A 55,779-nucleotide genomic window follows, 5' to 3' on the forward strand; every position below is an offset into this window, starting at 1 on the left:
AGTGATGGTGATCTGCGGCGGCGCGACGCTGGGGTACTGCGCCACCGGCAGCTTGGAAATGACCAGCAGGCCCGCCAGTGAAATGAACAGCGCCACGACCCAGGCGAAGTTCGGGCGCTTGATGAAGAATTGAGACATCGGAAAATCCTCGCGGCGAACTCGGCCTTACTGTTTCGACTCAGGCAACTGAGCCTGGGCCTGCGACTGGCTAGGCGTGACCTTGGCACCCGGTTGCAGGCCGGCCAGACCACCGACAATGACCTGGTCCCCCGCCTTCAACCCTTCACTGATCTGCCAGCGAGAACCCTGCATGGTGCCGGTGCGCACCGCGCGCGCCTCGACCCGCTCGTCCGCGCCGACCACGAACACCTGGGCGCTGCCATCGCTGGTGCGTTGCACCGCGCGCTGCGGCACGAGGATCGCCTGGTTATCCGTTCCCTGGGGTGTGCTCACCCGCACGTACATGCCCGGCAGCAGAGTGCCGTCGGCGTTGTCGAATTTGCCGCGCAGGACAATCTGCCCGGTGCCGCGATCCACGGCCACATCGGTGAACAGCAGTGAGCCCTGGCGCTCGAAAGGCGTGCCTTCAACGCGGATCGACAGCACCTTGTTGTCGTCGCCGGAGAGTTTTCCGTCCTTGAGCAATTCCCGCAGGCGCAGCGCATCCGCCGCCGACTGAGTGAAATCGACATACACCGGGTCGAGCTGCTGAACCCGCGCCATCAGCGTGGCATCACCCTGGCCGACCAGAGCGCCTTCGGTTACCAGGGCGCGGCCGACACGGCCGGAAATCGGCGCGGTGACCGAGGCATAACCCAGGTTCAGCCGGGCGCTTTCCAGATCGGCCTGGGCCGAACGGGTCGCGGCCTGGGCACTGCGCAGGTCGGCGGTGGCACTGTCGAAGTCCTGCTGACTGACCGCCTCGATCTTCACCAGCGGTTCGTAGCGCTTGACTCGCGCCTGCGCCTCCTGCACTGCGGACTGGGCACGCGCCAGCTCGCCTTCGGCCCGCGATACCGCCGCCTTGAGCGGCGCCGGATCGATCTGGAACAGCAGGTCGCCGGCCTTTACATCAGCCCCCTCCTCGAAACGTTTTTTCATGACGATCCCCGCCACCCGTGCACGCACTTCCGCCACACGCATGGGCTCGACCCTGCCCGGCAGCTCCGAGATCAGGGCCAGGGGTTCGGTCACCGCCGCTACCACGTCTACCGGACGCGCCACTTCGGCCACGCTCTCTTGTTCATTCGCCGGACCGCATCCGGCCAGCGCAATGGCTGCTGCCAACGAGCCTGCCATCCCTATTGCACGCAAATTGCCCATAAATCACCCGAGGCTTGATTGAAAACGACTCGAATGCTACTTTCTAAATCCCAATGAGTCAACAATGTCTCATATGGGTAATATTTGTCATATTTCAGAAACCTGGATAGTGACCTGCACAGGTGCCCATCCGGAAAATCCATCCGAGGCTTGGTGATGACCCCGACTTCCCATGATGAACATCTGCTCAAGACGCTGACCTTGGCGGTGGTCAATCGACCGCGCGCCACCATGAAGGAGCTGGCGCAATTGGCAGGGGTAAGCAAGGCGACACTGCATCGCTACTGCGGCACACGGGAAAACCTGGAACACCAGTTGGAGGCGTACGCCGAGGGCACGCTCGAGCGGATCATCAAGAGCGCCGGGTTGCAGCACGCCGAGCCGCTGGAGGCACTGCGCCGCTTGATCAGAGAACACCTGGCCCATCGTGAGCTGCTGGCGTTCCTGATGGTGCAATACCGCCCCGACTTCCTCGACTTCGAACGCGGCGACGCGCGCTGGCGGCCTTACATCGAAGCGCTGGACGCGTTTTTCCTGCGCGGCCAGCAAAAAGGCGTGTTTCGTATCGACATTACCGCGGCGATCTTCAGCGAACTGTTCATCACCCTGATCTACGGCATGGTCGATGCCGAACAACGCGGGCGCGCGGCCAATGCCAATTCAGCCCGCACACTGGAGCAGATGTTTTTGCATGGAGCCCTGTGTCCCGGCGTGTCGAACGAGCGTTCGCCCACGCCGGAAACGGCTCTTTGGGTGTGAGTGCGCGCCCTCAGAAATGGCCGAGCGCTTCGCTGATGCTGGCAACCGGAGGGTGCTTGGGTTGATGGTGAATCGTCTTGTTCGAAGGCTGAAACTGAAAATAGACGGCGCCCGAGATCAGGGCGACAACCAGGAAAGCGGACAGGAACCGGCGCATCGAATACCTCCATCATCCAGCCTCGGGCTGAACGCAGGTCTTTTGTTATTGGTGATTCGAGTCTGGTCGCCGGCAGGGGTAAAAGCTTTGCAGATCGCGCCAGTTATTGTGCAAATCCTGCCAGACGCGACTCGGCTCGGGCGCTCTGGCAACAGGCGGGTGTCAGGCCGGCAGCCGCGCGCCTGGCCACGCCCCATGGCTCACTCGAGGGCTTGAGATGACGTCTACTGTCCGAGGCACCGCCCTGCTTGGGTTCACTGAGTTTGTCAGCAGCCTGGGGCTCGATCCGTCCCAGGCCCTGGCTGAGGTCAAGCTGCCCGCAGACCCGTTACCCGGGCAGCTTTCCGGCGTGCAGTTCAATGCCTTGATCGAGCTGTGCGCACAGCGTGCGAACAATCCCCTGTTCGGTCTGCAGTTCGGCCTGCGCCAAGGGCCGCAAGGGCTAGGGCCGCTGCTGTACGCAATGCGCAGCACCGGCAACCTGGGGGAAGCGCTGACGCTGCTGACCCGTTATTTCCATGTCCATAGCGATGGTGCGGAAGTGCGTCTCGAACGACAGGCCGGCAGTGCCCTGCTGTTGTACGACATCACCGACGGCGATCTGACCTCGGTGCGGCAGACCGTGGAGCTGGCCATGGGCGTGGCCGCGCACTTGCTGCATGACTTGCTGGGGCACGCCTGGAAACCGCGGGCCTTGATGTTGCGCCATGCTGCCGCCGCGGACCGCGGAGCCTACCGGGCCCTGCTGGGTGTGCTTCCGCGCTTCGACAGCCCGGTCAATGCCTGGGTATTCGATGAGTCGCTGCTGGCGACCCCGCTGGGCCCGACGGATGCCAGATGCCAGCAACTGGTCCAGCAGCATATCGACGAGCTGGCCCGGGTGACGCTGCAGGAGCTGCCGTCCTACGTGCAGAAACTGTTGCGCAGCCGGCTTGCCGGCGGCCAGGTGACGATACGCCAGGTCGCCGAGTACATGATGATCAGCCCGCGTACCCTGCAGCGCTATCTTCAGGCCCAAGGCACTGGCTTTCAGGAGCTGCTGGACAAGACGCGTCAGGCAATGGCCACGCGCTATATCTGCGACTCGTCGATCAGCCTGACGCAGCTGGCCAGCATGCTCGGTTACGCGGACCTGAGCGCCTTCTCCCGGGCCTTCCACCGCTGGAACGGCATGAGCCCGCAAAAGTGGAAGCAGCGTTTGCAACCCCCTCATCGGCAATAGAAGTGGCGGAACATGACGATCAATCCTTTCATTCGCGCACTCAGCCTTGCGGGTTTCGACAAATTCGCTGCCCGTCAGGGTCTGGATCCGACCCATATGTTGCGCTGCGCTTCCCTGCCGCCGGCATCCCTGCGCCGTCCGGAAGATATCTTGTCCTTCCGTCGCTACTGCGAGTTGCTGGAGCTCTGCCAGCAGAGCTCCAGCAACGCGTTGTTCGGCCTGGAGTATGGGCTCTACCAGGGGATCGATGTCTTTGGCGATATTTTCTACCTGATCCACAACACCAGGACCGTCGGTGATGCGCTGTTCGAACTGCGGACCCACTACGGGTTTTACAACGGCGCGGCGCAAATCGGCCTGGATGTCGTCGACGGCATGGCACTCCTCAGCTATCGGGCCGGTGAACAGGCCGTTCCCGGACTGCCCCAGGCAGAAGAGCTGGCCTGTGGTGTCGGCCTGCGACTGATGCGCACCTTGGCAGGCGGAGACTGGCAACCCAAGGCGGTGCTGCTTCGCCACCCTCCCCTTGGCAATGAGTCGGCCTATCGGCGGGCGCTGGGTATTACGCCGACGTTCGCCGCGGCCCACACCGGGCTGCTGTTCGACGCCTCGGTGCTGGCGCTGCCACTGAGTCTTGCCGATGAAACCCTGCACCAACTGATGGCTGAACATCTGAGCGGCATGGAGCGCCTGGCCGCGGACGAAATGCCGGGCTACGTCAGGCAATTGCTGCGCAACCTGTTGCCCAGCGGTCGGGTCACGATCGAGCGGGTTGCCGACTGCATGGCGATAAACCCACGCACACTGCAGCGCCGCCTGGCGCAGGAAGGTACCTCCTTCCAGCGACTGCTGGATGAGACCCGCCAGGGAATGGTGCACAACTACCTGAAAATCCCCTCGATCAGCATGACCCACGTGGCGCAACTGCTCGGCTACGCCGACGTCAGCACCTTTTCCCGAGCATTCAATCGCTGGTTCGGCATGTCCCCGCTGGAATGCCAGAAGCAGTTGGGGTTACGCAGACAGCCATTTCTGCTTCAGAGCCGGTTGAATGATCGGCAAAGCCGACTGTGAATATTGCTTTTTAAGTCCAGATGAATTCCACCAGGGGTGGTTTATCGTCACGGCGCGCCTCACTAGAGTATCCAGGCAGGGGCGACAACGGCTCTCCTGATTATTTCTGGACCCGACCTGAATCGCCTCGTATTGCATTGACTGCAGCCATCGCGAATACCACATCCTGGTTATGAACCTGTCCCCTCCCCCAATCCCGGATGTTGCCGGGTGTTTGGAGCATCGCAATGAAAACTCGTACTTTCCTTATCACCGGAGCCAGCAAAGGCATCGGCCGTGCGCTTGCGAACCAATTGTCCCAAGCGGGCCACCATGTGGTCGGCATCGCTCGCAACAGCGACGATCCAGACTTTCCCGGCACCCTTGTTGCCCTCGATCTGGGCGACCGGGAGCAGACCGAAAAAACGCTGCCGGGGCTGGTTTCACGTTATGCCTTCGATGGCTTGATCAATAACGTTGGCCTGGTGCGCCCGCAGGCATTGGGCGATGTACAGCTCGACGATTTTGATGAAGTCATGCGGATCAACCTGCATAGCGCCTTGCAGGCAACGCAAGCCTTGCTGCCGGGGATGCGCAATCGAGGCTGGGGAAGGATCGTCAATATCTCCAGCCTGACCATCCTGGGGATCCCGCACCGCACCGCCTATGCCGCGGCAAAAGCCGCGCTGGTCAGCTTCACGCGCTCCTGGGCATTGGAGCTGGCAACCAGCGGGATCACCGTCAACGCCGTTGCTCCAGGCCCCACGGAAACCGAGTTGTTCCGCGCCGGGAATCCGCTCGGCAGCGACGGTGAAGCACGTTACCTGGCGAGCGTTCCCATGGGCAGGCTCGGTCAGCCGGATGAAATCGCGGCGGCCATTGCTTTCCTGTTATCGGAACAGAGCGGCTTTATCACTGGCCAGACATTGTTTGTCGATGGCGGAGCGTCCATTGGCAAATCGACGCTCTAACGACAATGCCTGTGGCCGTTGGTAGCCAATAGCCAACGCCTTACAGCTCGGACAGCCAAATGCGCACAGACTTTCCGCCGATGCCTGATAGCTTAAGGCCATCCAGCGGCATGCCCCATAAGCAGAGCTGCTGCGGACAAGACATGGAGGTCTGGCAGTCATCGTTCATCGAAGGCTGTTTCTATCGGGGACAAGGATCTGAAGCCGACGACTACCACCTCATCCTCCATGACCCGACATTCGCGCTCGCCACTTGCTGGCCTGCAGTGCGCGATGTGTGCAGTACGTGCCGGTGCTCTCCCAAACGCCCTGTTCCACGAGGAACAGCACTCGGGAAAACCACCCGGCACAATGGATTCCGGAAACCATTCAATAAACGGGGCGGACTCCGAAAAGCCAGACGAGTAGGAACTTATATATGGAGATATATCGTATGTCGGCTCAAGAGAACTTTGTTGGCGGATGGACTCCTTATCACAAACTGACCCCAAAGGATCAGGAAGTATTCAAAGAAGCCCTGGCCGGGTTCGTGGGTGTGCAGTACACACCTGAACTGGTTTCGACCCAGGTCGTCAACGGCACGAACTATCGCTATCAATCGAAAGCGACGCTGCCTGGCTCGTCGGAAAGTTGGCAAGCGGTAGTGGAAATCTACGCGCCTATCAAAGGCAAGCCGCACATCACCCAGATCCACCGGATCTAAGCAGGGACAAACCCGTCGGGTCGCGCACAGGTTGCGCGGCCCGATGGTTCATCGCGACGCTCTCCCTCCTCGCCCTCCTCCTGAGCAACTGCCCCATCCCCCTACCCTGTGCGGTTACTCCAGCCAGCCAAGCCCCCCAGCTTTTGCGCAATCCTCTGGAATACTTGCCTGATCCTCTGAGCTTGCCGGGTATCGGATAGGAAACCCTTGGCCCCTGGGCTAGAGTTCCGGTCACTAGGAGCCAGCCGCCATGACCCACGCCAGCGCCGGCCAGGCATTGCCCCTGGCACACACTCTCGACACCTCCTCGCATTTTCCCGTTATCTCACCGGGCCTGCCGGCCCACTCCAACGTGCTTGCGGCCAGCCCGGCGCACGGGGTAACGGCTTGGCGTACCCGCGCCTTTACCCGCGTTTCTTGACCAAGGAGGCGCCTCGTAGCGCCTCCCTGAAGAAAAAACAACGACACACCAACCGATGATCAGCAGGTGAGCCATGGAACTACGAATCAACCAGAAGACCTATCAGGTCGATGCCGACGCCGACACGCCGTTGCTGTGGGTGATCCGCGATGACCTGGGCCTGACCGGCACCAAGTACGGCTGCGGCCTGGCCCAGTGCGGCGCTTGCTCCGTGCTGGTGGACGGCAACGTGGTGCGCGCCTGCGTCACCCCGGTGGCCGGGGTGGTCGGCCGCGAGGTGACCACCATCGAGGCGATCGAAACGGACGAGGTCGGCAAGCGTGTGGTGTCCGCCTGGGTCGAACATCAGGTGGCGCAGTGCGGCTACTGCCAGTCCGGGCAGGTGATGGCGGCCACCGCGCTGCTCAAGCACAACGCCGCGCCCAGTGATGCGCAGATCGATGCGGCGATGGTCAACCTGTGCCGCTGCGGCACCTACAACGCCATCCGCACCGCCGTGCATGACCTGGCCGCACAGCCTGCCAAGAAGGAAAGCGCCTGATGAACAAGCCCATCGACTCCGCTAATGAACTTCTGAACCTGGCGCTGGACGAGCCGGTCAACCTGTCCCGCCGGCGCTTTCTGACCGGTACCGCCGTGGGTGCGCTGGTGCTCGGTTTCGGCCTGCCGCTTGGCTCGGCCAGGGCCCTGGCCGCCACGGCCACCGCCGCGGAACGCGGGACCCAGGTTCCGGCGTTTCTCGAGATTCGCCCGGATGGCACCGTGCGCCTGCTCAGCCCCTTCATGGAAGGCGGACAAGGCACCCACACCGCCATGGCCCAGATCGTCGGTGAAGAGCTGGATGCCGATCCCGCCACCTTCGTGGTCGAGGCCGCGCCGCCTGGCGAAGCCTACGTGGTGATGGAGAATGGCATGCGCATCACCGGCGGCAGCATGTCGGTGCGCATGAGCTACCCGACCATGCGCCGCCTGGGCGCCCTCGCCCGCGCCATGCTGCTGCAGGCCGGCGCCGAACAACTGGGCGTACCGGTGGCCGAGTTGTCCACCGCGCCTGGCCGGGTGCTGCATGCCGCTTCCGGTCGCTCCCTGGGCTACGGCGAGTTGGCCGGTCGTGCCCTGGATATGCCGGTGCCCGACCCGGCCAGCATCACCCTGCGCGACCCGAGCCAGTTCCGCTGGATCGGCAAGCCGGTGCGGCGCGTCGATGCCTACGAGAAATCCACCGGCAAGGCGCTGTACAGCATCGACCTGAAGGTCGACGGCATGCTCCACGCCGCCGTGCAGCACGCGCCGCGCCTGGGCATGACCGTGGGCAGCCTGCGCAACGAGGCCCAGGTCAAGGCCATGAAGGGTGTGCACTCCGTTCACCAGTTGCCCGGCGCGGTGGCCGTGGTCGCCGAACGTTGGTGGCACGCCAAGCGCGCAGTGGAAGCGATCCAGGTCGACTGGCTGGAAGCAGCGGCCGATTCGAAGGTGCGGGCGATGCCCGCCGATTTTTCCAGCGATGCGTTCCGCGATTTTCTCGCCGCCCAGCAAGGCCCGGCCCGCGACGACGAGAACGAAGGCGACGTGGCCGCCGCCCTGGCCAGCGCCAAGACCCGGGTCGAGGCCACCTACCACAACCAGTACCTCAACCACGCCCAGCTGGAGCCGCCTTCGGCCCTGGCGCGCTACAACCCCGACGGTTCGCTGGAGGTCTGGCTGCCCAACCAGGCACCGGACATGTTCCGTGACGACATCGCCAGGCGCACCGGCCTTGCTGCTTCGCAGATCACCCTGCACTCGCCGCTGCTGGGCGGTTTTTTCGGCCGGCATTTTCTCTATGACTCGGCCAATCCCTACCCGCAGGCCATCGCCCTGGCCAAGGCCGTCGGCCGTCCGGTCAAGCTGATCTGGAGCCGTGAGGAAGAGTTCGTGCGCGATGCGCTGCGCCCGGTCGCCGTGGTCAAGTTCCGCGCCGCGCTGGACGCCGAAGGCTTGCCGGTGGCGATCGAAGCGGTGAGCGCCACCGAAGGCCCCACCGAAGCCATCGCCGGCAAGCAGGGCGAAAAACTCGACCCCTCGGCCCTTGAAGGTCTGTCGGGCAAGTCCTACGCGATTGCCAACAAGCGCATCGCGCAGATCTACGTCAAGGGGCCGGTGATGCTCGGCTACTGGCGTTCGGTGGGCAACTCGCTCAACGACTTCTTCTACGAAGCTTTCCTCGACGAACTGGCGGACAAAGGCGGCCGCGACCCCTACGAGCTCCGCCAGCACCTGCTGCGCGACAACCCGCGCCTGACCACGCTGCTACAGGCGGTGGGCGAACTGTCCGGCGGCTGGAAGCGTGGCCCGTTCACCGCCGAGGACGGCACTCGACGCGCCCGCGGCGTGGCCATGGCCTCGCCATTCGGCTCGTACACGGCGGTGATCGCCGAGGTGTCGATCGAAGGCGGCCAGGTCAAGGTCCACGACATCTGGCAGGCCATCGACCCGGGCAGCATCGTCAACCCGGCGATCGTCGAGGCCCAGGTCAATGGCGCCGTGGCCCTGGGGTTGTCCCAGGCGTTGGTGGAAGAAGCGGTCTACGTCGACGGCAAGCCACGGGCGCGCAACTACGACCTGTACCCGATCCTGCCGCCTTCACGCATGGCGCGGGTGCATGTGCGGATTGTCGAGAGTGGCGAAAAGATGGGCGGCATCGGCGAGCCCCCGCTCCCCGCGGTGGCGCCGGCAGTGGCCAACGCGGTAGCGCGGCTGACCGGCCAGCGCATCCGTAGCCTGCCATTGAGCCGATACACCTTCAGCTAACGACAAGGACTGCCCATGAATAACCGCCGATTCGCAAGAACCGCAGGCTGGCTGGCCTTGCCGTGCCTGGTCGCGGCAGGCCTGCTGGCCTGGTATGTGACCCGCCAGCCCGCCTCGCCCTTCGAGCAGGAACAGGCCGCGGCAGCCAGCTTCGACCCCGCCCTGGTGAGCCGCGGTGAATATGTCGCCCGGGTCAGCGACTGCGTGGCCTGCCACAGCCTGCCGGGCAAGGCGCCCTTCGCCGGCGGCCTGGAGATGGCCACGCCGCTGGGGGCCATCCATGCCACCAACGTCACCCCCGACCGGAACACCGGCATCGGCGCCTACAGCCTGGCCGACTTCGACCGCGCCGTGCGCCAGGGCGTCGCGCCGGGCGGCCGGCGGCTCTACCCGGCCATGCCCTACCCGTCCTACGTCAAGCTCAGCGACGATGACATGCGCGCGCTGTACGCGTTCTTCATGAAAGGCGTGCAACCGGCCAGCCAGCCGAATGTCCCCAGCGATATTCCCTGGCCGCTCAACATGCGCTGGCCCATCGCGCTGTGGAACGGCCTGTTCGCCCCGACCACGCCCTACGCGGCCAAGCCCGCCGAGGACGCGCTGTGGAACCGCGGCGCCTACATCGTCCAGGGGCCGGGCCACTGCGGCAGTTGCCACACCCCGCGTGGCCTGGCGTTCAACGAGAAGGCCCTGGACGAGTCCGGCGCGCCGTTCCTCGCCGGCGCCCTGCTCGACGGCTGGTACGCGCCGAGCCTGCGCCAGGACCCCAACAGCGGATTGGGGCGCTGGAGCGAGCCGCAGATAGTGCAGTTCCTCAAGACCGGGCGCAACAAGCATGCGGTGGTCTACGGCTCGATGACCGAGGCGTTCAACAACTCCACCCAGTTCATGGCCGACGAGGACCTGGCCGCGATCGCCCGCTACCTCAAGTCGCTGCCCGGCGATCCGCAGCGCGACGGCACGCCCTGGCAGTACCAGGCCGTGTCCGCCGCCCGTCTGGACAGCCCCGGAGCCCACACCTACGTGACCCGCTGCGCCTCCTGCCATGGCCTGGACGGCCAGGGCCAGGCCGAGTGGATGCCGCCTTTGGCGGGAGCCACTTCGGCGCTGGCCAAGGAGAATGCATCGGCGATCAACATCACCCTCAACGGCTCGCAGCGCGTGGTCGCCGCCGGAGTGCCGGATGCCTACCGCATGCCGGCCTTTCGCGAGCAGTTGTCTGATCGGGAAATCGCCGAGGTCCTGACCTTCGTGCGCGGCACCTGGGGCAACCAGGGAGGCGCGGTCGATGCGCAAGCGGTCGGCAAGCTGCGCGGGCATACCGACCCGGCCAGCAGCAGCCCGATCATCCTGCACATGCGCTGAAAGCGGGGGCTTGCAGGCGATCCCTCTCCACCAGGACCGGGTTTGCCAGCAGCCCCTTGCATGAACAACAGAGGCCCCCATGGAAAGCATCGATCTACTGGTCCTGAGTACCGCCCATGACTGGCTCCAGGCCGGCCAACGCGTCCTGCTCGCCACCGTGGCCCGCACCTGGGGCTCCTCGCCCCGCCCCGTGGGCTCGATGATGGCCCTGCGCAGCGATGGTCGGGTGGTCGGCAGCGTCTCGGGAGGCTGTATCGAGGACGACCTGATCCACCGCTACACCAGCGCCTACAGTGGCAACGCCCTGCCGGACGGTCCGCCGCAGGTGGTGCGCTACGGCATCAGCGCCGACGAGGCCCACCGTTTTGGCCTGCCCTGTGGCGGCACCCTGGAACTGATCCTCGAATTCACCCCATCGAGGCCCGCCCTCGGACAACTGCTGGCGCAGCTCAACGCCGGCAAGCTGGTGCGCCGCAGCCTGGACCTGGGCACCGGCCAGGTGGCCCTGGCCACCAGCACGGCGCCGGAACAGTTCTTCTTCGATGGCCAGCAGATGGTCAACACCCTGGGCCCCGGCTACCGCCTGCTGCTGATCGGGGCCGGCGCGCTGGCCGAATACCTGGCGACCATGGCGCTGTTCAACGGCTTCCGGGTCGCGGTCTGCGATCCCCGGCCGGAATATATCGGCGGCTGGAACGTGGCGGGCGTGGAGCAGTTGCTCGGCATGCCGGACGATGTGGTCCGGGCCTTCGCCCCGGACCTGCGCAGTTGCATCGTCGCCGTCAGCCATGACCCCAAGCTCGATGACCTGGCCCTGCTCGAGGCACTGCACAGCCCGGCCTTCTACATCGGCGCGATCGGTTCGCGGCGCAACAGCCAGCTGCGCCGCGAACGCCTGATCGAACACTTCGGCGAGAGCCAAGCCTCGCTCCAGCGCCTGCACGGCCCGATCGGGATCTACATCGGCAGCAAGACGCCCGCCGAGATTGCGGTGAGCGTCATGGCCGAGATCCTCGCCGCCAAGAACGGCGTCGCCCTGCCCCGCGCCGTCGACGTTTCAAGCGCCAAGCAGGCCCGCGAGCAAGAGGCGCCCGTGGCCTGATCCCAGGGATTCCTTGAACCTACTCGTTAGCCATGTTTGACCAGGTTGAGCGCCGGCAAAGGCCCTCCGGGAAACTGCGCCAGTTGCCCTTGCTGCAAGTCACCCAAGTCGACGCCATGGAACCCCAATTGCCTGATCAGCTCGATGACCTGTTGCTTGGCGTCCGCATGCTCGCCAGAGATGAACAACACGCGCTTGCCCCCTTCGGCGTTCGGGGTGGCCAGCAGATGCGGCGGTAGATGGTTGAATGCCTTGACCACACGCGCCCCGGGCAGCCTGTGCGCCACGACCTGGGTCGAAGGTTTGCCTCCCAGGTCAAAGGGGGTGAACAGCGGCGCCTCAATCGGATTGTTGGTATCCACCACAACCCGTCCTTCCCATGGCCCCAGGCCAACAAGTGCCGATGGGATCTTCGACCAGTTCACCGCCAGGAAGACCAGGTCTGCCAAGGCAGCTTGTGCAGTCGTAACGGCTCGAGCCTTGGGCCCCAGATCGGCGATCAACGACGCAAGGCTTTCGGGGCCACGGCTATTGGCGATGCTGACTTCCAGGCCGGCCTGCGTCAGTAACCTGGCGATGGCACTGCCAATGGCCCCGGCACCAATGATGCTTATGCTCATGACGGGCTCCTCAGGCGGTAAAGCCGCCATCGATCAGCAACTCGGCACCCGTGACGAAACTGGCCTCGGGGCTGGCCAGATAGGCCACTGCGCTGGCGATGTCCTGGCCTTCTCCGTAACGTCCCACGGCGATATTGGGACGGACGAAGTCGGCCACCGGACCATCGGCGGGGTTCATGTCGCTATCGGTCGGCCCGGGGTGAACGGTATTCACGGTAATACCGCGTGGTCCCAGGTCTCGCACCAGGCCTCGGCTGAAGCCCGCCACGGCCCCCTTGGTCAGGGTGTAGGCGCAGGCTGTGGCGAAAGCGGCGTACTGCACCATCGAGCTGCCGATATGAATGATCCGCCCACCCTGCCCCATATGCTTGAGCGCCTCCTGGGTGGCCACAAAGACACCGGTGACATTCACCGCAAGGATGCGCTGGAAGTCTTCGAAAGCAATGTCTTCAGGAGCCCCCAGGACACTGATACCGGCGTTGTTGACCAGGATATCGACCTTGCCGAATAACGTGGCGACTTGCTGCACGGCTGCGCGTACAGCCTCGGGGTTTCCAGCGTCGGCAGCCAACGCGACAGCTCGACCGCCGGCGGAGGCGATCTCCTCGACCAGGGCCGCGGCACGGTCTGGCGAGGCGTTGTAAGTGATGGCGACAGAGGCGCCGTCTGCGGCCAGGCGTTTGGCAATGGCCGCCCCAATGCTGCGTGAGCCGCCGGTGACGATGGCGATCTTGCCAGAGAGAGGAAGAATTGCAGGGTTCATGGCGTGAGCCTCAGGTGGTGGTTGGTGAGGCTATGAAACGCTTTTCTTTTTTCATCAAGTAGTAGGGAGTGGCTAGAATCACTTTCAACGTTTACTTGAAGGTATCGATCATGGAGACCCTGGCCAATCTGCAATCCTTTGTTCGCAGCGCAGAGGCAGGCAGTTTCTCTGCCGCCGCACGGCGCCTGGGTATCACGCCCGCTGCAGTGAGCAGGAATGTCGCCCAACTGGAGGCCAACCTGGGGGTACGGCTGTTTCAACGCAGTACGCGCCGACTGGCCCTGACCGAGGCTGGGGAGCGCTTTCTCGGCAATCTCGAGGGTGGGCTGGAGACTGTCCAGGCTGCGATTGCCGATGTGACCCGTCACGCCGGAGAACCGGCTGGAGTGCTGCGTATTTCCGCGGCACCCGCTTTTGGCCGTGACTACCTGCTGCCGTTGATGCCGCAGTTCATGAAGCGATATCCGGCCGTGGTTCCTGAGTGGCACTTCGACAATCGCCAGGTGGAACTTATCGCCGATGGATTTGACGTTGCCATCGGAGGTGGGATCGAACTTTCGCCCGGAGTGGTCGCCAGGGATCTGGCGCCGGCGCATCTGGTTCTCGTAGCCGCGCCGGACTACCTGTCCAGGCACCCTCTTGTACGTCGTCCTGAGCAGTTGAATGACCTCGAGCATCTGGCCATGCGCTCGCTACAAAGCGGCAAGGTCCGCAGTTGGACACTTCAAGGCCCCAAGGAGCAGCGGGCGGCACTGGAATTGCGCCCACGGTTGTTGGTCAACGACCCTCAAGCACTTTGCCAGAGCGCTCTCATGGGATTGGGGGTCGCGCTGCTGGCGATTCCCGATGTGCTTGGCCCGCTGGAAAGTGGCGCCCTTGAACGGATACTGCCGGGCTGGCATGTCGACGCGGGGCCTATCTCACTGTACTTCGCTGGCCAGAAGCTGCTGCCGGCCAAGACGCGTGTCTTCGTAGACCTGCTGGTGAATCATGCCCGCGAGCAGCAATGGGCGAAGCGCTTCGATGCCAACTGAATATGCCTGCACTGGCCTTCAACACAGATCGCTGCAATCTCGCGCTTCAGAAACCGCGGGTATTCTTCGGTCGATCGCGCACACCCTGTTACTGAAGTTTGATTTTGATCAAACTCTCCATTGCCTTGCTGGCTAGACTGAAATCAATACGACACCATCAGTCGAGGTTGTACTTCATGTCCTGGTTCCGCCGTCATCGCCAACGCCTGTTGCACCTCACCCTCGTGGTGTGGGTGTTAGCCATGGGCGTGATGGCCATCCAGGGTTGCCTGGTGCAACCGAATCACGAGATAGCCGCGCCACATTATGCCGAGCAGCAGGTGGCGGATGATCATGCCCTCCACGCCAGTGGTTGCCTGCAAAGCTGTGAGGACACTGTCACGGCGATAAAACCTGCATTGCAGCATCCAGCATTGGACGCCCTCCAGTGGGCCGCCCTCTTGCTGTTAACTGCGGCAGTCATACTGGTGCTCGATCCCGTGAAGGATTTCTCCTTTGCCGCCCTTGCACTGAAGCGCCCTGCCCCGCCGAAAGAACCGGCCCGCCTGGCTTTCGTCCGCTTCAACGATTAGCCCCCCTGTTTTCAAACTGGCAGAGCACGGGTCGCTCCGTTCTGCTGCGCCGCTTTTCGTGCCTCTGTCATTCCTGCTTATTCCCCCACGAACTCAGGAGTTCATCATGCATAAACATTCAACATTCGTCCTGGCTGCCGTCTTGGCTGGCGGAGCACTCATGGCCTCTGCCGAGGACGCGCATCACCCGGCCGATGCTCCAGGCGGAGCAATCCAGAGCACGGCACCGGCGCCAACGGCCATGACTGACGCCATGACCGAGCAGATGGAGAAAATGCAGGCTGCCCATGACAAGGCCGCGGCGGCTAAAACGCCTGCCGAGCGCCAGGCCGCCCTGCAGGAAGGCATGAAAGCGCTGAAGAACGGCATGGCCATGATGAGCAAGGAGCAGAGCTCCATGGGGTGCATGGGGATGTCCGGAGCCAAGGACGGCGCAGGCAAAGGCATGATGGACATGATGATGCAGATGATGGAGCAACAGTCGTCGATGATGGATATGCCAATGAAGAAATGAACCTGATGTGTGTCGCCAAGAATCCGGCAAGGCGAAGTCACTGGCCGAGCCGACACTGACTGCCCACTTGTGCAGCTGTTCATGCCCCACGCCACGGCGATCATCAGTAAAGGCATGAACGGCAAACACACCTGGCAAGTGAGGAGCGCCAACCATGAATCATGCTGAACCGGCCTACGGCCTCTGGTCGCTGGTCATTATCAATTCATTAGTGTTCATCTTGTTCGCCTTCAGCTTCACCCGGCCCAGGACGAACCGCGATTGGCGCTCCTTTGGCATGTTCTCGGCGTTCCTGGTGGCGCTGTTTAGCGAAATGTACGGGTTTCCGCTGACGATCTACCTGCTGATGCCCTGGCTCACGCGCAACTTCCCTGGCATCGACTTCCTTTCGCACGATGCCGGGCATTTGCTGGAAATGGTCATGGGCTGGAAGGTCAATCCGCACTGGGGGCCATTCCACATTCTCAGCAACTTGCTGATCGCCGGCGGCTTCTGGTTATTGGCGGCCGCCTGGCGTGTGCTCTACACGGCCCAAAGTACCGGGCAACTGGCCCTCGACGGGCCCTATGCGCGGATCCGTCACCCGCAGTACGTCGGCTTCGTGCTGATTATGTTCGGCTTTCTGTTGCAGTGGCCTACCTTGATCACCCTGGTGATGTTTCCAATCCTCCTGGTGGTCTACGCCAGGCTGGCGAAGCGGGAAGAACAGGAGATGCTTGCGCATTTCGGCGATACCTACCGCACTTACTCGCAACAGACGCCGGCATTCCTGCCCTGGACAACCCCTCACAGCCCCCCTACTGGTGCCCCTCCGGGCCCAGGAGAACAGTCATGAACGCTCCCTGGAAAACCGGCATTTCTCTGGCCCTGACCATGGCCATTTCCTACACCCTTTGTGCGCTGCTCTATGCGCTGTGGCCGGCGCAGGGTGTCGCTTTTCTCAGTGCCTTGTTCCATGGCCTCGACTTTGCTCGCCTCCAGGCGCCACGGGACTACAGCGTGACGACGTTCGTCGGGCCGCTGCTGGTCTTGAGTGCGTGGGGCGCAATCGTCGGCACCGTGTTCGCGTGGCTGTCCAACAAGCTCCATGGCCGGCCCTGATAACCGCTTCGAGCAGGAGGCCGCGATGAACCCGTCGCACATGCAGCACAGCCACCATCGGCAGGCGCTCGCGTCAGAAACCATGGCGAAGGATCCGATCTGCGGAATGATGGTGGACAAGACCACAGCCTTGTCACGAGAACGTGGCGGGCGCCGCTATTACTTTTGCAGCGATACCTGCCTGCGCACCTTCGAGTCGCCAGAACGTGAACTGAAGGCGATGAAAACCCGGGTCACTATCGCCCTGACCGGGGTTCTGGCCTTGGCGCTGCTGCGTGCAGGCGCCTTCATTGCACTGGCGGCGGGCGCCACGCTGCTGACGTGGGTGCCGATCCCGGCGCTCCCCTGGTTCACATGGGGCATCTGGCTATTCCTGCTGGTCACACCGGTGCAGTTCATCGGTGGCTGGAGTTTCTACAAGGGGGCGTGGAACGCCGTTCGCACCCGTAACATCAACATGGATTTTCTGATCGCCCTCGGCACCTCAGTCGCCTATTTCTACAGCGTCGTGGTGTTGTTCTTCCCGGACGTGCTGCCAGTCAAGGTGGCCGAGCGCGACGTCTATTTCGAGGTGTCGGCGGTCATCATCGCCTTCGTGCTGCTGGGCAGGTACATGGAGGAGATCATCAAGAAGAAGTCCTCTGCCGCGGTACGGCGCTTGCTCGATCTCAAACCGGCGATCGCCCATGTGATGCGTGACGGGCAAGAAGTCGACCTGCCTGCCGAGAGCGTCATGGCCGGCGAGTTGCTGATAGTCAAGCCAGGCGAAAAAATCCCTACCGATGGCGACGTGAGTGAAGGCCAGTCCACGGTGGATGAGTCCATGCTGACCGGCGAGTCGATGCCCGTCGACAAGCACCCGGGCAGTCCGCTGATCGGAGGCACGCTCAATGGCAGCGGGGTATTGCGTTTCAAGGCGAGCAGGATCGGTGCCGACACCGCGCTGGCGCAGATTATCAAGATGGTCGAGGAGGCGCAGGCCAGCACGGCACAGATCCAGCGGCTGGCCGATCAGGTCACCGCCTACTTCGTGCCGGCAGTGCTGGCAGTCGCGATGCTGGCCCTGATCGGCTGGTCCCTTGCGGGAAACTTTGCCCAGGGATTATTGGCCTTTATCGCGGTTCTGATCATTTCCTGCCCCTGCGCGCTGGGCGTGGCGACGCCGGCCGCATTAATGGTCGGTGTGGGCAAGGGGGCCGATAACGGCATCCTTATCCGCGGCGGCGAAGTCTTGGAGCGGGCAGAAAAACTGCGGACGGTGGTGTTCGACAAAACCGGCACCATTACCCGAGGCGAACCGAATGTAACCGAAGTCATCACGCTGGGGACCGCACAGGAAAACGAGGTCTTGATGCTCGCCGCCGCCGTGGAGTCCGGTTCGGAACATCCACTCGGCGCAGCGATAGTGCGCGCCGCCCGGCATCGTGGCATCCGCTTGCCGCAAGCCACCGGCATCCAGGGGATCGCCGGCCACGGCATCGAAGGCCGTGTCGACAATCAACACATCTGGCTGGGCAACCGGCGATTGTGCGCCCGCCAAGGCATTTCGACCGAAGCGGCCGAAGAGCACCTCATCCGCCTGGAAGCCGATGGCAAGACCTCCATGCTGGTCGGTGCCGATGAACGCCTGCTCGGGGTGATTGCCGTGGCCGATACCATCAAGCCCGAAGCGGCTGAAGCCGTTGCGGCATTGCAGGCAAGCGGCATCAAGGTCGTGCTACTGAGTGGCGATAACCACCGTACCGCCGAAGCGGTCGCGCGCCAGGTCGGCATCGAGCGGGTGATCGCCGAGGTCTTGCCGGATGACAAGGCCGCCGTGATCCGTCAATTGCAAAGCGATGGGCAGGTCGTGGCCATGGTTGGCGATGGTGTCAACGATGCGCCGGCCCTGGCCACCGCCGACATCGGCATCGCCATCGGCTCGGGTTCGGATGTCGCCAAGGAAACCGGCGGCATCATCTTGCTCAAGAACGATGTGCGTGACGTGGTCACGGCGATCAAGCTGTCGCGCGCGACCATGGTCAAGATTAAACAGAACCTGTTCTGGGCGTTCATCTACAACAGCGTCGGCATTCCCATCGCAGCCTTTGGCCTGCTCAATCCCATCATCGCTGCCGCCGCCATGGCACTCAGCTCGTTGTCGGTGATTGCCAACTCCGCGCTGCTCAAACGTGCCCGTATTGGCTTGAGCCAGGAGCCCGGATCATGAAGCGCGAAGTTCTTGCAATCTGCCTCCTGGTGAGTGTTGTGGGTATTGCAACAGTGGTTTACCTGTTGGGGCTGACGGGCCAATCGTTTGTCCTGGCGGGGTTATTCCTGCTGTGCCCGGTCTTGGTCGGGGTGCAACTTTTTCGCGGCGTCCGCCAGTTTGACAAGGATATGGCCGAGGCGCATCGGCAACTGAAAAGGAAGAAGCTGCCTTGACATCCGATCCGGCTCAACACCCCAAATGGCCGACGCGACACAGCAAAACCAGAGGTCTTGCGTCAGAACCATCCCTCCAGCTCCCTCAGGAGTGCTGTCATGAATCAACATAACGTGCCCCAGCATCGCGCAAAAGGTATCAACGGGTACTTTTTAGGCTTCCTTGCCATCGTCGGTTATTTCCTGTTCACCGAGCACAGGGCCCATGTCGTGCCGTATCTGCCATTCCTGCTGCTCCTGGCCTGCCCCCTGATGCATGTCTTCATGCATCGTGGGCATGGGCATGGGCATGGCAGGCATGGACACGCGGACAGGGCTGAACATGACAGTGGCTGTGGCCATCACCCCGGCGACGCTGGCAATGACCAGGAACATACGGGCCTACCCGATGGCAACAGGAAGTATCCCGACCGCCCTGCATGACGGATTCGTCGTACCTGCGCAATGCAACGAAGCTCATCGAGCTTCGGTTGGCGTCGTGGGCCCTGGCTGCATTAAAAGCGACGAATCTCCAACGTCGCCCGCAGCCCGCCAGCGTGGCTATTCTCCAGCCTGATCTGCCCGCCCAGGCGCGCTGCGATGGCCTGCACGATAGTCAGCCCCAACCCTGCTCCCTGAGCGTTTCCGCGGCTATAGAAACGTTCGAAGAGCCGCTCGCGTTCAGCCTCATCGATTCCCGGCCCCTGGTCTTCGACGGACAGTTCGTAGTGATCCTGTTGCTTCGCCAGTCGCACCCTGATCAGCCCGTGGGGCGGCGAAAAGTTTGCCGCGTTGGTCACCAGGTTGTTCAGGGCGATATCGATGGCGGCCGCGTTGACCCTGACCCGGCCGATGTCTTCGTCGACATCGAAAGCCAGTTCGAGCCCCTGGTCCAACAACCAGGGCGTCAGCTGGACCAGGCTGTCGCGAACCGTCGCCGCCAGATCGATGCTGGGGGCCGCCGGAGTATCCGTTTGCGGCTCGATACGAGCCATCGTCAGCAACTGATTGACCAGCCGAGTGGTGCGGTCCACGCCGGCAATCAAATGCTCGAGCGATTCACGGCGATCCTCCTCGCTCCCCTCCTCCATCAGGTTCTGCGCATGCACCCTGAGCACCGCCAATGGCGTGCGCATTTCATGGGCGGCGTCAGCGATAAAGCGCCGTTCACGGCCCATGACTTCCTGGATCTGTGCCAGCACCCGGTTGAGGGCCGCCTGCATGGGCTCAAGCTCGGTGGGCAGTGGCATCAACTGCAACGGTTCGAGAGAGCCGGGATGCCTCGCGCGCAGCGTCGCCGCCATATCCTCCAGCGGTTTCAAGCCCCAGCCGATTGCCAGCCAGATCACCGCGGCGAGCATCAGGGCGCCAAGCAGATTAGGGACAACGGTGTGACGAACAATCCGATCCACCAGGTCGGCACGCACATCGTCCCGCTCACCGACCCATATCTTCAGGCCGTATTGCGTGTCATCCAGGGTGAATGCCCGCCATTTATGGCTACTTGGATCGGTCACGTCACTGAAGCCGGGCGCGGCCGACGCCGCGGCAAAGGCCGGCGCGCTCAAGGTGTGGACCAACAGCTCGCCCTGGGCGTTCCAGACCTGGAACGCGATCTTGCTTTCATAGGGGTGGCCATCGACTTTGGGGGCTGCCTGGCCCAGCGCCTGGTTGAACGCCTGATACAGCTCGGCGTGCTCCTTGCTGGCCATCGGCATGCGCATGATCCCTTGCAGCAGGCGAGCGTTCTGCGCCAGCTGGGCGTCGTAGACCTCGTCTATTTCATGATTGCTGTCGTGCAGATTGAGCACGGTCATGATCAGCAGGCCAAGGAACAACAGCCCGAGGATCAACCTCAGGGTACGACGCCTGATGGAGGTCATGGGCGCCCTTCCACCAGGTAACCGACGCCCCGGACGGTCCGGATCAGATGGCTGGAGAACTTCTTGCGCAGGTGGTGGATATGCACTTCCAGGGTGTTGCTTTCCGCCTCCTCGCTCCAGCCGTAGAGCAACTGCATCAGGTGGTCGCGGGTGATCACGCGGCCAGGCGGCGACAACAGTTCGTGGAGCAGTTGGTATTCCTTGGGGGTCAGGGCCACCGGCTCGCCCAGATAGCTGACTTGCTGGGTCCCGGGGTTCAGGCTGATGCCTGCATGCTCGATCAGCATCTGGGCACGGCCGGCGCTGCGCCGCAGCAAGGCGCGCAGGCGCGCCTTGAGTTCAGCCAGGTCGAAGGGCTTGATCAGGTAATCGTCGGCCCCGGCGTCGAGCCCGGCGATACGGTCTTCCGTGGCATCCCGGGCGGTGAGGATCAGCACCGGGAGGTTGCAGCCACTGTCACGCAAGCGCCGCAGCACATCCAGGCCGTCCATGCGCGGCAGGCCGAGGTCGAGCACGGCCAGGTCAAAGGTTTCGCTGAGCAGCGAATGCAAGGCGCTGCTCCCATCCTGCAGCCAGTCGACGGTGTAGCCCTCGCGTTCCAGGGCATGCTGGATCCCCTCGCCGAGGGCCACGTCATCCTCAATCAGTAGTAAGCGCACACGGACTCCTGTCAGTTGAGTTTCTTGTTCACGTCCACCAGCAGTGCCTCGATTTCCTTGCGGCGCCCGGCGTCGGCGGTTTCCCGGCCGGGCCTCGGGGCTGCCCGCAGGGCCTTTTGCAGCGCGTCCCGGGCTTCGCCGTAGCGTTTTTGACGGTAGAGATGATCGCCCCAGAAGTACAGACTGTCGATGCCGTTCGGGTTCACCTGCAAGGCCTGCTTGAGTAACTGTTCGGCTTTTTCCGCGTCACCGAAGCCGATGGGCCAGCCCGGCACCCGGTCGTACAGTGCGGCCAGGCTCGTGTAGGCCGAGCCTTGCAGGGCCTGGGGGTCCAGGGTCATGGCTTTTTCCAGGTAGCCCTTCGCCGCCTTGGCCTTGCTCAGCGCGCCGAGACCGCCCTGGGCGCCGGCCCAGCTGCTGGTGACGATGCCGGACCAGATCCAGGCTTCGGCCAGCGATTGACGCTCCTGGCTGAACGCGGAGGCTTGGCTGGCCAGTTGTTCGAACGCGGCGCTGCGCTGCTCTTCCGGGAGTTCGTATTGAATCTGTGCCCAGCGTTGCTGGATACCGTTCAGGCGTTGCTGGTCGGCGGGCTCCAGCGCCCAGACGCTCTGGCCCAAGGCCCCCAGCAGCAGACCAATGATGAGTTTTTTCATGGTTTGAGATGCTCGTTATCAGGTTTCTGGCTCAGGCGACGGATCAACGGCAGCTGCTTGCGCAGGCCGCGGTCCACCAGATTGGGCAGCAGGCTGTTGAGGCGCATGAAAAAGCGCTCCGGCCAGCCCAGGTACAGGTCACGGCGGTCACCGGCGATGGCGTGGATCACCGCCGAGGCGACGGTCTGCGGATCGTCGACATTGGACTTGAGGGCGTCATTCAAGGCCTGGGCCGCCGGGCTGTTCATGCTGGTGTGGGTAGCACGTGGCGCGACATACAGAACACCGACCCGGGTGTCTGCCAGCTCCCGGCGCAGGGCTTCGGAAAACCCGCGCAAGGCAAACTTGGTGGCGCAGTAAACGGCATAACCGGGGTAGCCGATGGAACCGTAGGTCGAGCCGACGTTCACCACCATCGCGCTCTCGGCTTGCTTGAGCAGTGGCAGCAAGGTCTTGGTCAGGCAGACCGGCGCGCCGATGTTCACCGCCAGCATCGCATTGATGTCGCTGTCATCGAGCTGTTCGAGCATGGCGAAGTGATTGACCCCGGCGGCATTGATCAGCAGGTTGATGCCGCCCATGGCCTGCGCGGCAGTCAGCACTTTGCGCCGGTCGGCGAGGAAGGTCAGGTCCGCCGCCACCCAGCACAACTGGCCGGGATAACGGGCGAGCAAAGGCTCCAGGGGGTCGCGCCGGCGCGCCACCGCCAGGACCTTGGCGCCACTGGCGCACAGGGCGCCGGCGATCGCCAGGCCAATGCCGCCGCTGGCCCCGGTGAGTACTACGCGAGCGTCAGACAGGCGCATGCAGCGCCTCCCCGCCGCGGGGCAAGCCGCGGAACATGTCGGTGTAAAGCCTGTAGACCACCTTGGACGCATGAATGACCGCAGCCTGGTCGGCCGGATCGTCGAGGGTGTTCATCAGCCGGCGGTAAGTCTGCATGTGCTCGACATCCAGCGAGCCATGGGAGCTGAGGTAGCTGAAGGCCGTTTCCGGCAAGCCCAGGCGCTGGCGAATGCTGCCAGCGGCATGGGTGGCCAGGGCAATGCTGGTGCCCTCGAGCACATTGACCATGCCGAACAGCCCCACCGGATTGTCCCGGGCAATCAGGTCGTAGAGAAAGCTGACCATCAATTCGATTGGCAAGGAGGGACGACCGTTGCGCACCTCGTCCCTGTCGCCGCCGCAGGCCTCGATGTCATCGAGCACCCATTGTTCATGGCCGTATTCCTCCTCGATGTACTCGCACACCGCTTTGCGCAGCCACTCCAGGCGCAGCGGCAGGCGCGCACCGCAGGCCATCATCAAGGGCACGGTGTGACGCACGTGGTAATAGGCTTGCGCCAGGAAAGCCCGGTAGCTGTCCAGGCTGACCTGGCCCTGCAGGGCGTCAAGAATGATCGGCAGGTTGAACAGCTCGTTACGTTCCTGGTGGGTAGCTTCTTGCAGGCGGTCAAAAAAACTCATGATGCGGATTCCTCGCAAGGTAGGGATTCGGTCAGTTGCGCCCGGTAACGCTCGACGATGGCGTCGCGACGCGGCCGGCCATTGGCGGTCAGCAGGCCATTGGCAAAGGTGAAGGGTTGATCCAGCCGGGCCCAGTGGTGGACCTGGGCGTAATCGGGCAAGGCCTCGTTGGCCTCGGTCACGGCGGCGGCCAGTTCATCGTCGGTGCAGTCCGGGCGATGGGGCCAGAGCAGCGCATGGTTGCGCGGCATGGCTTCGCCATAGACGAACGCCTGGGCGATATGGCGGCGCTGGGTCAATTCGGCCTCGACCCATTCCGGGTTCACGTTGCGGCCGAAACTGGTGACGAACTGATGCTTCTTGCGCCCCTTGAGGTAAAGAAAGCCATCGGGGTCGAACTCGCCGAGATCGCCGCTGGGCCACCATTGATCGGTGTGCGGCGGTTCACCCAGGTAGCCGAGCAAGGTCGCCCCCTTGATCAGCACTTCGCCGTCTTCGGCCAGGCGGACCTGCACATGGGGCAGCGGCTGGCCGACACTGCCGGGGCGGTTCGCCTCCGGCCGGTTAAGGCAGACCACCGATGCGCATTCGGACAGGCCATAACCTTCATAGACCGGCAGGCCGACGCGTTGCGCACGCTGCAGCAGCGCTGCAGAAACCCGTGCCCCGCCCACCGCGGCAAAACGCAGCGTGCCGGGATTGAAGGCTTTGTGTTCGGCGGCGCCGACCAGCACCTGCAACAGCTGCGGCACCAGGATCAGGCTCTGGGGCGCACGGCTGGCCAGGCAACCGAGCAGGCGCGGTACATCAACGCCACTGGCACCCTGGATGCCCAGGGTTTTCTGGCTGGGCAGGCTCAGGGTCACGCCGGCATACAAGGCGGCATAACAGCCGAGGTTTTCCAACAGGATCGCCAGCGGCAGAAGCGCAAGGTGGTGCTGCGGATCCGCCGGTTTGCTGGCCTGATCCAGCTCGCGAGCCACCCGCAGAATGCTCTCGGCGCTCAGGCACACGCCTTTGGGAGTGCCGGTGGTGCCCGAGGTGAAGGTCAGTTTGGCAGTGCCTTCGAACATCCGGCCCGGGCCACTGAAGGTGCGACGCCAGAAGGTTGCGGCCTGCTCGTAGCCGGCCGTTTCCAGCTCGGCGTCCAGTTCCGGTTCGGCAATCACCCAGCCTGCCTGGCTCTGTTCCAGGCAATGGGCGCGCTGGGCCGGGCTGAAGAACGGCGGCAATAGCACGCACGTCAGGCCTTCGAACAGCACGGCCAGGTCCCAGAGCATGGCTTCGACGCCATTGTCCAGGGCCAGGGCAACCACCTTGGCGCCTTCGTCGCGCAAACGCTGCTGGCGCTGCATCACTTGTGCGTACAGCGTGGCGTAGTCCAGCTTCAGGTGATCGCCCCACAAGGCAATGGCATTGGGCCTGTGCTCGGCATGGTCACGCAGAACCTGCTTGAAGCGCTCCCTTTCAGGCGACATGGCTGACCTCTGCAAAAGACGACGGCAACCCGAGGCGATCGAACATCCCGATGTTGCGTAGATGAATGAAACCGGCGCGAATGTTGCCAACGTGCACCCAAGGCTTGCTCTCGTAATAGCTGCCCCAGCTGTGTCGCTCATCGCCCAGCCGCTGTGGGTCGGCGGCACAGAGGGTCACGGGTTTCAGGCCCAGGCGATGAAAGCTGTTCACCAGCCCGATGTTGCCGGTGAACGCCACCCATTCCAGGTCCCCCATGGCCAGCAGGTAGGTCATGGCGATGATGCTCAGCCGTGCACTGCCCGTATCGCTGGCGGCCAGGTTGCCGACCTCGACGATGCCTGCCCGGTCCACGGCGCGATCGGCTGCTGCGCTGATCAGCGGCTCGATCGGATCGTCCAGATAGCGCTCCAGGAACAGTTGCTCGTGGCTTGCCAGGCGCACGCCGGCCACGGCACAGAGTTCACCCGATGCGTTGTTGCGCATGCCAAACAGCTGCGGCATGAAATGACGGATGTCGGCACCGTGGGCCTTGCGGAAACGGCGCTGGATAAAGGCTTCGAGGAGCGGACGCTGAGGCTCGCCCGGCAAGGCCCTGGCAAGGCACATCGGCGGCGCTTCGGCTTGGCCGAAGTGCAGAGGCAGAGGGATGTGCCAGTCGTGATCGGGCATGGATGGATGCCTCCCTGGTTAAGTTCGGGAGGAGTATCGGTGGTGTTTCTTAACGGAATCTGAAGGTGGCGAAACGATCCGGCAGAAGCCATCGCTGACGACAGACGCTTTCAGCCAGCCCCGGCGGGCGGCTTGACCAGCATCAGGCTGCAGGGAGGATGGTGCAGCAGGCTCTCGGCGGTACTGCCGACGAAAACCTCGACGCCGTGACGGTAGACCGTGCCCAGCACGACCATGTCGAACGCGTTCCTGCGGGCGAAATGGCCGATCACCTGATGGGGAATGCCGGCCAGCTGATGTCGGTGTTTCTGCTCGACCCCATAACGCTCGGCGAGCAGATCGAAGGCCTCTTGCTGGGCATCGTTGACCGCATCCCGCAGGCTGTCGTCCAGGCTCGAGGTCGGCACACTCGTCAACGCGTCGCCTACCACCGACCAGTTGCTGACATTGAGCAGGTGCAAGGTCGCCCTGCAGGAAGTGGCCAGCGTCACGGCCAGGTCGAGGATCCGGGCATTGAGCCCCTGGGTCAGGGCCTCCAGGTGGGACAGGTCGATGGCGGCGAGGATCTTCAACGGCCTGGGGTTTTCCGCGTGGGTGACCAGGTGCAAGGGAGCGGGACAGTCACGCAGCAGCAGCCAGTCCAGAGGCCGATGGAACACCCGGTCGAGTGCCGGCACAGGCTGCATATCCTTGATCACCAGGTCCGGGTGGAAGTCGCTCACGTACTCAAGCACGTGGGCCGGGCTCAACCTGGCCCAGACCACTTCAGTGCTCACCCGCAAGCCCTCGCAGCGTTGAAAGCGCGCCTGCTGCTCGAGCCAGTGACGGTGCACCTGCAGGTAACCTTCCCGGGCCTGGCTCATGGCGTCGTGGTCGAACAGGCCGGCCACCGCCAGCGCGTTGACGTAATCGAACGCGACAATGTGCAACATCGCGCCGGTAGCGCTGGCCAGCGCCTGCGCCCGCTCGAACGCCGGGGTGCGGGTCATCTCGGTAGGGGCAATGAGCAATAAACGTTGAATATTCAACATCGCACACCTCGTCCTGGTAATGCTTCACCTGCGCTGCTGCAAGCCCGGTTTCCTGCCGGAGCCTTCGTACAACCGCCGATGGGGCATCGGCGATGCGGGGCGTCTGATCTTGGCCAGGACCGCGCCCTGCAGCGCCTGCCCTGGCGCCCTCCCCTAGACCGCCAGAACGCTGCAAGGCGCCTGGTACAGGATATGTTCGATCGTGCTGCCCACTAGCTTGGCCAGCCCGCGCGACTGGTTCCTGCCCATCACGATCACATCCACCTCCTGGGCGTGGGCAAACTCGCTCAACACCGAGACGGGTTGCCCCCTGATGAAGTGTCGACAGTCAGCCGGCACGCCAAAGCGCTCGGCCAATTCAAGGAAGGATTTTTCCAGATCCTTGCGCAGCTCCCGGGTAAGGTCCGCCAGGGTCAGTCCGGCGCCGCCGATATTCTCCAGAAAGGCCGCGGAGATATCGCAGGCGTACAGCAGGTGCAGCTCGGCATCGCACTGCAAGGCGAGGCTGGAAGCCTCATGGATGATCCGGTCATTGAGTTCGTTGTCCGCCGACTTGGTATCCGACACTTCGACCGCGGCCACGACGTTGCGCGGCAAGACGCCGCCATTGCCGCCAATCAGATACACCGGTATCGGGCAATGGCGCAGCAAGTGCCAGTCCAGCGGGGTGAAGAACGCGCGCTTGAGCCGCGGCTCATGCTCTATCTGCTTGATCAACAGGTCGGGCTGCATTTCCACGACATGGTCGAGGATGTCTTGCTGCATGTCGTCGGCCCATGCCACCTCCATCGTCACGGCCAGCCCCTGGCCATGCAGGTCTTCTACCTGAGCCTTGAGCCAGTCGCGATGGTCCTGCAAATAACTTTCCCGGGCCTGTTTGCGGTCACCCTCTTCAAGCAACCACAGAGTGTCCAGCGACCTCATCAAGGCCGCGATATGCAGGCTCGCACCGCTGGCCCGGGCCAGGGCTGCGGCGTGAGCGATGGCATGGGAATGGCGTTGCGTCGGGTTGATGATCAGCAACAACCGTTGGTACTGGCTCATGATCGACCTCCAGACAGGTGGGGCTGCGATGTCAGGTATCCGTTGATGAAGGCAGCCGTTGCTGCCTTCGCGGGATCGGCATCAGTATTACCCCAGACTCCTCCTTGCGCGCCTCCAGGGTTCTGATCTATGTCAGATCCCCGCGCGAGGCGTCGAAAAGCGCCCCCGCGCAGATAGACCTCGGCCACCTGCCCCTGGCGTGCCCTGCCAGTGCTCGATGAGGGAGCGCTTGTTTTCCCCACTCGTCGTCTGCTTTTTGCCATCAGCCGGACGGCCCGCCCTGGCAAGACTCAGAGACTATGCTTTAGCAACCGATAGAGGGGTCTTATGGCATGCCGGACGCCCGGACGCACCCGAACCATCATCTCAAGACTGCCTGTGCCAACTGCAGCGTCCTGGAGCTGTGCCTGCCGCTTGGCCTGACCGGGCACGAAATCGAGCGCCTGGACACCCTGATCGTGCAACGGTTCAAGGTCAGGAAAGGCGCCGCCCTCTATCGCGCCGGCGATCCATTGCGCTCGCTGTATGCCGTGCGTATCGGCTCGTTCAAGACCAGCGTGCTTTCACTCGATGGGCGCGAGCAGGTCACCGGCTTCCAGATGCCGGGCGAAATGCTTGGCCTGGACGCCATCAGCAGCGACATGCACACCTGTAACGCGCTGGCCCTCGAAGACAGCGAAGTCTGCCCTATCCATTTTGCCCACCTGGAAAAACTCGCCCTGGAGCTGCCGTCGCTGCAGCACAACCTGAACCGGATCCTCAGCCGCGAGATCGTGCGCGATCACGACATGCTGATGATGCTGGGCAACATGAACTCCGACGAACGCCTGGCGGCCTTCCTGCTGAACCTGTCGCAACGCCTGAGCCAGCGTGGCTACTCGTCCAGGGACTTCATCCTGAAGATGCGCCGCGAGGAGATCGGCTCCTACCTGGGGCTGAGGCTGGAAACCATCTGCCGGGGCATCGCGCACCTGCGGGACCAGGGGCTGGTGGAAATTTCCGGCCGGGAAGTCAAGGTCCTGAACATGGAGGGGCTCAAGCAATTGGTCGCAGGTTGCCACCGTTCAGCCCCGCGCTGATCCCTGGAAGCGTGGAAAACCATCATGCGCGCCATGGTCCTGCATATCCCCGGCGAGCCGCTGCGCCGGGAAGAACGCCCGGTCCCGACACCCGGTCCCCAGCAACTGCTGATCAAAGTCCTGGCCTGCGGCGTCTGCCGCACCGACCTGCACCTGGTCGATGGCGAGTTGCCCCAGGCCGTGCTGCCACGGGTGCCGGGCCACGAAATCGTTGGCCAGGTGACCGCGGTGGGCGCCGACGTCGCGCCGGACTGGATCGGCCAGCGGGTGGGCGTGCCCTGGCTCGGCTGGACCTGCGGCGAATGCGAGTTCTGCCGCACGGGCCGGGAAAACCTGTGCGACCAGGCGCAATTTACCGGCTGTCACCTGGACGGCGGCTACGCCGACTACACCCTCGCCGACGCCCGTTTCTGCCTGCCGCTTCCCGAAGCGCTCTCGGCCACCCAGGCCGCACCGTTGCTGTGTGCCGGGCTGATCGGTTTTCGCGCCTTGCGCATGGCTGGCAACGCACGGCACCTGGGCCTCTACGGTTTCGGCGCGGCAGCGCACCTGGCGATCCAGGTGGCGCTGGGGCGTGGGCAGCAGGTGTATGCCTTCACCCGACCCGATGACCACGCGGGCCAGGACTATGCCCGGTCGCTGGGGGCCTGCTGGGCCGGCCCCTCGGACCAGCCCCCGCCGCACCCGCTCGACGCCAGCCTGATCTTCGCCCCCGTCGGCCCGCTGGTGCCGCTGGCGCTGGCCGTCACGGCCAAGGGCGGCTGCGTGGTCTGCGCCGGCATCCACATGAGCGACATCCCGGCATTCCCTTATCGACTGCTCTGGGGCGAACGCAGCGTGCGCTCGGTGGCCAACCTGACCCGCGAAGACGGCATCGCGTTCTTCGCAGAATTGCAGCACACCCCGGTTCACTGCGACGTCACCTGCTTCGCCCTGGACGATGCCAACCAGGCACTGGAGCATCTGCGGGCCGGTCAGTTCAACGGTGCGATCGTGCTCACCCCGTGACGCCCGAGCCGTTCACCTGACCGCCAGGATACTGCCCGGCACCGAATACAGCGCCCGCTCGGTATTGCTGCCGATCAAGCGGTCGATCCCCAGCCGATGCACAGTCCCCATCACCACCACATCGGCCAGGTACTGCTCGACGAAGTCACCGATCGCCGGCACCGGCGGGCCCGGGACGAAGTGCCGGCGCTCCGGCGGGATGGCGTAGCGCTCCGCCAGGGTGACAAACGCCTGGTGCAGGGACTCACGCAGCTCTTCGACGACGTCCATGCCCCAGCCACCGCTGACCAGCGGTGCATCGCCATTGAACGCCGGCGACAGGTCATAGGCATACAGCAGGTGCAGTGGCGCATCGCATTGCAGGGCCAGGGCATTGGCCGTCTGGATGATGGTGTCGTTCAGGCCGCTGATCTGTGTCGATGGATCGAATGGATCCACCGCCGCCACGACCCGGTGCGGCAACCCGTAGCGGGCCTGATTGACCAGGTGCACGGGGACCGGGCACTCACGCAGCAAATGACAATCGAGCGGCGTGATGAACACCCGCTTGAGCAGCGGTTCCAGGCTGGCGTCCTTGATCAGCAGGTCGGGGCCGAGCTCCTCGACCGTCTTCAGGATGTCCAGCAGCGGATGGGTGGTGAACAGCACGTCGACGGTCGCCTCCAGCCCCAGGTCGCCGAGCCGCTGGGTCTCTTCGGCCACCCAGCGGCGATGGCGCCGCATATAACGCTGATAACCCGCCTCGTCGATCTTCTCTTCCCACAAGCGCACGACCGGCGCTGGCTCGGCGAAGGCGCGTACATGCAGCGCAGCCCCGCTGGCCTTGGCCAGCGCAACCGCCCGCAGCGAGGCAGGCGACTGATGCAGGGTTGGATCGGCGATCAGCAGCAAATGTTGGTAATGCCCCATCACACACCTCGCTCAGGCACCGGTCGAACAGGCCGGCATGCGCCAAGAGTGCGCCTTGTCCCCCGATGCGCGGTTTGATTTACATCAGGTGCCGATCAATGAACGAGGCCTGTCGCCTGTGTCTGATCCAGATCAGATCCGCGTGCTGTCAGCAGGGTAAATAAACCAAACAAACCGCGTGTGCGCCCTGCCGCACACGCCCCTGCGGCCGTATGGAGAACCCCATCATGCTCACTGTCAAAGACCACAACGAACGGGCCGCCGGCGTCTACGCCGCGGTCCCCGGAGAACACTGGATCGAAGCGCTGAGGGACGGCCGTCATGTGCTGATCCGGCCACTGGCGGAAAAAGACCGCGAGCGGGAGTACGCCTTTATCAAGCGCCTGTCTCCCGAATCCAGGCACATGCGCTTTCTTGCCCAGATCAGCGACCCCAGTGGCGCCTTGCTCGATCAGCTGATGAACACCGACGGCAAACAGCGCATGGCCTACGTCGCGCTGGCTCACGATAACGGACAACTGATCGAGATCGGCATCAGCCGCTACGCCGCCACGGGCGAGCACGAATGCGAATGCGCGGTGACCGTCGCCGACGAATGGACGCAGCTGGGCCTGGGCACCTTGTTGATGGAGCACCTGATCAAGGCGGCCCGCCAGAACGGCTTTCGCCAGATGTATTCGATCGACGCCGCCAGTAATGCGCCCATGCGCGACCTGGCCAAGGCCCTGGGTTTCGAACGCAGTCACGATCCCGACGACAGCCGCCAGGTCATCCATCGCCTCCATCTGTAAAACCGCCGCCCTTGGCGTGCCGGCCAGCGGTCCGCCAGGGGCGACTCACCCTCGATTACAGCCTCTTGTCCGGTTTTATTGCCAGCACACTGCAAGGTGTCCGATGCAAAAGTTGCTCGGCGGTGCTGCCCAAGAGTTTTTTCAATCCCTTGTGCTGCACGGTTCCCAGGACAATGACGTCAGTGCGGTGGGCAATCGCGAAGTCGCAGATGCACGACAGCGGCGTACCCTCGATGAAGTGGCGGCGCTCCGGCGGTACGCCATGGCGTTCGGCCAGTGCCGCGAATGCCTCGAATTGCGCCTCGCCCAACACTTCGTAGATCCCGGCGCTCAACGGCAGCACGCCAACCCCCATGTCCTGGGCATACACCGCGGCCCAGTCATACACATGCACCAGCTCGAGTCCGGCGGCACATTGCCCGGCCAGCTTCGCCGCAGCGTCGATAATCTGGTCGTTGAACACCTTGTCCTGCTCGTCGCTGCGCAGCACATCGACGATGGCCAGCACATTGCGTGGCCGCGGGTTGAAGGCATTGGTCACCAGGTGCACCGGCACCGGACAATCCCGTAGCAGTTGCCAATCCAGCGGGGTGAAGAACACGCGCTTCAAGGCCGGTTCTTCTTCGGCATCCTTGACGATCAGGGCCAGGGGCATCTCATTGACCAAGTGCAGGATTTCTTCGAACGGGCGGTGCACCCAGACCACTTCGCTGGTGACCTCGATGCCCTGTTCGCTCATCGAGCGAGCTTGCTCGTCAAGCCATTGCCGATGGTTTTGCAGGTACCCGTCCCGGGCCTGGGCGATCTGTTCGGGCGCGAACAGGCCGGCCACCGCCAGCGCCTGCAGATAATCGAAGGCCACGATATGCAAGGGTAATTGCATCGCCCGAGCCAGCGCCGCGGCGCGGTCGAACGCTGGCGTCCGGTTCATGGCTGGCGGGGCAATGAGCAGTAAACGCTGAGTCTGTGACATAAGGCACCTCGGCACGCGGTCGTCTAAAAACCCTGGCTGGAATTGCAGATTGAAGGTTTCAGGACCGGGTGACTTGATCTTTGTCAGCTACCCGAAGCGACAGGCTTCAGTACAACCAGATACCGGCCCACATCGCCAACGTCAGCAGTACCTGGCCAGGAATGACATAAGCGGCGAAGCGGTGCCCGCCGCTGACCCAGGCCACCAGGCATTTGCTCAGGGAATTGCTGCTGACCACGATCAGCACCGGCGTGGCGATGGCCTGGAACGGCAACTGGCCGGATTTGGCCAGGGAGGCTATCGACGCCGTCGAGGAATGGGCGTCGGCGAAACCGCTGAGGGTCGCCGTGACCATCACCCCTACTTCGCCAAAGTGGCTCAACATCACCGACGACAGGAAAGTAATAGCGGTCATGGCCAGCGTGACGAGCAAGGCCAGCTTGAGGTTGAACGCGCCGCCGACCTTGATCGGCTGGCGGGTGCCCTGGGCGGGTGCGGGAAACATCAGGCACAGGCCATACAATGCCGTGGCGGCCGCACCGGCGAACAGCGGCCCCCACATAGGCCCCAGCAGACCGGTATCGACCGCGCCGAGGATCAGGCCCACCTGGGTCAGGGTGGCCAGGTTGGAGAGCAACGCCGCCGCGCCCAGGACCTTGATGCTGTCCGGTTCCTTGGCAGCGATATGCCCCATGGCGGCGATGGTCACCGTGCTGGAGGCGAACCCCGAGGCGATGGCACTGATCGCATAACCGTAACGCGTGCCCAGGTTACGGACGGCGATATGGCCTATCGCGCCCACGGCCATCAGCAACACGGTCAGGGTGCAGATGGTGCGCAAATTGATCGCGGCATAAGGCCCGATGTAACGATCCGGCGCCAGCGGCAACACCACCAGCGCGGCGATCAGCAGTACCAGGCCGTCGCGCATTTCCGCTTCGCTCAGTTGGCTGCGGGCGAAGTGATGCAACTTTTGTCGATAGGCCAGCAGCCCGCCCATCACCACGCCAATGGCAATCGCCAGTTCCGGTGCCGTACCGCACATCGCCCCCAGCGCCAGTACCGTGAGCAACGCCACTTCGCTGGTCACGCCCGGGTCGCTGCCCAGGCTTCGCCAATACGCCACGGTGACCAGCATGGCCAGGCAGATCGCCATGATCCCCAGCAGCAGGCCACCACCGACCTGCATGGCCACGTACCCCAGCAGCGCGGTAATGGCGAATGTGCGCAACCCGGCACAGGCACGGCTGTCTCCTCGCCCCTTGTGTCGCTCGCGCTCCAGGCCGATAAGCAGGCCGATGCCCAGCGCAGCCGCCGCGCCCTCCAGGCCAAGGGTCGCACTCATAGAACCTCCATCCGGATGAACCTGCAGCCCTGGCCACGAGGGTCACTTCACCAGGCCTGGGCAGGCTCCCTTGCTGGTCGTCGGGGCGGATCGGTTGCCGGCGGCCCGAGGGACATCCCTCGTCTGGCCAGGGCTGGCCGGCCAGGCATGCGGCGCATCGATGCGCGCCCTGAGTTGACCGACGAAGGCCGTTGCGGCTTCCAGGCTGTCGAAGTCCACTTCCAGGGCATCCATGTGCACCACCCAGCCGTGGCCTGCCGGTTTTTCTGTAATGTCGATGATCATCGATCACCTCCGCGCAAACACGAACGTCAACCGCCCCGGTATCACGGGGTAATCGCGACCTTCATGACCCCGTCCCGCTGGTGAGCGAACAGCTCATAGGCGGCTTCGATATCGTCGAGCCTGAAGCGGTGGGTCACCAGCGGCGACAGGTCGACCCCGCCGCTTTGCACCACTGCCATCAAGCGACGCATGCGTTCCTTGCCGCCGGGGCACAGGGTGCTGACGATGCTGTAGTCGCCCAGCCCGGCGGCGAAGGCGTCGAGCGGGATGTGCAGGTCGCTGGAATACACGCCGAGGCTGGACAACCGCCCGCCGGGCCGCAGCACGCGCAAGGCGGACTCAAAGGTGCCCTGGGTGCCCAGGGCTTCGATGGCCACGTCGACGCCACGGCCATCGGTGAGCGCCATGATCTGCTCGACCACGTTGCCGTCCCTGAAGTTGACCACCTGGGTCGCCCCCAAGCGTTTGGCCACCGTCATGCGCTCGGCCACGGCATCCACGCCGATGATCTGGCTGGCGCCTTTGAGCCGCGCACCGGCCACCGCGCAGAGGCCGATCGGGCCCAGGGCGAATACCGCGACGGTGTCGCCGATATTGACCTCGCCACGTTCGGCCCCGGAAAACCCGGTGGACATGATATCGGGGCACATCAGCACCTGTTCGTCGCTGAGGCCGTCGGGGATCGGGCACAGGTTGGCCAGGGCATCCGGTACCAATACGTACTCGGCCTGGCAACCGTCGATGATGTTGCCGAACTTCCAGCCACCGATGGCGCGAAAGCCATGACGGGTGTCCGGGCCGTCCTGGGAAGCGCAGCCGCACAAGCAGGCATAGCTTTGCCCGCTGGGCGTGATGGCCCCGGCAATCACCCGCTGCCCCTCGGTAAAACCGCGCACCTGCGAGCCCAGCCGCTCGATGATGCCCACCGGTTCATGACCGATGGTCAGGCCCTTGGCCACCGGGTACTCGCCACGCAGGATGTGCACGTCGGTGCCGCAGATCGTCGTCGTGGTGATACGCACCAGGGCCTCCAGCGGGCCCACTTCGGGGATCGGCTTTTCATCGAGCACGATCCGGTTCTTTTCAACGAAAATTGCCGCTTTCATGGTGGCCATGACGATTCTCCGGTCCGGTGCCCGCTCCAGAGTCCAGCAAGACGTTCAGGCTGCGCCGGAAGGAAGGCCCTGGGGTTGATCATGATCAACAATTCATCGATGGAGCCCTTGGCGCCCAACCACACGTCTGCCGGCCTGCTCCACGACCGGACGGGTTGATACAGATCAAGCGCGCGCCACCGGCCAGAGGCAGGATCGGGGCAAGGTTTCACGACCGAAGACGCATCGTTGCCGATACCTGCAACTACCCACGGGAGATTTGTCATGTCCGAGCAAGCACGTTTCATGCTGGTCGCCTCGCCACTGATGGAGAACAGTCCGGCCTTCGATCGGGCCGCCGCGCTGGCCAGGGCCGAAGATGCTGCCCTGCACATCGTCGCCTTCGATTACCTGGAGGGTCTGGCCACGGCCAGCCTGGTCAACGAACAGGCCCTGGAGCAGATGCGCCTGGGCTACGTCGAGCGCCATCGTCAATGGCTTGAAGAGCAGGCCCGCCCGATGCGCAAACTGGGTGTCACCGTCACCACGGAAGTGGTGTGGGTACAAAACCCGCTGCAGGAAATCCTGACGCACCTCAAGGAACAGCCCATGGCCCTGCTGATCAAGGCCCTGGAGCATCAGTCGCGGCTGTCGCGGGTGTTCTTCACTCCCCTGGATATCCACCTGCTGCGCGAGTGCCCGGTGCCCCTGCATTTTGTCAGCCATCTACAGCATGCGTTGCCACGCAAGATCGTCGCGGCGGTCGACCCGTTCCATCGCGACGGTCAGTACCAGGACTTCAACGACCGGATACTGCATGAAGCCTCGAAACTGGCCAGCGCCTGTAACGCCGAACTCGAGGTGATCTATGCCCATGACTTGTCATCCATCGACCCGGACGAATTCAACTTCGACCAGAGCTCGACGTTTTTCTCGTCCAGCAAAGTCAAGACCCTGTTCGACGCACAGGGCACCGCCTTCAACGAACTGGCCGAACGCAACGGCATTCCAGCGGAACGCCAGCACATGATCATGGGCAACCCGGCCAAGGTCCTGGCCAGCTACGCCGAAGCCTATGACGTCGACGTGATTGTCATGGGCAGGGTCGGTCATCGTGGTGGCCTGGGGCGCCTGATCGGCAGCACGACAGAGCAGTTGCTGTACAAGATGCCTTGCAGCGTATGGGTGGTTTCGCCCGAGGTGCTGACGGCTGGATAAAGCCCCTTTTCAGGAGGTTTGCCCCGCGCGCCTGGCCGGCATCGAACGCCGTCCAGGGCGCCCGGCAACCTCACGGCCTTTACCGGTCAACCAGCACCGCGCGCCAATTGCGTGAGGTAGGCGCAGAACATCTCTGCAATGGCGTCGGCATAGGTCTGGATCTCTGCGGCGCTGCGCGGGCTTTCTGAAAACTCCTTGCCCACGCTGCTGAGGGTGGTGGTGATCAAGTCGGCGGCCAGGGCGCGGGTTGCCTGCGGCGTCTCGGGCAGCGCCTCCTCCATGAAGGCCTGGAAGATCCTCTCGCCTTGCGCCTTCACGGCCTGCGCTTCGGGGGCGTGGCGATACAGCGGCGCGGCGTCGTTGAGCGCCACGCGCATCCTGGCTTCCTCGCACTCGGACTGGATAAACACCCGGACCAGCACGCGCAACCGTTCCAGCGGGGCATTGCTCGCGTCTTCGAGGATGCTGCGCAGCATCTGCGTGGTCTGTTGCCACTCATCGCTTTGCAGCCGGAACAGGATCGCCGCCTTGTTCGGGAAGTACTGGTACAGCGAACCGATGCTGACGCCGGCCTTCTCGGCCACCCGCGCGGTGGTGAAACGCTGCGCACCTTCTTTGGCCAAAACCTGAGTAGCGGCTTCCAGGATCGCCGCGACCAGCTCCGTCGAGCGCGCCTGTTTAGGGGCTTTTCGCGAGGAAACCTGCGGGGTCCGGCGATTGCTCATGACGGCCCCACAGGGCCGGAGCCAATGCGAATAGCGGATGGGGTCACTTGCTCATATCCTCTAAATGCGACGAATTGATCGCATTTTAGCCACGCGCCGCCAGGCGTCAATTTTGGAAGGGATGCCCCTCATGACCAGCACACTGACTACTTCCCCGCTCGCGCCCTTGCTCAATCGCCTGTTCGACCAGGCCCATACGGCAACCAGCCCGGCCGTCGCCGGCATCTCCCGCGAAGAACGCGAGCGCCTGATGCACAGCAAGACCGAATACCTGGATTTCTATGGCCGCCTGAAGGACCTCTGGCTGCCGGTTTCACGCGACACCGGCGGGCTGCTGTACATGCTGGCGCGCAGCACCCGGGCCCGGCACGTCGTCGAATTCGGCACCTCGTTCGGCATCTCGACCCTGCACCTGGCCGCGGCCCTCCGCGACAACGGCGGCGGCCGCCTGATCGGCAGCGAGTTCGAGGCGTCCAAGGTGCAACGGGCGCGCCAGCACCTGCTCGAAGGCGGCCTGGCTGACCTGGTGGAAATCCGCGAGGGCGACGCGCTGAAGACCCTGGCGGTCGACCTTCCGGAAGCCATCGACCTGGTCCTGCTCGACGGCGCCAAGGCGCTGTATGCCGACATCCTGGCCCTGGTCGAAAGCCGCCTGCGCCCGGGCGCGCTGATCGTCGCCGACAATACGGATTACTGCCCGGACTACCTGGCCCGGGTCCGCTCGCCCGGCAGCGGCTACCTGTCCGTGCCCTTCGGCGACGACGTGGAACTGTCGATGCGGCTTGGCTGAGTCATATCCAAGAGTACCAAGCGATCATCGAAACCCTCGGCCACTGCATCGAAGGCAACCGGCAGGCCAGCAGCGCGACGATGAAGCCTGTGTTTCATGAACATGGCGACGATTTTCGGCCGCCTTGATCTGGATAACGTCGCGGGCCATCAGCCGGATCTGCCTGTCCCTGGAGTCTGGTCCGGATAGCCGGCGAGCGCAGTGCGGGACGCCATGACGAGTCGGCCAGCAGGAGCAGCGTTTCATGAAGCACGTCGATGTCGGCGCAGAGGCTGGTGAAGTCCCAGTACCTGTCGAACGCATCGGACGTGCTGTGATACAGGTTCGAGTCGTAGAAGTCATGCCGTTTCAGGCCTTCCTCCACGCCCCCGCTGATCAGGTCGCTGCCGGTACTGACCTGGACCGCGGGGATGTCGATCTTGGCGAAGCTCGCCTGGTCGGATCGGTAGAAGTAGCCGGCGGCGGGCGCGTCATCGAGACTGATTTGCCGGTTCAGTTGCTTGCCGGCCCGCATGAACGCACTGGGCAGCTCGGATTGATCACCGTCCACCAGGCTCAGGTCGCGGGTCCTGCCGATTGGCACGAAGCCATCAACGTTGAGCGCCGCGACCACATCAAGGCCGGTCTCGTCGATCAACCGGGCGACCTGGGCGGAACCGAGCATGCCCACCTCCTCCGCGGTGGTCCAGGCAAAGAGCACGGTGCGGCGTAGCGGGCCCGCGTTCGCCAGCCGCCTGGACAGTTCGAGCAACACAGAGACACCGACCGCGTTGTCAACTGCGCCGGGGTAGTAGCCACGGGGCTGGCTGCTGTCCGGGGTCCTGCCGAGATGATCCCAGTGCGCGCACAGCAATACGCATTGCCGGGGGAAAAGCGCGCCTTTGTGCATGCCCAGCACATTCCGGCAATGGCCGATCTTGATCTCGAAACCCAGGCGCAGCTGCAAGCGGACGTCGAGCCAGGGCGCGCGTCTGGCCATCGGCCATGGGTCGGCCAGGAAGGCATCGAGCTCGACACCGGCCCTGGACAACAACTGCCGGCCGAAACGTTCGCTGCAGATCCCCTCGAATTCCAGGCCACTGCGCACCGCGCCCGGAAGAAACCGAAACGGCCGGCGCATCTCGTCCCGTACCAGATGGAAGGCGCTGCCGAACAGCTCATCGGTGTGGACGATGATCACGCCCGCGGCGCCTTGTCGAGCGGCCTCCTCGAACTTGTATTCCCAGCGGCCGTAGTAGGTCATCCGCTCACCCTGGAAGCGCTCGCCTCCCGGGCTGTTGCGCCCGGGATCGTTGGGCAGCGCCACCACCACCTTGCCGACGACATCGAGCCCGGCGTAATCGTCCCACTGGTATTGCGGCGCGACTATGCCGTAGCCGACGAAGACCAGAGGCGCGTTGTCGAACACGACGCGGGCCTGCTGGGAACGAATCAGCAACTCACCATCGTGCAGCGGGTCGGGCTGCCAACCGTCGCCCTGGATGGTCACCTGCCCGCCCCGCGGAGTAGCGGAACCAAGCGCCACGGACTGAAAAAGGCTTCTGCGGCCGTGCCAGGCCTTGAGCCCCATCCCCCGTGCCTTCCCGGCAATCCACAGGGATGCCCGCGCCCCTCCGGGCTCCCCTGCCCCACGCCCGGCGAAAAGCGCGCCGGACAGGGTCCGGCAGTTGTCGGCGAGTGCCGCGGCATGGGCCTTGTGCCTGAGGTAGCCACGCAAGGACGGCGCGCCCCCGGGCTTGGACTTGGCCTTTTTTGGCAGTGACCGGCGCATCTAGGCCCCCTGCTCCCTGGAAAAATGCTTGAACAACCGGGCGCCATTGTCGAAGAACACCTGCCGGTGGTACTGCGGCGCAATCGCCCTGGCGCACGCGGCGAAATAACCCGGGTAATCGACAGCGGGCCAACCCGAGCCGAAGACCAACCTGTCCGGCTTGCCGGTGTAGTCGAGCATCCAGCGGATCGGCTCGATCAGCAGCCTGTCCAGCGTGGCCTCGGAGACATCGCTCAACGGGCCCTCGATGATCGAACTGAGGTCGAGCCAGACATTGTGATTCTTCGCCGCGAGCACCGCGGCATCGGTGAACCAGGGATTGCCGCTGTGCACCAGGAGGAAGTTCACCTCGGGATGCTCGACTATGACCTCGTCCAGGCTCAGCGGATGGGCATACTTGAGCTTGGAGCGATGCCAGCCGGTGTCGCCGCTGTGGAACAGCACCGGGACATCGAACTGGCGCGCCAGGGCGTACAGCTCCCGAAGCCGAGGGTCGTCGGCGTACACATGCATGAACCCGAGGTTGATCTTGATCGCCAGGTAGACGCCGTCGGCCAGCCCCTGTGCCAGCGACTCGGAGCACCATTCAGGCTGGGCGATGACCGCGCACCTGCCCACCCCCAGTTCCCGCAACGCCTGGTCGCCGCAGGCGGGGGCACGGGAGTCGGTCACCGAGGCGACGATATTGAAGCGTGATTGCAACGCCTGGAACGCTTGCAGGCTGCCCGCCGCGGCGAACTCGGTATGCACGTGCGCGTCGAGAACGGGCCCGGAATAAGTGCTCATCGAAAAACTTCCCTGTGGGTCGATCACTATCGCCGCGCGGCATCCGGCGCGGCACCTTGAAGCACTAGCTGCTAGCGCTGCTGTAGGACCTCAGGGCAAACAGCCAGAACACCCTGGACAGGCACAGGAAGGCGACAGCGAACAGAATCGCGCCGAGTACCTGCGGCCATCCGACCATGCCCATGGCCCCGGTAACCGGGACGTTGGAAACGAAATACACCGGGACGAGGAAGGTCAGTATCGTGCGGATCGTCTGCGGAAAGGCCGATACCGGAAACCGTGCGATTTCCATCAGCGTATAGCTGATGATCCAGACATCGCCGATCTTCACGAACCAGATCGACAAGGTGCAGGTGATCAGGAACACCGAGTAGAAAATCGCCACCCCCGCGGCCATCAGCCCGAGGAACGCTGCGAGGTTGCCTGCACCCAGCGCGCCTTCGCTGTACATGGCGTACAGCACCACGGCAAGGCCGATCAGTACCCGGGGCAGTTCCCAGAGGCTGATCTTCGAACAGGACACCAGGAACTGACTGTCGACCGGACGCACCAGCAGGTAATCCAGGTCACCGGTGCGCACCTTCTCCGACAACGCGTGCAGGCTGGGAAACAGCCAGACCTCCAGCAGGCCCTCGAGGATCAGCGCCACGCCGAACAGCGCCAACACCTGGTGGAGGTTCCAGCCGCCCAGGCTGCCGACTTCGGCGAACATGGCATCGAGGAAGTACAGCGCCAGGAGCATGCCGACCACCGTATTCACCGCATTGGTGATGGCATTGGCGCGAAACTCCAGTTCCGCGAGCATCGAATGCCTGATCAGGGCCAGCAGGACTTTCAAGGTTCTCAGGCTCATATGCCGGCTCCGGAAAAGCGCTTCAGGCCCTGGCGCCACAGGCCCCGGCGCAACGCCACCAGCACCAGCACCCAGAACAGCTGGGCCACGAAACCGTACAGCAGCTCGATGCCCGCGGCCTTACCGATCAGCACCTTGACGGGAAAATCCAGAGCCGAGGCGAATGGCAGCAGCGCGACGATGGAGCGGGTCGCCTCGGGGAACAGGTCGACGGGAATGAGCGTGCCGCCCAGAACGGTGTACATCGACCAGACCAGGGCATCCAGCGCCACGGAGTTGGCCATCCAGAACGCCAGCAGGCCGACGCAGTAATAGATATGGAAAATGATGATCCAGGCCAGGACCAGCGAGACCAGGAAAAACGGCAGCTGCCTGGCGATGCTCGGCAGGTCAATGTCGAACAGGGAGGCGCCGATGCAAAACACCGTCACCACGATCGGCGCGCGCACCAGCATCTGCCCCAGATGTTCGGCCACATGGAACCAGAACGGCGCGACCGGCTTGAGCAGGCGGCCCGACAAGGTGCCGTGGCGTATCTCGTCGTTCAGCACGAAGATGACCCAGACCGCGGTCAGTTGCCTGACCAGATAGATGCCCAGGAAATACGCCACGAAATCGCTTGCAGCGTACCCACCAATCACCTGGTCCCGGGAAAGCTCCCACCAGATCAGCATCATGAACAACGGCGCGACGCCGCTGATCAGCCACACGAACAGCTGCGCCCGGTAGATCACGGTCACCAGCACGCTCGTGCGGATCAGGCGCCCGGCAATGCCGGGCAACGAAGCCAGGGCGACCATCAGGCGTGCTCCCTTGGCAGCAACAGGCGGGGGAACGCCTGCTCGAGGGACGGGCTCTGGATCGAGATGTCCGTCACCGGGAAGCTCGCCAGCAGCTGTGCCACGGTCTTGGCGACCTGCTCCTCGGGCACCAACAGTTCGGCGCCTTCGTTGTCCAGCCGGATCAGCTCGCCATAGGGGCGCAGGGATTCGTCGCTGACCGCCGAGGAGAAACGCAGGCACACCCGGCGCTCGGAAACATGGGCCTTCACCAGCGCCTGCCGGCCGCCGTCGAACACCACCTGGCCACGGTCCAGGACGATGACCCGGTTGGCCAGCGCCTCGATGTCCGCCATGTAGTGCGAGGTCAGGATGATCGTCGCCCCGAACGCCTTGTTGTAGTCGACGAGGAATTTGCGGATCGCGACCTGCATTTCCAGGTCCAGGCCGATGGTGGGCTCGTCGAGAAACAGAATGCTCGGGCGATGCAGCAACGACAGGATGAGCTCGCATTTCATCCGCTCGCCCAGGGACAGCTTCCTGACCGGGCGGCGGGCGATGTCGCCGGCCGACAGCAACTCGCACAGTTCATCGATCCGGCGCCGGCATTCGGCAGGCGGTATGTCGTAGAGGGCACCGTGCAGGTGGAAAGACTCCAGCGCCGGCAAGTCCCAGGTCAGTTGCTGCTTTTGCCCCATGACCAGGGTGATCGACTTGAGGAACTCCGGCCGTCTCTTGAAGGGTTCATGTCCCAGGACCGAGAGATGCCCGCTGCTGGGCCGGACGATGCCCGAGAGCATTTTCAGGGTCGTGGTCTTGCCCGCGCCATTGCCGCCGAGAAACCCGACCACCTCACCCGCGTCGATCGAAAAGGAGACATCCCTGACCGCGGGGATGAACTCTTTCTCACGCCGAAAATACCGGAGCAGGCTGCGTGAATGGCCGTCACTGGCTCGGTACACTTCGTATACCTTGCTGACATCACACAGCTCGATTGCTTTTGACATACATCTCCTTGATAACTCGCGCGTCCTGCGATTCAGTCAAAACGCCAGAATACTAGCATGGTGATCCGAGGTACTTGCCCGGCTGGCCGGGACCATCGGCAGCTGTGGCGCGGCGTATTTATCGGCGGCGCGCCAGCAGTTGCGCCTGATGCCAGGCAGGGGACAATCCCGTGTCGATTACAAGACAGATCGACGGCGCGACCTTTGACTGGGCGAGCAGCCCCAGGCCGGGCACGTGGTCCAGGGCGAAGTCGGCCGCTTCGAGCATCGCGGTTGTCCGACCCAGGTCGACCGTGGCCAGGTGCACCAGGCAGGACGCCCGCGCCAAGTCCACCGGCCCACTGTGGCGCTGCGCTGCGCGGTGCAGAAACGCCAGCCACTGGTGACCGATGGACAAGTGCCCCTCCTCCGTGCCGATGCTCCCCGTCACGTCGCCAAGGCCTTCGAAGCAATGGCGTCGATCCTGCTCGGGCTGGGCGCAGAGCAATGACACCCCGCTGATCGCAAACAGGCCATTTTCCGCTACCAGCAGGGTGAGGTCCGTACCGACACCGCGCAGGTACTGAATGACCGACACCGGTACATCTCCCGGGCTGCGGGCCGGCAGGCTGGCAATCAGCCAGGCCGGTGCCTCCTCGCCCAACGGCGTCTTCTCGGTCACCGCCAGGGCCGCACGCCGCGCGGGCGAAAGGCCTTCGACATCCGCCAGCAGATCGGTCGAGCAGAGCCAGATCGAACAGGGTCGAAGATCCTGCCCCTCCCCGGCCCCCACGGCCCCCTCGGAACAGAACTCAAGATACCCTCCACTCAACCTGAAGAAGGCGCTTACGCGTCCGTCGCCGTGCTGCACTTGTCGCGTATGCCCGATGAAGCCTGCCCGCTCCCACTGTCCGATGACCTCCGCGAACAGGCCCTCCGGCAGCGGATAGACGATGTGATCAAGATGGGATATCACCAGCGCTCTCCCTGCGGCTGCAATCGATGTCCAGTTCCCCCGTCGCCCGCCGAAGCACCGTCCTGTGCTCAGGCATGGGTATCGGTCTAAGGGCGCTTGCCCCGGGTGCAAAGCGTCAGCCCGTGCTCGTGCACGCCACCGCTTTTCACCTCCTGGGTCACCGCCTGCAAGCCCGCCGCCTTGAAGGCGTCGAGATAGCGAGCTTGCGGCCAGCGCGTCAGCTTCACGCCCAGCTCTTGCGCCCAGTCCTGCGACTCGTGGCTTTCCTCGTAGTAGTCGACCATGACGATCAGTTCTCCGCCCGGCGCCAGCAGGCTGGCGGCTTTCTCGATGGCGGCGGCGATGTTCTCGAAGTAATAGAACACCTCCATGGAGAAGATCAGATCGAAATGGCGGCCTGCTGGCGGGCGCCAGTTCAGGAAGCTCTCGACATCGATCTCGACGTTATCCAGGTCGGACACCCTGGTGGCGCACATGCGGGCCATTTCCTGGCTGAGTTCCACGGCAAGGCAATGCCCGCTGGCGAACTTCGACCTGGCCATGTACTCCAGGGCGTAACCATTGCCCGGCCCGATCTCCAGGTAACGCCCTGTAGATGGTTCAAGGGCGGACAGCACAGGCTCGACCCGGGCCCAATGTTCCCGGGCCATGTCCACCGCGCCATCCTCGATGGCCCACTCGTCGAAGAGCGCCTCGACTTCCAGTTCGTGACTCATCCAACACTCCTGTTTGCAGTTGGGATTCGACCCGCGTCAGCGGATCCATCGATAGAAATGTACGGCGTTGCGATGCGAGCCGATCACCAGGTGACCGTCATCCGTAAGCAGTGGCGAGGAATGAAAACCGCCACTGTGCTCCAGGCGCCACAGGCTCTCGCCGGTGCGTTGCGCCAGGCAATGCAGGCGCTCATCCGTGCCGACCAGCAAGGCATCGCCGGAAGGCAGCACGGTAAAGGGCGTGTACCTGAACTCGCACTCCAGGTTGACCCGCCACAGGCATTGCAGGCTGTGCAGGTCGATCCCGTACACATGCCCGTCATTGCTGCCGACGTACGCCACCCCCTGCGGGGACAGGCTCGGGCAAGACACCACGAAGCCATCGGTGTGAAATTGCCTGAGGACCGTACCGCTTTTGGTCTCGAACACGATGATCTTGCCGTCGACTTCCGTGCCTATGACACCACGCCCCGAGGCATGGTCGATCGCCGCGGTGCCTTCGAACCTGCCGGTTTCGGTGATTCTCCAGCGCTCCTCGCCGTCGGGCCTGAAGCACATCAGGATATTGTCGGTGCCGACGATGACATTGCCGTCCGCATCCAGTGCTGGCGAGCTGTAGAGATCGTCCTCCACCTGCTCGTCGAACGACTGCTTCCACAGCAACCTGCCCGAGGCATGGTCAAGGGCGTACAGCGTATGATCGTAGCTGCCTGCGTAGACGATGCTTCTGGCTGGATCGATGGTCGGGCTGGCATGGAATGGCCCCTGGGCATGAAAGGCCCAGAGGCATTCGCCATCCTGGCTTATCCGGCGCAAGACATGGTCCTCGCAACCCACCACGAAACTGCCATCGTCCGACACCGCAGGAGAGCTGTAGACCGGCCCCTGGGTCGCGAAACGCCACTGGTGCGCGCCATCGCGCAGGCTGACGCACTGCAGGCTGTTGTCCCAGCAGCCGAAAACGATGCGGTCCTCGCCGATCCTGCACGGAATGCTCCATACCCGTTCGGCGCAGGGAATCGTGCGCTGATGAGTCGGCTTGGCGTGCCAGTCCAGCACCGGCGTATCCCGCCATGGCCTGTAACAGCGCAGCGCCTGGTTGTTTTTGTACCATGTGCTTTGCAAATGCTCAGCGTAATCCGACACGCCACCCTCCCCGGACACTTCCCGGTCCGTCGCGCTGCTTATTGGCACATTGTCCGCCTGGCGTCTTCTATGCCGCCGCCGTACTTCTCGGATATCTCGATCTTGTAACCATTGGGATCGAGAAAATAAACCGAACGTGAAGAGTGGTATTGAACTTCATAATCGGGGAGCAACTTCACGCCGTGATCGCGTAGTTGCGCCAGAACATGGTCGAAGTCTTCCACCAAAATACCGAAGTGAGTAATTTCCAGGCCATCATTCTTTACACCCCGCCCTTCGGCATATTCATGCATGCATAAATACAGTGTCCGATCCGCGCCAATAATCATCCAGCGGGTAAAGGCACGAATACCCACTTCCTTCACTTCGAAACCGAACACCCGCGCATAAAACGCCTGGCTTTCTTCAATATCGGCCACATCGAGCTGGATATGATCGATACCCACGATTCTGATCCTGTCGAGCGGAGCATTCATTGGACAAGCCCTCGATAATCATCCGGCAACAGGCCGTCGGTTTCCCAGGTATCGATATAGGATTTGAAGAACGGCAGCACTTCCGGCGAATGTTGCCGGGCTACTTCATAACCGGCGATACCGGCGGATATATTTGTCTTGTCGAGTAACAGGGTGCTCTTGAACGCGTCCAGCGCCTGGTCGAAGTTCCCCAGTTGCTGATGACAGGCACCGATCATGTATTGCGAGTAAGTCACCCGTGGAAAACCGATGTCGTAAGCCTTCTGGAAGCGTTGCAACGCGCGTTGCCATTGCCGGTCGACCACTTCGACCTCACCGGCCTCGTGATAGGAAATACTCCAGTCGGGATCGTAGGCAAGCAGCTCATCGGCCACACGCCGGGCACTTTCGACATCGTGGGCGACGTAGAGCATTTCCTTGAGCTTCGACTCGTAGACAGTCTTGCGTGCTTCCCGGGCCTCGATACTGCCGCCTCTCTCGCCGCGCAACACCGCCTCGGCATACTCTTCGGCCAGCAGCATGTATTGCCGCGTGGTGGCGACGTCGCCCCGGGCCGCCGGCACCATGGCCAGGCCGCGATAGAACGAAGACAGCGAAACCAGATCCGCCGGCGTGGTGCTCGAGGCAATCTGCTTGACCGCCGCCTCGCCCGTGCCGATGAACCAGCGGTTCAGCTCGTCATCGATGGCATTGCCCTTGATTTTCCAGACGATCGCCTGGGAGCAGACATCCAGCACCCGGGCTGGCGACAGCCGATGGGCCTGCATGAGCGCCTTGAGTGCGGTGAAGTCGTCCTGATGCGAGGATTGCATCTCAAGACGGTTCTGAATGGCAAAGCGGGCCAGATGATAAGTCACCCGCTGATCGGGATAGAGCGCGTCATAAGGTACCTCGGCCAGTACCTGATTGGCGAAGCGGTACCGGCAGCTGGCGGCCAGGGACTGTGCCAGGCTCAGTTTCTGCACCGGCGGAGCCCATTCGCGCAGGTCCGCCAGCCACTTCAGCTTGGCGACCGGACCGTCCATCCCGTACGAGAAAAACTCGAGCTCATCGACGCTGATGGCGTGCCGCTGCGCGACTTCGACCAGTGTCGAGGGTTCAAGAAGTTGAGGCACCCGATAAGGCACTTCATCGAAATTCTGTTCCGCCAGCCCCGCACACACAGAGCGGGACCAGTTCGTTTGATGCACGCCCGCGTCATCGTAAAAGAACACGGCGCGCGAGAATGCGTCATCCACTTTTCTGGACATATCATCTCCCTATGACATGTAGGAACCGCGAGAGGTGTGATTAAAAATACGGCCGAAGCAATGCTTCGGCCGTACTTCACAAGACACCGGTATCTTGTGTACAGCAGACAATCAGAGGATGAACAGCGCCGAAAGGATTCGGGTCTGAACGCTTTGATATTTAATCATTTCACTATCTCCATGTGATTAAAGGTTGCTGCCGAGTTGCAGCGATATCAGGTCTAGTTGCCACCCCGAAAAAGGTCAAGGAAACTCATCCAAAAAAATTTATTTAACCGAAAAGCAGTAGCAGAGAAAAAAACCGCTCATCCTTTATATACTTAGAACATATACTCAACCGCACAAGAATTTAACTGAACAGTTAGAACACATATAGAGTCCATTGTTATCAGCGACTTACCCGCGCAAACAAAATGGCAACGGCGCCACTGCGACCATCCACTCGAACGGTTATCAATCGCTGCGCCGTTTCATTTGAATGCCTATACCCACGAGCTTATCGCCGCAACAACTTGTAATACTTCGCCTTTGCTTGACGCTTTCACAAAACTCAACTAATTAAACTTCCTTCCAGAACGGTACATGGACTTGTCCGCAGACGGAAACAAGGCACATGAATGGAACTCAACAGGCTGCCCGGCAGTCGCGAAGATCAGGAGCGATCGACGATGAAATCCCTGAGCATGGGTATCCTGGCGCATGTCGATGCCGGCAAGACCAGCCTGACCGAGCGGATACTTTTCGACGCTGGCGCCAGGCCGCGCCTGGGCAGTGTGGACTCGGGCAGCACCTACACCGACAACCTGCTCCTGGAGCGTGAACGCGGCATCACCATCAGGTCCGCGGTGGCTTCGTTCGAGCTCGACGGCATCCTGGTGAACCTGCTGGACACTCCCGGGCACCCGGACTTCATCGCCGAGGTGGAGCGCACGCTGGCCTTGCTGGACATCGCCATTATCGTGGTGTCGGCGATCGAGGGGGTCCAGGCCCAGACCCGCGTACTGGTGGGCGCCCTGCAGCGACTGGCGATTCCCCATGTGTTCTTCGTCAACAAGGTCGATCGCAAGGGGGCCGACTTCCAGCGCACCCTGGAGGCGCTCGGCAGCCACCTGAAGAGCCGGCCCCTGTCACTGGTCAGCGTGCACGATGCCGGGACTGGCCTGGCGACGGTCGAAACCAGCGATCCGGCGGCGCCCCAGGTGATGGCGCAGTGGCTGGATCTGCTGTGCGAGCATGACGAAGCCTTGCTGCACGACTATGTCAGCGCCCCTGAAGCCATTGGCAAGGCGCGCCTCGAGCGGGAGTTGCGCCAGCAACTTGGCCAAGGCCTGGTCAACCCGGTGTTCGCCGGGTCCGCCATCACCGGGGTCGGCGTCGCACAGATGATCGAGGCAATCACCCGGCTGGCCCCGGTCAAGTCTTATGACGCCAGTGCCCCTGTGCTTGCCTCGGTGTTCAAGATCGACAGAGGCTGGGGTGGGCACAAGCGCTTTCATCTCTGCATGCTGGCCGGGACCTTGCGCCTCAGGCAAACCGTCGACACGCCGCAAGGTGCGTCCAGGGTCACCGGCATTCATGTGTCCGCCAGCGGCGGCTTGCAACCCGCCACCCAGGCCACCGCAGGCCAGATTGCCTGCATCACCGGGCTCGAAGGCGTGCGCATCGGTGACCGCATCGGCGCTTGCAGCGAGCGCGGCAAAGGCGCCCACACCTTCACCCCCCCGGCTATCGAAACCCATGTCTCCCCCGCTTCGCCGGGGCAGACCAAGGCGCTCTGGGAGGCGCTCAGTGCGCTGGCCGAGCAGGATCCACTGATCGACCTGCGAAGAAATGCCGCGGGCCAGGTGTTCGTCTCGCTGTACGGCGAGGTACAGAAAGAGATCATCCAGGCCACGCTGCAGGACGAGTACGACATCCAGGCCCTCTTCGAGGAAAGCTCGGCCATCTGCGTCGAAACGTTGCTGTCGAGCGCCGAGGGCCTGGAGTCGCTCGACGATGAAGGCAATCCCTTCCTCGCCACCGTGGGTATTCGGGTCAGTCCGGGGGCGCCGGGATCGGGCCAGACATTCATCCGCGAAGCCCATGCCGGGCTGATGCCGACGAGCTTCTACAAGGCCATCGAGGAATCGGTCTTCGAAACCCTCCGGGAAGGCCGGCATGGCTGGGCGGTGCACGACTGCGAAGTCGCGCTGACCAGGGTCGACTATGCATCCCCCTCGAGCACGGCCGCTGATTTCCGCCACCTCACCCCCCTGGTGCTCGCTGCGGCGATCGGACGGGCCGGTACCCAGGTGTGCGAGCCGCGCAGCCAGTTCCGCATCGAGGTGCCCGCGGCGCTGAGCAGCCCAGTCCATGCCTTGCTGGCCAAGGCCGGCGCCACCCTCAACGGTGCGACCCTGAGCGGCGAGACCGTGCGCATTCAAGGCTCGATCGTCACCACGCGCATCTACCGGCTGCAACATGAAATCCCTAACGCCACCAGCGGCCTGGGCTTCATGGAAAGCGAACTCGCCAGCTATGCGCCAGTTGCGGGAACACCCCCCTGCCGGGAGCGGACCATGGCCAACCCTTACAACCGGCATGACTACCTTCGGCAGGTACGGCTCGGCCTGCGCATGGGCAGGCCGGCCAGCAACGCCTGATCACCTCGGCCCCGGGTTCAGACCACGGGCGCGGCGCTTACCTGGTTCAACTGATACAGATCGGCCTGCGACAGCTGCAACTGCGGGGCCGCCATGATCTCCCGCAGTTGCTCGACCGAGCTGGCTCCCACCACGGGTGCGACCACGGCGGGGCGAGACAACAGCCAGGCCAGGGCAACCTGGGTGCAGCTGCTGTCGCGCTCCTGGGCGATCCGCCGCAGCACCTCGAGGGCCTGCCAGTTCCGGGCGTTGAAGTAGTCTCGCTGCACGCCCGCCGCGCGAGGCGAGCCCGGCAAGGCTGCCTGCTGTTGGTAGCGGCCGCAGAGAAAGCCCTTGGCCAAGGGGTTGTAGGGCAACAGACCGACCCCCTCCTCCACGCACAGCGGCTGCAGTTCGGACTCGATTCGATCACGCTCCAGCAGGTTGTAGCGTTCCTGGACGCTGACATAGCCCGCCAGGGCCGAGCGCTCGCTGATCGCCAGCGACTTCATCAACCGCCAGGCCTTGAAGTTGGAGCACCCCACATAACGAACCAGCCCACGCTGCACCAGATGGTCGAAGGCCCGTAGCGTCTCCTCCACCGGGACATCGTCGTAGTCGTCATGCGCCTGATACAGGTCGATGCAGTCGACTTGCAAGCGGCTCAAGGAACCTTCGACAGCCTTGACGATATGCCGCCAGGAAAGCCCCTGGTCATTCGGCCCTGGCCCCATGCGCCCGGACACCTTGGTCGACAGCAGCACCTCGTGCCGCTTGGTCGTGGTCTGCAACCAGCGCCCGACGAACTCCTCCGAGGCCTTGCCACCCACCCCGTCGGCAAAGACCGGATAGACATCGGCGGTGTCGATCAGGTTGCCGCCTGACTCGACGTAGGTATCGAACAACCTGCGCGATGTCGCTTCATCCACCCACCAGTCGCATTGCGCGGTTCCCAGCGCAATGGCGGAAACCTTCAGCCCTGAACGGCCAAGACGCCTGTAATCCATGATCGATCCTTACTTCCCTGTGGTATTGGTTCCATGCATCCGCGGCGCAGTATAGTCGCGGCCGCCTCTGGCGCTCCCGCCCTCGCGCGATGATGTGGCGCAGCGACAGCGAGACAAACAAGCGCCAATCAGGCGCCTGCCGTTCAAGGTTGCTCGTCGTACCCTTCCCCCTCCAGCGGCTGTATCGCGAGGTAGCTGTCGACGGCATCGTCTATGGTCGGGAAGAACGCCGCTTCGCCAAACCGCGCGAACAGGCCGAACCGCTTGAGCTTGTCCTTGACCGGGTCTTTCATCTGCGCCACGCACAGCTTGATGCCGGCCTGGTGCAGGGTGTCATCCAGCTCCGCCAGCATGTCGGCGGACGTCACGTCGACGCTGGTCACCGGTTCCGCCGCCACCACCAGCCAGCGCACCGGTGTCGGCGAGGCCGCCACGGCGTCCAGCACCCGGTCGTGGAACAGCTCGGCGTTGGCGAAGAACAACGGTGCATCCCAACGAAACAGCACCACGCCGGGGATCAGGCGCGCATCGGGATAACGCGTGATGTCGTGATAGCCCTTGATCCCTTCCGCCCGTCCCAGGACCGCCGAGTAAGGGCGCCAGCCATCCCACAGGAACTCGATGACGGCAATCACGATGGCCAGGCCGATGCCTTCGATCGCGCCCAGCACGGCCACGCCGACGGTGCAGACGATGGAGAGCCAGCACTCCCAGCGCTGGATGCGGTAAATCCGCCGCAGGTCGCGGATTTCGATCAGGCCGATGGCCGATGCGATCACCACCGCGGCCAGGGCGCTGATGGGCAGGTCCTCCAGCAGGTCCGGCGCCAGCACCAGCAGCAAGGCCACGGCCAGCGCGCCGACGACCCCGGTCAACTGGGTCCTGGCGCCGGCGGCCTCGGCCACGGGGGTGCGCGAGGAACTGCTGCTGATGGCAAAACCCTGGAAAAGACCGGTCGCCAGGTTGGCGACGCCAAGCCCGACCATCTCCTGGTTCGGATCGACATAGCTGCGGGTCCGCGCCGCGTAGACCCGCGAAAGCACGCTGGTATCGGCGAACGAAACCAGGGCCACCGCGCAACCGCCGATCAGCACCGGGCCGATATCGGCACGGGTGATCCAGGGGATGGCGAACGCCGGCAGGCCCTGTGGCAGCTTGCCGAGGACCGACACGCCGGAGTTTGCCGCCAGGTCCAGCGCGGCGACGGCGACTGTCGCGGCGGTGACGGCGATCAGGATCCCCGGCACACGCTTGCTGTCCTTGAACAGCAGGATCACCCCCAGGGTCGCTGCGCCGACCAGGCAGGCGGTCCAGTTGGTCTTGCCCTCCAGTATCGCGGTGACGATGGCCCACAGGTTGCTCAGCGGCCCGTCGGCCTCGACCGAAAAGCCGAAGAACTTCGGCAACTGGCTGATCAACACCGTCAGCGCGATGCCGTTCATGTAGCCGTAGCGGATCGGCTTGGACAGCAATTCAGTGACAAACCCCAGGCGCGCGATGCCGGCCAGGACGCACACCGCCCCGGCCACGATGGCCATCATCCCCGCCAGGGCCACCGCGCGCTGCGGGTCGCCGCCGGACAATGGCAGGACCACGGCGAGAATCACCGCGGCCAGCGACGAATCCGGCCCCAGCACCAGGATCCGGCTGGGCCCGAACAGTGCATAGGCGAACAACGAAACTATGGTCGCGTAGAGGCCATAGATGCCGGGCAGGCCCGACGCCACCGCGTAGGCGATGCCGACAGGCACCAGCACCGTGGTCAGCACCAGCCCGGCTTCGAAGTCGTGGCGCAACCAGGCCATCCGATAGTCCTGCAGCATGCGCAGCCCGGGCAGCCAGCGGCTCCAGCGGTTGTGCCCGGCGCCGGCATCCCGGCGGGCAATCCGGCCGGGCTCCGGGACGGGCGGTGGAGAACCCGAGTGGCTCATGGAACGCTGGTCCTTTGTGTGCGGTGCGGATGTGCCTGGAGGCGCCGGTCAGAACTTCTGTGGAACCCGCCGCAGCGGATGGTCCGACGCCCGATAGCCGCCCGGCTTCTGGCGTTTGGGCAACACCACTTTCTCTCGTGGCACTTCCTTGTAGGGAATGCGGCTGAGCAGGTCGGAGATGATATTCAGGCGCGCGCGGCGCTTGTCGTTGGAGTCGGCCACCAGCCAGGGCCCATGTTCGGTGTCGGTGGCCTTGAACATCTCGTCGCGGGCGCGGGAGTAGTCATACCAGCGGCTGTATGACTTGACGTCCATGGGCGTCAGCTTCCAGATCTTGCGGCCATCCTTGATCCGCGCTTCGAGGCGGCGGGTCTGTTCTTCCGGGCTGACTTCCAGCCAGTACTTGAGCAGGATCACGCCCGAATCGACGATCGCCCGCTCCACCAGCGGCACCGCCTTGAGGAAGGCGACTGCCTGCTCTTCGCTGCAAAAGCCCATCACCCGCTCGACGCCCGCGCGGTTGTACCAGCTGCGGTCGAAGATCACCACTTCGCCCGCGGCGGGCAGGTGCGGCAGGTAGCGTTGCAGGTACATCTGGCTTTTCTCGCGGTCGGTCGGCGCCGGCAGCGCCACCACCCGGAACACCCGCGGGCTCAGGCGTTCGGTCAGGGCCTTGATGGTGCCGCCCTTGCCGGCGCCGTCGCGCCCTTCGAAGACGATGCAGATCTTGATGCCCTTTTCGCGCACCCATTCCTGCAGCTTGACCAGCTCGACATGCAGCCGCCGCAACTCGTCCTCATAGTCTTTTTTGCTCAGCTTCGCGTGCTCAACGGCAGTGCCCTTGGTGGCGCCCTTGTTGTTTTTTGCCATGACCGGAACCTCGTGCCAGACGTTATAGATCGCGTGAGTCTAGTCGATGATCCGCCATCCATAGGGCTGCCCAGGCCGGCCGGGAGCGCGGCGAGGACCAGCGCCCCGCCCGCTCGTCCCAGGATCAAAACACCGCGATATGGGCATCCGTGCGCGGTTCGGTGCCGCCGCACAGCACGCCGCTTTGCGGGTCGCGCAGGATGATCTGCCCGCGCCCGTAGCTGGTCAGGTCGCAGGCCACCTGCACCTCGTGCCCGCGCCGCGCCAGGGCGGCGCTCATGTCCCGCGAGGCGTTCTGTTCGATCCCCACATGCAGCCCGCCCAGCCATTGCCAGCGCGGCGCATCCAGGGCCGCCTGCGGGTTGAGGCCGAAATCCACCAGGTTCATGACCATCTGCACATGCCCCTGGGGCTGCATGTAGCCGCCCATCACGCCAAACGGCCCCATTGGCACACCGCCCTTGCTGAGGAAACCCGGGATGATGGTGTGGAAGGTCTTCTTGCCGGGCGCCAGGCAGTTGGCGTGCGCAGGATCGAGGCTGAACTCTTCGCCGCGGTTCTGCAGGGCGATGCCGCTGTCGGGCAGCACCACGCCCGAACCGAAGCCGTGATAGTTGCTCTGGATGAACGACACCATGTTGCCCTCGGCATCGGCGCTGGCCAGGTAGACCGTGCCGCTGGCGTGCGGGTCGCCCGGCTGCGGGGCCTGCGCCTGTTCGCCGATCTGCGCCCGGCGCCGGGCCGCATAGCGGTCGCTGAGCAAATCCTCCACCGCCACCCGCATATGCGCGGGGTCGGTGATGTAGTGCAGGCCGTCGCTGTAGGCCAGTTTCATCGCCTCGAGCTGGCGGTGCCAGGTCTGCTGGCTGTCGCGGTGATCGAAGTCGAAGCCTTCAAGGATCTTCAGGGTCATCAGTACCACCAGGCCCTGGCCGCTCGGCGGAATCTCCCAGACGTCCACGCCGCGATAGTTGACCTTGATCGGCTCGACCCACTGCGCGCGGTAATCCTGCAGGTCGCTGGCGCGCAGGTAACCGCCGGTGGCCCGCGAGTGCTGGTCCAGGCGTTGCGCCAGGGCACCGCGGTAGAAACTTTCGCAGCCGCTGGCGGCCAGTTCCGCCAGGGTCCGGGCTTGCGCGGGGTTGCGAAACATCTCCCCGGCCCGGGGTGCCCGGCCGTCGATCAGATAGGTGTCGAACCAGCTGTCGAGCACGGTGTTGCGGCTCGGGGTGAAGTTCTCCAGCGCGCTTTGCCATTGCAGGGCAACCACCGGCGACACCGGGAAACCGTCGTGCGCCAGGCTGATGGCGGGCTGCAGCAAGTCGGCGAATGGCAGGCGGCCGAAACGCTTGGACAGCTCGGCCCAGGCTGACGGGCAACCCGGCACCGTCACTGGCGTCCAGCCGTGCAACGGCATCTGTTCATGGCCGGCGGCTTTCACCGCCTCGATGCTCAGGGCCTGGGGGGCCACGCCGTTGGCATTCAGCCCATGCAGTTTGTTCTGGGTCCAGACCAGGGCAAAGGCGTCGCCACCGATGCCGCAGCCGGTGGGCTCGACCACGGTCAAGGCCGCCGCCGTGGCGATCGCGGCGTCGATGGCGTTGCCACCGCGGCGCATGATTTCAATGCCAGC

General features: G+C 63.7%; 57 protein-coding genes (2 of these 57 only partly in view). 23 read left to right on the forward strand and 34 right to left on the reverse strand.

All coding sequences use genetic code 11. From position 1 onward, the window contains the following. Positions 1-138, reverse strand: partial view of an efflux RND transporter permease subunit gene (locus tag NRG23_RS03640; RefSeq protein WP_009049037.1) — the start only. It extends 2,994 nt beyond the left edge of the window; only the first 138 of its 3,132 coding nucleotides appear in the window; it begins with the start codon at positions 136-138; its stop codon lies off the left edge, out of view. A 27-nt stretch (positions 139-165) separates the two neighbouring features. After that, entirely contained in the window at positions 166-1,323 is a 1,158-nt protein-coding gene (locus tag NRG23_RS03645; protein ID WP_009049036.1) for a MexC family multidrug efflux RND transporter periplasmic adaptor subunit, read from the reverse strand. Between the two features lie 156 nt (positions 1,324-1,479). Between NRG23_RS03645 and NRG23_RS03650 the strand changes: the two genes are divergently transcribed. Beyond that, a complete protein-coding gene (locus NRG23_RS03650; protein WP_009049035.1) occupies positions 1,480-2,082 on the forward strand; it encodes a TetR/AcrR family transcriptional regulator in 603 nt (200 codons plus the stop codon). 10 nt (positions 2,083-2,092) lie between these two features. Here the strand turns inward: NRG23_RS03650 and NRG23_RS03655 are convergent, their stop codons facing one another. Then, a complete protein-coding gene (locus NRG23_RS03655; protein WP_016703002.1) occupies positions 2,093-2,239 on the reverse strand; it encodes a hypothetical protein in 147 nt (48 codons plus the stop codon). A 217-nt stretch (positions 2,240-2,456) separates the two neighbouring features. On the opposite strand from NRG23_RS03655, the gene NRG23_RS03660 reads away from it, so the two are divergent. From NRG23_RS03660 to NRG23_RS03695, 8 genes are all read left to right on the forward strand, one after another. Continuing rightward, positions 2,457-3,461: an AraC family transcriptional regulator gene (locus NRG23_RS03660; protein ID WP_257373779.1), complete on the forward strand. Its 1,005-nt coding sequence runs from the start codon at positions 2,457-2,459 to the stop codon at positions 3,459-3,461. Between the two features lie 12 nt (positions 3,462-3,473). Continuing rightward, a complete protein-coding gene (locus tag NRG23_RS03665; RefSeq protein WP_135006609.1) occupies positions 3,474-4,535 on the forward strand; it encodes an AraC family transcriptional regulator in 1,062 nt (353 codons plus the stop codon). A gap of 227 nt (positions 4,536-4,762) precedes the next feature. Next, complete coding sequence (locus NRG23_RS03670; RefSeq protein WP_124340174.1) at positions 4,763-5,485, forward strand: SDR family oxidoreductase; 723 nt, start codon at positions 4,763-4,765, stop codon at positions 5,483-5,485. 433 nt (positions 5,486-5,918) lie between these two features. Then, positions 5,919-6,188: a hypothetical protein gene (locus tag NRG23_RS03675; protein ID WP_009049031.1), complete on the forward strand. Its 270-nt coding sequence runs from the start codon at positions 5,919-5,921 to the stop codon at positions 6,186-6,188. A 494-nt stretch (positions 6,189-6,682) separates the two neighbouring features. Next, the gene (locus NRG23_RS03680) at positions 6,683-7,150 is read left to right on the forward strand and encodes a (2Fe-2S)-binding protein (RefSeq protein WP_009049030.1); all 468 of its coding nucleotides are present in this window, start codon (positions 6,683-6,685) and stop codon (positions 7,148-7,150) included. Beyond that, positions 7,150-9,399 (forward strand): molybdopterin cofactor-binding domain-containing protein, encoded by a 2,250-nt coding sequence (locus tag NRG23_RS03685; protein WP_257373780.1) that lies wholly within the window; start codon positions 7,150-7,152, stop codon positions 9,397-9,399. The genes NRG23_RS03680 and NRG23_RS03685 overlap by 1 nt, the downstream gene beginning before the upstream one ends. Positions 9,400-9,414: 15 nt before the next feature. Next, positions 9,415-10,764, forward strand: coding sequence for a cytochrome c (locus NRG23_RS03690; protein ID WP_257373781.1), 1,350 nt, complete (start codon positions 9,415-9,417; stop codon positions 10,762-10,764). Positions 10,765-10,843: 79 nt separating this feature from the next. Continuing rightward, positions 10,844-11,866, forward strand: coding sequence for an XdhC family protein (locus tag NRG23_RS03695; RefSeq protein ID WP_257373782.1), 1,023 nt, complete (start codon positions 10,844-10,846; stop codon positions 11,864-11,866). 26 nt (positions 11,867-11,892) lie between these two features. Here the strand turns inward: NRG23_RS03695 and NRG23_RS03700 are convergent, their stop codons facing one another. Beyond that, a complete protein-coding gene (locus NRG23_RS03700; protein WP_016702995.1) occupies positions 11,893-12,486 on the reverse strand; it encodes an NADPH-dependent F420 reductase in 594 nt (197 codons plus the stop codon). 10 nt (positions 12,487-12,496) lie between these two features. Beyond that, complete coding sequence (locus NRG23_RS03705; RefSeq protein WP_009049026.1) at positions 12,497-13,249, reverse strand: 3-oxoacyl-ACP reductase family protein; 753 nt, start codon at positions 13,247-13,249, stop codon at positions 12,497-12,499. A 110-nt stretch (positions 13,250-13,359) separates the two neighbouring features. Here NRG23_RS03705 and NRG23_RS03710 point away from each other — a divergent pair, with 110 nt between their 5' ends. The 8 genes from NRG23_RS03710 to NRG23_RS03745 all read left to right on the forward strand — a co-directional run bounded on the left by NRG23_RS03710 (position 13,360) and on the right by NRG23_RS03745 (position 19,317). Then, complete coding sequence (locus tag NRG23_RS03710; RefSeq protein WP_009049025.1) at positions 13,360-14,283, forward strand: LysR family transcriptional regulator; 924 nt, start codon at positions 13,360-13,362, stop codon at positions 14,281-14,283. A gap of 176 nt (positions 14,284-14,459) precedes the next feature. Beyond that, complete coding sequence (locus tag NRG23_RS03715; protein ID WP_028683978.1) at positions 14,460-14,855, forward strand: hypothetical protein; 396 nt, start codon at positions 14,460-14,462, stop codon at positions 14,853-14,855. A gap of 106 nt (positions 14,856-14,961) precedes the next feature. Then, complete coding sequence (locus tag NRG23_RS03720) at positions 14,962-15,369, forward strand: hypothetical protein (protein WP_038632405.1); 408 nt, start codon at positions 14,962-14,964, stop codon at positions 15,367-15,369. A 154-nt stretch (positions 15,370-15,523) separates the two neighbouring features. Beyond that, complete coding sequence (locus NRG23_RS03725) at positions 15,524-16,204, forward strand: isoprenylcysteine carboxylmethyltransferase family protein (RefSeq protein WP_009049022.1); 681 nt, start codon at positions 15,524-15,526, stop codon at positions 16,202-16,204. Further along, positions 16,201-16,470 (forward strand): DUF5676 family membrane protein, encoded by a 270-nt coding sequence (locus NRG23_RS03730; RefSeq protein ID WP_009049021.1) that lies wholly within the window; start codon positions 16,201-16,203, stop codon positions 16,468-16,470. Before NRG23_RS03725 ends, NRG23_RS03730 begins: the two co-directional genes overlap by 4 nt. Positions 16,471-16,495: 25 nt before the next feature. Then, positions 16,496-18,679, forward strand: a complete 2,184-nt coding sequence (locus tag NRG23_RS03735) for a heavy metal translocating P-type ATPase (RefSeq protein WP_009049020.1) — start codon at positions 16,496-16,498, stop codon at positions 18,677-18,679. Further along, a complete protein-coding gene (locus tag NRG23_RS03740) occupies positions 18,676-18,894 on the forward strand; it encodes a hypothetical protein (RefSeq protein ID WP_016702986.1) in 219 nt (72 codons plus the stop codon). Before NRG23_RS03735 ends, NRG23_RS03740 begins: the two co-directional genes overlap by 4 nt. A gap of 99 nt (positions 18,895-18,993) precedes the next feature. Further along, positions 18,994-19,317, forward strand: coding sequence for a DUF2933 domain-containing protein (locus NRG23_RS03745; RefSeq protein ID WP_257373783.1), 324 nt, complete (start codon positions 18,994-18,996; stop codon positions 19,315-19,317). 71 nt (positions 19,318-19,388) lie between these two features. Here the strand turns inward: NRG23_RS03745 and NRG23_RS03750 are convergent, their stop codons facing one another. From NRG23_RS03750 to NRG23_RS03790, 9 genes are all read right to left on the reverse strand, one after another. Then, on the reverse strand, positions 19,389-20,756 hold the full coding sequence (locus NRG23_RS03750) for a HAMP domain-containing sensor histidine kinase (RefSeq protein ID WP_009049019.1): 1,368 nt from the start codon (positions 20,754-20,756) through the stop codon (positions 19,389-19,391). Continuing rightward, positions 20,753-21,415, reverse strand: coding sequence for a response regulator (locus NRG23_RS03755; RefSeq protein ID WP_009049018.1), 663 nt, complete (start codon positions 21,413-21,415; stop codon positions 20,753-20,755). The genes NRG23_RS03750 and NRG23_RS03755 overlap by 4 nt, the downstream gene beginning before the upstream one ends. An 11-nt stretch (positions 21,416-21,426) precedes the next feature. After that, positions 21,427-22,071 (reverse strand): tetratricopeptide repeat protein, encoded by a 645-nt coding sequence (locus NRG23_RS03760; protein ID WP_009049017.1) that lies wholly within the window; start codon positions 22,069-22,071, stop codon positions 21,427-21,429. Next, the gene (locus tag NRG23_RS03765) at positions 22,068-22,877 is read right to left on the reverse strand and encodes an SDR family oxidoreductase (RefSeq protein WP_009049016.1); all 810 of its coding nucleotides are present in this window, start codon (positions 22,875-22,877) and stop codon (positions 22,068-22,070) included. The genes NRG23_RS03760 and NRG23_RS03765 overlap by 4 nt, the downstream gene beginning before the upstream one ends. Then, on the reverse strand, positions 22,864-23,538 hold the full coding sequence (locus NRG23_RS03770; protein ID WP_009049015.1) for a TenA family transcriptional regulator: 675 nt from the start codon (positions 23,536-23,538) through the stop codon (positions 22,864-22,866). The genes NRG23_RS03765 and NRG23_RS03770 overlap by 14 nt, the downstream gene beginning before the upstream one ends. Next, positions 23,535-25,016, reverse strand: coding sequence for an AMP-binding protein (locus NRG23_RS03775; protein ID WP_257373784.1), 1,482 nt, complete (start codon positions 25,014-25,016; stop codon positions 23,535-23,537). Before NRG23_RS03775 ends, NRG23_RS03770 begins: the two co-directional genes overlap by 4 nt. Continuing rightward, positions 25,006-25,686, reverse strand: coding sequence for a thermostable hemolysin (locus NRG23_RS03780; RefSeq protein WP_009049013.1), 681 nt, complete (start codon positions 25,684-25,686; stop codon positions 25,006-25,008). The genes NRG23_RS03775 and NRG23_RS03780 overlap by 11 nt, the downstream gene beginning before the upstream one ends. Positions 25,687-25,796: 110 nt before the next feature. Further along, the gene (locus NRG23_RS03785; protein WP_009049012.1) at positions 25,797-26,717 is read right to left on the reverse strand and encodes a universal stress protein; all 921 of its coding nucleotides are present in this window, start codon (positions 26,715-26,717) and stop codon (positions 25,797-25,799) included. A gap of 153 nt (positions 26,718-26,870) precedes the next feature. Further along, a complete protein-coding gene (locus NRG23_RS03790; protein WP_257373785.1) occupies positions 26,871-27,761 on the reverse strand; it encodes a universal stress protein in 891 nt (296 codons plus the stop codon). Positions 27,762-28,093: 332 nt separating this feature from the next. On the opposite strand from NRG23_RS03790, the gene fnr reads away from it, so the two are divergent. Both fnr and NRG23_RS03800 read left to right on the forward strand, forming a co-directional pair. Beyond that, positions 28,094-28,840, forward strand: a complete 747-nt coding sequence (gene fnr, locus NRG23_RS03795; protein WP_009049010.1) for a fumarate/nitrate reduction transcriptional regulator Fnr — start codon at positions 28,094-28,096, stop codon at positions 28,838-28,840. A 24-nt stretch (positions 28,841-28,864) separates the two neighbouring features. After that, complete coding sequence (locus NRG23_RS03800) at positions 28,865-29,848, forward strand: zinc-dependent alcohol dehydrogenase family protein (protein ID WP_053269052.1); 984 nt, start codon at positions 28,865-28,867, stop codon at positions 29,846-29,848. Between the two features lie 12 nt (positions 29,849-29,860). Here the strand turns inward: NRG23_RS03800 and NRG23_RS03805 are convergent, their stop codons facing one another. Then, a complete protein-coding gene (locus NRG23_RS03805; RefSeq protein WP_009049008.1) occupies positions 29,861-30,757 on the reverse strand; it encodes a universal stress protein in 897 nt (298 codons plus the stop codon). 227 nt (positions 30,758-30,984) lie between these two features. Here NRG23_RS03805 and NRG23_RS03810 point away from each other — a divergent pair, with 227 nt between their 5' ends. After that, positions 30,985-31,548 carry a GNAT family N-acetyltransferase gene (locus NRG23_RS03810; RefSeq protein WP_009049007.1) on the forward strand — a complete coding sequence of 188 codons (564 nt, stop codon included), beginning with the start codon at positions 30,985-30,987 and terminating at the stop codon, positions 31,546-31,548. 55 nt (positions 31,549-31,603) lie between these two features. Here the strand turns inward: NRG23_RS03810 and NRG23_RS03815 are convergent, their stop codons facing one another. The 4 genes from NRG23_RS03815 to NRG23_RS03830 all read right to left on the reverse strand — a co-directional run bounded on the left by NRG23_RS03815 (position 31,604) and on the right by NRG23_RS03830 (position 35,266). Continuing rightward, positions 31,604-32,521: a universal stress protein gene (locus NRG23_RS03815; RefSeq protein WP_257373786.1), complete on the reverse strand. Its 918-nt coding sequence runs from the start codon at positions 32,519-32,521 to the stop codon at positions 31,604-31,606. A 106-nt stretch (positions 32,522-32,627) separates the two neighbouring features. Continuing rightward, positions 32,628-33,866, reverse strand: a complete 1,239-nt coding sequence (locus NRG23_RS03820) for a DUF4010 domain-containing protein (protein WP_016702962.1) — start codon at positions 33,864-33,866, stop codon at positions 32,628-32,630. A 42-nt stretch (positions 33,867-33,908) separates the two neighbouring features. Next, complete coding sequence (locus tag NRG23_RS03825) at positions 33,909-34,151, reverse strand: hypothetical protein (RefSeq protein WP_124340164.1); 243 nt, start codon at positions 34,149-34,151, stop codon at positions 33,909-33,911. Positions 34,152-34,192: 41 nt separating this feature from the next. Next, positions 34,193-35,266: an NAD(P)-dependent alcohol dehydrogenase gene (locus tag NRG23_RS03830; RefSeq protein ID WP_028683959.1), complete on the reverse strand. Its 1,074-nt coding sequence runs from the start codon at positions 35,264-35,266 to the stop codon at positions 34,193-34,195. A 264-nt stretch (positions 35,267-35,530) separates the two neighbouring features. Between NRG23_RS03830 and NRG23_RS03835 the strand changes: the two genes are divergently transcribed. After that, on the forward strand, positions 35,531-36,463 hold the full coding sequence (locus NRG23_RS03835; RefSeq protein ID WP_124338363.1) for a universal stress protein: 933 nt from the start codon (positions 35,531-35,533) through the stop codon (positions 36,461-36,463). A gap of 86 nt (positions 36,464-36,549) precedes the next feature. Here NRG23_RS03835 and NRG23_RS03840 read toward each other — a convergent pair whose 3' ends face one another. Next, a complete protein-coding gene (locus NRG23_RS03840) occupies positions 36,550-37,188 on the reverse strand; it encodes a TetR family transcriptional regulator (RefSeq protein WP_257373787.1) in 639 nt (212 codons plus the stop codon). A 130-nt stretch (positions 37,189-37,318) separates the two neighbouring features. On the opposite strand from NRG23_RS03840, the gene NRG23_RS03845 reads away from it, so the two are divergent. After that, on the forward strand, positions 37,319-37,978 hold the full coding sequence (locus NRG23_RS03845; RefSeq protein WP_257373788.1) for an O-methyltransferase: 660 nt from the start codon (positions 37,319-37,321) through the stop codon (positions 37,976-37,978). A gap of 94 nt (positions 37,979-38,072) precedes the next feature. On the opposite strand, the gene NRG23_RS03850 is transcribed toward NRG23_RS03845, so the two are convergent. The 10 genes from NRG23_RS03850 to NRG23_RS03895 all read right to left on the reverse strand — a co-directional run bounded on the left by NRG23_RS03850 (position 38,073) and on the right by NRG23_RS03895 (position 47,717). Continuing rightward, positions 38,073-39,749, reverse strand: coding sequence for a M28 family peptidase (locus NRG23_RS03850; protein ID WP_080577947.1), 1,677 nt, complete (start codon positions 39,747-39,749; stop codon positions 38,073-38,075). Then, positions 39,750-40,535 carry an amidohydrolase family protein gene (locus tag NRG23_RS03855; RefSeq protein WP_016702955.1) on the reverse strand — a complete coding sequence of 262 codons (786 nt, stop codon included), beginning with the start codon at positions 40,533-40,535 and terminating at the stop codon, positions 39,750-39,752. 64 nt (positions 40,536-40,599) lie between these two features. Beyond that, the gene (locus tag NRG23_RS03860; RefSeq protein WP_016702954.1) at positions 40,600-41,388 is read right to left on the reverse strand and encodes an ABC transporter permease; all 789 of its coding nucleotides are present in this window, start codon (positions 41,386-41,388) and stop codon (positions 40,600-40,602) included. Next, positions 41,385-42,188 (reverse strand): ABC-2 family transporter protein, encoded by an 804-nt coding sequence (locus tag NRG23_RS03865; protein WP_016702953.1) that lies wholly within the window; start codon positions 42,186-42,188, stop codon positions 41,385-41,387. The genes NRG23_RS03860 and NRG23_RS03865 overlap by 4 nt, the downstream gene beginning before the upstream one ends. After that, the gene (locus NRG23_RS03870) at positions 42,188-43,174 is read right to left on the reverse strand and encodes an ATP-binding cassette domain-containing protein (RefSeq protein ID WP_016702952.1); all 987 of its coding nucleotides are present in this window, start codon (positions 43,172-43,174) and stop codon (positions 42,188-42,190) included. The genes NRG23_RS03865 and NRG23_RS03870 overlap by 1 nt, the downstream gene beginning before the upstream one ends. Positions 43,175-43,292: 118 nt before the next feature. Further along, positions 43,293-44,129: a hypothetical protein gene (locus tag NRG23_RS03875; protein WP_028683955.1), complete on the reverse strand. Its 837-nt coding sequence runs from the start codon at positions 44,127-44,129 to the stop codon at positions 43,293-43,295. A gap of 86 nt (positions 44,130-44,215) precedes the next feature. Continuing rightward, positions 44,216-44,845: a class I SAM-dependent methyltransferase gene (locus NRG23_RS03880; protein ID WP_016702950.1), complete on the reverse strand. Its 630-nt coding sequence runs from the start codon at positions 44,843-44,845 to the stop codon at positions 44,216-44,218. A gap of 36 nt (positions 44,846-44,881) precedes the next feature. After that, positions 44,882-45,904 (reverse strand): PQQ-binding-like beta-propeller repeat protein, encoded by a 1,023-nt coding sequence (locus NRG23_RS03885; protein ID WP_016702949.1) that lies wholly within the window; start codon positions 45,902-45,904, stop codon positions 44,882-44,884. A 125-nt stretch (positions 45,905-46,029) separates the two neighbouring features. Then, positions 46,030-46,437: a VOC family protein gene (locus tag NRG23_RS03890; RefSeq protein WP_198560295.1), complete on the reverse strand. Its 408-nt coding sequence runs from the start codon at positions 46,435-46,437 to the stop codon at positions 46,030-46,032. Between the two features lie 26 nt (positions 46,438-46,463). Continuing rightward, positions 46,464-47,717 (reverse strand): M48 family metallopeptidase, encoded by a 1,254-nt coding sequence (locus NRG23_RS03895; protein ID WP_016702947.1) that lies wholly within the window; start codon positions 47,715-47,717, stop codon positions 46,464-46,466. Positions 47,718-48,385: 668 nt separating this feature from the next. Between NRG23_RS03895 and NRG23_RS03900 the strand changes: the two genes are divergently transcribed. Then, positions 48,386-50,359, forward strand: coding sequence for a translation factor GTPase family protein (locus NRG23_RS03900; protein WP_028683953.1), 1,974 nt, complete (start codon positions 48,386-48,388; stop codon positions 50,357-50,359). Between the two features lie 17 nt (positions 50,360-50,376). Here NRG23_RS03900 and NRG23_RS03905 read toward each other — a convergent pair whose 3' ends face one another. From NRG23_RS03905 to NRG23_RS03920, 4 genes are all read right to left on the reverse strand, one after another. Then, on the reverse strand, positions 50,377-51,345 hold the full coding sequence (locus NRG23_RS03905) for an aldo/keto reductase (RefSeq protein ID WP_028683952.1): 969 nt from the start codon (positions 51,343-51,345) through the stop codon (positions 50,377-50,379). Positions 51,346-51,488: 143 nt separating this feature from the next. Continuing rightward, positions 51,489-53,276, reverse strand: a complete 1,788-nt coding sequence (locus NRG23_RS03910) for a SulP family inorganic anion transporter (RefSeq protein WP_028683951.1) — start codon at positions 53,274-53,276, stop codon at positions 51,489-51,491. 48 nt (positions 53,277-53,324) lie between these two features. Continuing rightward, complete coding sequence (gene ppk2, locus NRG23_RS03915) at positions 53,325-54,146, reverse strand: polyphosphate kinase 2 (protein WP_009048999.1); 822 nt, start codon at positions 54,144-54,146, stop codon at positions 53,325-53,327. A gap of 124 nt (positions 54,147-54,270) precedes the next feature. Continuing rightward, on the reverse strand, positions 54,271-55,779 hold the 3' portion of the coding sequence (locus tag NRG23_RS03920; protein WP_028683950.1) for a gamma-glutamyltransferase family protein. The gene runs 102 nt beyond the window's last position; the window shows 1,509 of its 1,611 coding nt (coding positions 103-1,611); its start codon lies beyond the right edge, outside the window; the stop codon is at positions 54,271-54,273.

The sequence above is a fragment of the Pseudomonas sp. T8 genome, from assembly GCF_024610635.1.
Lineage (GTDB): Bacteria > Pseudomonadota > Gammaproteobacteria > Pseudomonadales > Pseudomonadaceae > Aquipseudomonas > Aquipseudomonas chlororaphis_I.

Coding starts and splice junctions, on each gene's coding strand:
- NRG23_RS03665 (WP_135006609.1), top strand. CDS start 3,474: ATGACGATCAATCCTTTCATTCGCGCACTCAGCCTTGCGGGTTTCGAC.
- NRG23_RS03740 (WP_016702986.1), top strand. CDS start 18,676: ATGAAGCGCGAAGTTCTTGCAATCTGCCTCCTGGTGAGTGTTGTGGGT.
- NRG23_RS03805 (WP_009049008.1), bottom strand. CDS start 30,757: ATGGGGCATTACCAACATTTGCTGCTGATCGCCGATCCAACCCTGCAT.
- NRG23_RS03825 (WP_124340164.1), bottom strand. CDS start 34,151: ATGATCATCGACATTACAGAAAAACCGGCAGGCCACGGCTGGGTGGTG.
- NRG23_RS03750 (WP_009049019.1), bottom strand. CDS start 20,756: ATGACCTCCATCAGGCGTCGTACCCTGAGGTTGATCCTCGGGCTGTTG.
- NRG23_RS03835 (WP_124338363.1), top strand. CDS start 35,531: ATGTCCGAGCAAGCACGTTTCATGCTGGTCGCCTCGCCACTGATGGAG.
- NRG23_RS03880 (WP_016702950.1), bottom strand. CDS start 44,845: ATGAGTCACGAACTGGAAGTCGAGGCGCTCTTCGACGAGTGGGCCATC.
- NRG23_RS03855 (WP_016702955.1), bottom strand. CDS start 40,535: ATGAGCACTTATTCCGGGCCCGTTCTCGACGCGCACGTGCATACCGAG.
- NRG23_RS03840 (WP_257373787.1), bottom strand. CDS start 37,188: ATGAGCAATCGCCGGACCCCGCAGGTTTCCTCGCGAAAAGCCCCTAAA.
- NRG23_RS03725 (WP_009049022.1), top strand. CDS start 15,524: ATGAATCATGCTGAACCGGCCTACGGCCTCTGGTCGCTGGTCATTATC.
- NRG23_RS03790 (WP_257373785.1), bottom strand. CDS start 27,761: ATGAGCCAGTACCAACGGTTGTTGCTGATCATCAACCCGACGCAACGC.
- NRG23_RS03765 (WP_009049016.1), bottom strand. CDS start 22,877: ATGCGCCTGTCTGACGCTCGCGTAGTACTCACCGGGGCCAGCGGCGGC.
- NRG23_RS03710 (WP_009049025.1), top strand. CDS start 13,360: ATGGAGACCCTGGCCAATCTGCAATCCTTTGTTCGCAGCGCAGAGGCA.
- NRG23_RS03670 (WP_124340174.1), top strand. CDS start 4,763: ATGAAAACTCGTACTTTCCTTATCACCGGAGCCAGCAAAGGCATCGGC.
- NRG23_RS03650 (WP_009049035.1), top strand. CDS start 1,480: ATGACCCCGACTTCCCATGATGAACATCTGCTCAAGACGCTGACCTTG.
- NRG23_RS03705 (WP_009049026.1), bottom strand. CDS start 13,249: ATGAACCCTGCAATTCTTCCTCTCTCTGGCAAGATCGCCATCGTCACC.
- NRG23_RS03865 (WP_016702953.1), bottom strand. CDS start 42,188: ATGGTCGCCCTGGCTTCGTTGCCCGGCATTGCCGGGCGCCTGATCCGC.
- NRG23_RS03775 (WP_257373784.1), bottom strand. CDS start 25,016: ATGTCGCCTGAAAGGGAGCGCTTCAAGCAGGTTCTGCGTGACCATGCC.
- NRG23_RS03745 (WP_257373783.1), top strand. CDS start 18,994: ATGAATCAACATAACGTGCCCCAGCATCGCGCAAAAGGTATCAACGGG.
- NRG23_RS03720 (WP_038632405.1), top strand. CDS start 14,962: ATGCATAAACATTCAACATTCGTCCTGGCTGCCGTCTTGGCTGGCGGA.
- NRG23_RS03860 (WP_016702954.1), bottom strand. CDS start 41,388: ATGAGCCTGAGAACCTTGAAAGTCCTGCTGGCCCTGATCAGGCATTCG.
- NRG23_RS03685 (WP_257373780.1), top strand. CDS start 7,150: ATGAACAAGCCCATCGACTCCGCTAATGAACTTCTGAACCTGGCGCTG.
- NRG23_RS03690 (WP_257373781.1), top strand. CDS start 9,415: ATGAATAACCGCCGATTCGCAAGAACCGCAGGCTGGCTGGCCTTGCCG.
- NRG23_RS03815 (WP_257373786.1), bottom strand. CDS start 32,521: ATGTCACAGACTCAGCGTTTACTGCTCATTGCCCCGCCAGCCATGAAC.
- NRG23_RS03870 (WP_016702952.1), bottom strand. CDS start 43,174: ATGTCAAAAGCAATCGAGCTGTGTGATGTCAGCAAGGTATACGAAGTG.
- NRG23_RS03820 (WP_016702962.1), bottom strand. CDS start 33,866: ATGAGTGCGACCCTTGGCCTGGAGGGCGCGGCGGCTGCGCTGGGCATC.
- ppk2 (WP_009048999.1), bottom strand. CDS start 54,146: ATGGCAAAAAACAACAAGGGCGCCACCAAGGGCACTGCCGTTGAGCAC.
- NRG23_RS03735 (WP_009049020.1), top strand. CDS start 16,496: ATGAACCCGTCGCACATGCAGCACAGCCACCATCGGCAGGCGCTCGCG.
- NRG23_RS03730 (WP_009049021.1), top strand. CDS start 16,201: ATGAACGCTCCCTGGAAAACCGGCATTTCTCTGGCCCTGACCATGGCC.
- NRG23_RS03850 (WP_080577947.1), bottom strand. CDS start 39,749: ATGCGCCGGTCACTGCCAAAAAAGGCCAAGTCCAAGCCCGGGGGCGCG.
- NRG23_RS03655 (WP_016703002.1), bottom strand. CDS start 2,239: ATGCGCCGGTTCCTGTCCGCTTTCCTGGTTGTCGCCCTGATCTCGGGC.
- NRG23_RS03695 (WP_257373782.1), top strand. CDS start 10,844: ATGGAAAGCATCGATCTACTGGTCCTGAGTACCGCCCATGACTGGCTC.
- NRG23_RS03845 (WP_257373788.1), top strand. CDS start 37,319: ATGACCAGCACACTGACTACTTCCCCGCTCGCGCCCTTGCTCAATCGC.
- NRG23_RS03675 (WP_009049031.1), top strand. CDS start 5,919: ATGTCGGCTCAAGAGAACTTTGTTGGCGGATGGACTCCTTATCACAAA.
- NRG23_RS03645 (WP_009049036.1), bottom strand. CDS start 1,323: ATGGGCAATTTGCGTGCAATAGGGATGGCAGGCTCGTTGGCAGCAGCC.
- NRG23_RS03760 (WP_009049017.1), bottom strand. CDS start 22,071: ATGAAAAAACTCATCATTGGTCTGCTGCTGGGGGCCTTGGGCCAGAGC.
- NRG23_RS03715 (WP_028683978.1), top strand. CDS start 14,460: ATGTCCTGGTTCCGCCGTCATCGCCAACGCCTGTTGCACCTCACCCTC.
- NRG23_RS03900 (WP_028683953.1), top strand. CDS start 48,386: ATGAAATCCCTGAGCATGGGTATCCTGGCGCATGTCGATGCCGGCAAG.
- NRG23_RS03910 (WP_028683951.1), bottom strand. CDS start 53,276: ATGAGCCACTCGGGTTCTCCACCGCCCGTCCCGGAGCCCGGCCGGATT.
- NRG23_RS03810 (WP_009049007.1), top strand. CDS start 30,985: ATGCTCACTGTCAAAGACCACAACGAACGGGCCGCCGGCGTCTACGCC.
- NRG23_RS03895 (WP_016702947.1), bottom strand. CDS start 47,717: ATGTCCAGAAAAGTGGATGACGCATTCTCGCGCGCCGTGTTCTTTTAC.
- NRG23_RS03770 (WP_009049015.1), bottom strand. CDS start 23,538: ATGAGTTTTTTTGACCGCCTGCAAGAAGCTACCCACCAGGAACGTAAC.
- NRG23_RS03780 (WP_009049013.1), bottom strand. CDS start 25,686: ATGCCCGATCACGACTGGCACATCCCTCTGCCTCTGCACTTCGGCCAA.
- fnr (WP_009049010.1), top strand. CDS start 28,094: ATGCCGGACGCCCGGACGCACCCGAACCATCATCTCAAGACTGCCTGT.
- NRG23_RS03660 (WP_257373779.1), top strand. CDS start 2,457: ATGACGTCTACTGTCCGAGGCACCGCCCTGCTTGGGTTCACTGAGTTT.
- NRG23_RS03800 (WP_053269052.1), top strand. CDS start 28,865: ATGCGCGCCATGGTCCTGCATATCCCCGGCGAGCCGCTGCGCCGGGAA.
- NRG23_RS03830 (WP_028683959.1), bottom strand. CDS start 35,266: ATGGCCACCATGAAAGCGGCAATTTTCGTTGAAAAGAACCGGATCGTG.
- NRG23_RS03785 (WP_009049012.1), bottom strand. CDS start 26,717: ATGTTGAATATTCAACGTTTATTGCTCATTGCCCCTACCGAGATGACC.
- NRG23_RS03680 (WP_009049030.1), top strand. CDS start 6,683: ATGGAACTACGAATCAACCAGAAGACCTATCAGGTCGATGCCGACGCC.
- NRG23_RS03700 (WP_016702995.1), bottom strand. CDS start 12,486: ATGAGCATAAGCATCATTGGTGCCGGGGCCATTGGCAGTGCCATCGCC.
- NRG23_RS03905 (WP_028683952.1), bottom strand. CDS start 51,345: ATGGATTACAGGCGTCTTGGCCGTTCAGGGCTGAAGGTTTCCGCCATT.